The sequence below is a fragment of the Tropicimonas aquimaris genome (assembly GCF_042676185.1).
Taxonomy (GTDB): Bacteria; Pseudomonadota; Alphaproteobacteria; order Rhodobacterales; family Rhodobacteraceae; genus Tropicimonas; species Tropicimonas aquimaris.
The window spans coordinates 167693-217966 of sequence record NZ_JBHTJT010000030.1 but is presented as its reverse complement, the minus strand read 5'-3'; the positions used below and the strand labels follow the sequence as shown (position 1 = coordinate 217966).

Here is a 50274-nt window from a genome sequence, read left to right as displayed (position 1 = left end):
GCTCCGGCAACGGTGTCGCCGACAGGTTGGAGAAGTTCTTCGAAGGCTCCATCGACCGCTTCGAACTTGAAGCAGCGGCGGATGACTTTATCTTCCTTTGAAGGCTTTCAGGGAGGTGTCGGGCCAACTTCTTGAAGGCTGGCCTGACGCATGCCGCATGGGCGATGGTACCAAGTGGTCGCCCCCCCCCTTCCGAGCATGCGTGGCCGATTCTGACATCCGCGTCGGCAGGGCCCGGGAAATCATGCCGTTCTGTCGCTCTTTCGGACCATTTGCTCGGATCTGCCTGTGTGGCGTTCCTTTCTTGGCGGGCTGAGCGGCTCTTGCCTGCGGGTGGAAGCCTTCGGAACGACTCCGTATCCTGGTGCGGAGCCTCCTTCGCAAGCACGGCGTGGTTGGCTGGGAACCGATCGCGATTGATGTTTCCGGTCGCGGTAACCGGCCCCGGAAAGTTGCTGCATGGAAGATGCCCCCACCGGAATGGTTCCGGTGGGGGCATGTCTATTGCCTGTCTATCATGTAAGGCGATCAGGAAGGTGTCGGACATGAGGACGTCGTCGATGGCGGCATCGAGGTCTGCGCCGGTCTGGTCGGCGACCTTGCCGATGCGGGTGCCCAGGTCGGGCCCGATGTCGGCCACGTCTTAGGCGGTGTCCGCGGTCGCTTGGGTGTCGCGCAAATGATCCGCGAAGGCATCCTTCGCTGTGCCGCCCGCGGGGACCACGGTCTGGCCGATGGAGGCGCGGATGCCGCCGCCGTTCTTGAGCGAGAGCCAGACATCGACGCTGTCCTGCATCTCGTTGACATGGGCGAGGTTCGCATCCGCCGTGAGATCGCCGAGGTTGGTCTCCTGCGTTCGCCTCCCGTCGAGATCGTCCGAGGCGAAGGTGCCCGAGCGAGTGCCGTTCAGGATGACGTTGGAGATGCCTGAGGCATTGCTCTCGGCCGCGAGGATCTGATCCTGGATCGCGTCCGCGATGGCCTGAACCCTATGGGCGAAAAGGTTTTCCGCGTTCAGGTCGGCCAGGCGCTGCGCGACGGTGGCGTAGGCGCAGGAGATCTCCGGGGTGACGCTTCCATCCGCATCGAAGTCGACGACGACCAGCCGGCCGACATACCTGTTGCTGCCGTCGGTGTTGACCACGGCGGCGGTGGTGCCGCCGGCGTTCTCGATGAAGATCGGATACTCGCCTTGCGCGCTGTCGCCGTCGCGCAGTCGGTCGGTCTCGTCGAGGAGGCGGGTGTTCGACCCGCCGGCGACAATCACGTCCACGTCCCTGGGGCGCGCGGCGAGTTCCTGCTCGATCGAAAGCTGCTGCCCGTAGGCGAGCAGTATGACCTTGTTCATCTCCGGGTTCGCGTCGAGCAGGGCATCGATCTCGGCGGGCAGGGCGTCCAGTTCGGCCGCGGTCGGGATGGTATCGGCCCAGAATGGCGCGATGCCGATGGCACCGGGCGAGCAGACAAGAGCGAGCGCGGGCGTCGTAGTGTACCGACCCAGTGAAATCCTGCTCATGCTACAAGGAGTAAAACGTAGCGATGAGTGGACCATTGGACGACAGCATCAAGCGTTGGACGGCGAAGCGTAAAACGGCCCTGGTGATCGAGATCATTCAGGGCAAGACGACGGTGGCGGAGGCCTGGTAGAACAGGCCCGGGATGAAGGCGTCGCCCGAGGACGGTGTAAGGGTGCCGTCGGCGCCCACATCCTCGCCTCGCAGGGTCTTGAGAACAGCCGACAGGCGCGGCGCATCCTCTGCGGGCGCACCGCCGGCTTGCAGTTCGGGGAAATGCAGCAGATCGCGGGTGAAGTCCGGCGTCAGGTTGGTGACTCCGGCCGCGGCCAGCTCGCTCTTGTTGGTGCCGTCGGAGACGCAGTAGGTGAAGCGCATCTCGCTCTCAGGCTTGGTCGCGTTGACGAGGATCGTGCCGTCATCCTGCAGCCGGACGATGCAGACTTTCTTGCCGGTCGGGGCGAAGTCGTTGGCGAGCAGGTCGCAGGTGTGGAACGTGCGGAAGGTCTCGGCCAGCACGCAAAGCATGACGTCCTCGACCACCTGAGCGAAGTCGATCCAGGCGACGATCGGGTCATGGCCCGGAGGCGCGCGTGTCGGTGGCAGCGAATTCGGCGTTTACGGGAACATTGTCCACCTCGGTCATCACTGTCAGCCCGTTGTCGACCTGATGTGGTCGAGCGACTGGCTGTTGCCCTCGAAGACGTAGCTGTAGCGCACGTCCTCCGGCAGGAAGTTCGTGAAGTTGGTCAGGTTGGCATCGGCAATGATCTCGGTCGGCGAAACGAACTCGAACTCGTTGAAATCGCCGAGCACGACCACCTACGCGTCATCGCCCACGCTCTCGATGCAATCGGCGATGAACTGCGCCTGCAGCTTGCGCTGGTCGACCGAGCCGTTGATTGCGGGACTTCCGTGCGCTTCGGCGGTATCGAAGGGCTGGGTCGTCCACATGATCGGCGCGGAGACGCTCTCCGAAGAGAAGTGCACGTTGATGACGTTGATGACCGGGCCATCCGTCGCGCCACCGCCGGTGAACCGGAGCCAGGCCACGAGCGGGATGCGCCCTTCGAAGGAGGGATACTCGTCGCCATCCCTGCCGGCCAGCCTGCGCACGGAGCCCTAGACGAGGCTGACGCGCGTCGTGTCACAGAGGAAGGCGATGCGGATGTCCCCGCCCGGCTCGCCGCGGACCGGCCGGATCGCTTCGCCGTTCTCGTCGATATAGGTCATCGGCACGTCGGGCGTGTCGATGAAGGCATATTGCGGGCCGCCGGCGGCGATGATCGCGTCGATCAGCGCTTGGAGTGTGCCTTCGGCGCAGGAGATGTCGCTGATTTTCGAGCCATCAGAGTTCTGGATTTCCTGCAAGCCGATGATGTCCGGGCTGTCGAGGGTCTCCACGATCTGCGCCGCGATGACATCGAAGCGCCCTTTGGCCACGTCGGTGTCGTCGTCGGCATCGTTCGAGCCGAGGTTCAGCACGTTCTAGGTGGCGATGGTCAGGCCGCTGTCGGTGCGGGTCAGGCTGGTGGTCTCGCCCGTCAGGTCGCCGACGTCGCTGTTGCCGGAGGTCGCGACGGAGGCCTGCACGTCGACCGGCTCGGTCGTCGGCTGGTTGCCGCTGCCGGACCCGCCGGGCACGTATTCGCTGGCTTTAGCCACGTTCTCGAACTCGTCGCCGACGATGAGGCCGTGGGAGAAGTCATGGACGTGGATCGCGTCCGAGGTGGCGTCGTCGCCGCCGCCGACCACGCATTGCGGGTAGCATCCGTAGCCGGACATGGCGGTGATGATGCCGGTGGTGCGCACGGTCTCGCCATCGCAATCGGGGGGCAGGCCGGAGGCCAGGATCTTGGAGATGGTCAGCTCCGTCGCGTCGATCTCCCCCTCGTCCATGGCGCCGCTGTTGCCCGGGGCGTCGCTCGGCAAATCGATGCTGAAATCGGCAAAGCGGAAGCGGGCAGTTATGCTGCCCTCCCCTTCGAAAAGGCGAATGAAGCCCGCCAGCAGAAAGGAGCTAGCCGGTCCGATGATCGGCGCGCCGAAGAAATAGCTGACGCTCGCCCCGCCATCCGTCACGGCGGCCGCGTCGACTACGACTTCGCCCCCGATGACGGCGCCGCCCGAGAGCGAGGCGGAAGTTGAAGGTGCCGTTGGAGCTGCTGGTGTCGCTCTCGGCAACGATCAGGCTGAGGTCCTTCAGGCGCTCGCCCGGCGTTCCGAAGAGCACGCTACTTTCGGCTTCCGCTCCGGTCGTGCGACCTACAACGCTGTTCAACGTCACCATTTCTGTTTTGGCCCCACAGCAATACTCCACGACCATCGCGTGCGGAAAGTGTGCGGCGGACAATCTTCAGATAAGGCAATGCCCGGATGTCCGTGATCTGACAGTTTTGGGAAACCGGGCATCGGCCCTTGTAGGGCGTGCCAGAGGCGGGCTCCGATCGCGCCTGGCTGGAGCAACCCGTTTGCAAGGCCCCAGGGGGGGCGCAGGACAGGGCGGCGCGGGGCGCCGTCCTGTCCTGTCGTCGTTCACACAGGGGTCAGACCGACGTGCAGATATACTTCATCTCGAGGAATTCCTCGGTCCCGTGGTGGCTGCCCTCGCGGCCGAGGCCGGATTGCTTCACCCCGCCGAAGGGGGCGACCTCGGTCGAAATCAGGCCGGTGTTGACGCCCACCATCCCGTATTCCAGCGCCTCGGACACCTTTGTCACGCGGCTCAGGTCGCGGGCATAGAAATAGGCGGCAAGGCCAAAGATCGTGTCGTTTGCCAACTCGATCACCTCGTCGACCGTCTCGAAGCGGAAGAGCGGGGCGAGGGGGCCGAAGGTCTCTTCCTGGGCAAAGGCCATGTCCTTGCTGGCCCCCGTGACGATCGTCGGCTGGAAGAAGGTCCCGCCAAGCGCGTGCCGGGCGCCGCCGGTGATGACTTTGCCGCCCTTCGACACGGCGTCGGCGATATGCTCCTCGACCTTCTCGACCGCGGCCTCGTTGATCAGCGGGCCGAGCTGCGAGCCCTCGGAGAGCCCGTCTCCCACCTGCATCTTCTCCACCGCCGCGGCGAGTTTCTCGGCAAAGGCGTCGTAGACGCCGGCCTGGACATAGAGCCGGTTGGCGCAGACGCAGGTCTGGCCGTTGTTGCGGTATTTCGAGATCATCGCCCCCTCGACGGCGGCATCGAGGTCGGCGTCGTCGAAGACGATGAAGGGCGCGTTGCCGCCGAGCTCCATCGAGCATTTCATCACCTGGTCGGCGGCCTGCTTGAGCAGGATGCGCCCGACCTCCGTGGAGCCGGTGAAAGTGAGCTTGCGGACCTTCGGGTTCTCGCAGAACTCCTTGCCGATGTCAGAGGAGCGGGACGAGGGGATCACCGAGAAGACGCCCGCGGGGATGCCGGCACGGTCCGCCAGCACGCCGAGCGCGAGGGCCGAGAGCGGCGTCTCGGCCGCGGGGCGGGCGACGAAGGCGCAGCCGGCGGCGAGCGCCGGGCCCGCCTTGCGGGTGATCATCGCGTTGGGGAAGTTCCAGGGCGTGATGGAGGCGGCCACGCCGATCGGCTGGCGGATCACGGTGATTCGTTTGTCGCGCTGGTGGCCGGGGATGGTCTCGCCGTAGATCCGCTTGGCCTCTTCGGCAAACCATTCGACGAAGGATGCGCCATAGAGGATCTCGCCGCGGGCCTCGGCATGGGGCTTGCCCTGTTCCACCGTCAGGATCGTGGCGAGGTCGTCGGCGTGTTCGACCATCAGGTCGTACCAGCGGCGCAGTACGGCGGCGCGTTCCTTGCCTGTCCAGCTCGCCCAGTCCTTCTGCGCGGTATAGGCGGCATCGATCGCGCGAGCGGTCTCGGCGCGGGTCAGGTCGGCCACGCGGGCGATGACGTTCCCGTTGACGGGGTTGGTCACCTCGAAGGTGGCGCCGTTGTCGGCGTCGGCCCAGCTGCCGGCGAGATAGGCCTTCGTCGCTAGCAGCTCGGGATCCTTCAGCAGGCCCTTCAGTTCGGTCGGTGTGTCGAGCATGGGAACTCCCTTGGTGTCAGTGCGTTGCTTGGGCCGGCCGCCGTGTCAGGCCGCCGCGAGCGCCTTCGAGATAGCGCCGTCCAGCTTGTCGATCAGCTCGTCGAGCTGGGTGTCCTCGATAATGAAGGGCGGAGCGAGCAAGACGTGGTCGCCCTGCCGGCCGTCGATGGTGCCCGACATCGGGTAGCAGATCAGCCCGGCCTCGAAGGCCGCCTTCTTGATCTTGCCTGCCAGTCCCTTTGCGGGATCGAACGGTGCCTTGGTTTCGCGGTCCTCGACCAGTTCGATGCCGCGGAACAACCCGCGCCCGCGCAGGTCGCCCACATGCGCATGCTGTCCGAACCGGTCGGCCAGCCGGTCGGCCAGCGCCTCGCCCTGCGTCTTCACCCGTGGCAGCAGGTCCCGGCCTAGGATGGCACCCACGACGGCCCGACCGCCGGCTGCAGCCGAGGGATGGCCCATATAGGTATGGCCGTGCTGGAAGAAGCCGGAGCCGTTCACGAGTGCGTCGTAGATCTCGGAGGAGCAGAGCATCGCTCCGATCGGCTGGTAGCCGGCGCCGAGGCCCTTGGCGATGCAGGCGATGTCAGGCGCGACGCCGTCCTGTTCGCATGCAAAGAGCGTGCCGGTGCGGCCCATGCCGCACATCACCTCGTCGAGGATCAGCAGCACGCCGTAGCGGTCGCAGATCTCGCGGATTCGCTTGAAATAGCCCGGGGCAGGGGTGAGGGCGCCGGCGGTCGCGCCGACCACGGGCTCGGCCATGAAGGCCATGACCGTTTCGGGGCCGACCCGCAGGAGTTCGGCTTCCAGCGCGTCGGCGGCGCGGCGGCCGTATTCCTCGGCGCTTTCGCCGGGCTGGCGCAGGCGGTATTCGTAGCAGGGGTCGATATGGCTCATGTCGAGCAGCAGTGGCCCGAACTGCGCCCGGCGCCACTCGTTGCCCCCTGCGCTCAGCGCGCCGATGGTGTTTCCGTGGTAGCTTTGCTTGCGGGCGATCACGCGGCCGCGCTGCGGCTCGCCTTTCTCGACCCAGTACTGCCGTGCGAGCTTGATCGCGGCTTCGGTGGCCTCGGAGCCGCCAGACACCAGGTAAACCCGGTCCAGCCCGGCCGGCGCATTTGCGATCAGGATGTCGGCCAGATCCTCGGCCGGTTTCGAGGTGAAGAACCCGGTGTGGGCAAAAGCGAGCTGGTCGAGCTGGCCCTTGACCGCCTCGATGACCTCCCGGTCGCCATGCCCGAGGCAGGAGACCGCTGCGCCGCCCGAGGCGTCGAGGTACTGCTTGCCGGTCTCGTCGATAAGGTAACAGCCCTGACCTGACACAGCCATCGGCGGGAGCTGGCGGGTGTGGCGGGGGAAAATGTGGGACATGGGTCACCTTCCTGACTGGGCCTGACTACGGTCTGCGCGATCCTGCACCCAAGTTTAGCACCCGCTGTGCGGCCCGGGAAATCCGGCACGGGACGGTCCCGCGCCGGTTCCGTCGGAGTTATTCGGCCGCGATGGCTGCCGCAAGCGCGGCTTCGAAGATTGCCATGCCTTCGTCGATGATCGCGTCAGAGGCGGTCAGCGGCACCATGATGCGAATCGCGTTGCCGTCCATGCCGCAGGACAGCAGGATCAGGCCCCGCTCCAGGGCACCGGCGACCACCGCCTTTGTCAGTGCCGCATCGGGCGTGGCGCTTTCGAAATCGGTCACGAACTCGACCGCCAGCATCGCGCCAAGGCCGCGGATGTCCCACATCCGGTAGGGGGCGACGCGGGCGCCCATGTCCGCGAATCGGGCACGCAGGGTCTCGCCGAGGGCGGTGGAGCGGGCAAGCAGCCCCTCGGTCTCGATGGCTTCGATCGCCGCAAGTGCGGCCGCGCAGGCGACCGGGTTGCCGCCGTAGGTGCCGCCCAGCCCGCCGGGCTCGAGCGCATCCATCACCTCGGCGCGGCCGACGACGCCGGCCAGCGGGTAGCCGCCGGCGAGGCTCTTGGCGACCGTCATCAGGTCCGGCGCGACGCCGGAATGCTCGACGGCAAACCAGGTGCCGGTGCGGCCGAAGCCCGCCTGAATCTCGTCGGAAATCAGCAGGATGCCGTGCCGGTCGCAGATCGCGCGCAGCGCCTGCCACAGCTCGGCCGGGACCGGGTGATAGCCGCCTTCACCAAGGACCGGTTCGAGGATGATCGCGGCCACGCGGTCGGGCTGCGCATCGGTCTTGAACAGCATCTCGAGCGCACGGATCGAATCCTCCACCGTGATCTGCTCGCGCACGCTCGGGAAGGGCACGCGGAAGATGTCGGCGGGGAAGGGGCCGACGTCCTTCTTGTAGGGCGAGACCTTGCCGGTCAGCCCGAGCGTTAGAAGGGTGCGGCCGTGGTAGCCCGCGGTGAAGGCGATGACGCCGGGGCGGCCGGTGGCTGCGCGGGCGATCTTGACTGCGTTCTCAACGGCTTCCGCGCCGGTCGTCACAAGCAGCGTCTTCTTGGCGAAGTCGCCGGGGGCGAGCGCGTTCAGCTTCTCCGACAGCGCGACATAGGATTCGTAGGGAACGACCTGGAAGGAAGTGTGCGTGAACCGGTCCTCCTGCGCCTTGGCGGCGGCGACGACCTTTGGGTGACGGTGGCCGGTGTTCAGCACCGCGATGCCGCCGGCGAAGTCGATGTAGCGTCTGCCTTCCACATCCCAAAGCTCGGCATTTTCGGCGCGGTCCGCGAACACCGGCGCAGCCGAGGCGACACCGCGCGCGACAGCCGCCTGGCGTCGCTTCAGCAGGTCGGCATTTGAGGCACCGCCGACAACGGTTTGCGTTTTGGCGGCGCTCGCCCGGGGCGCCTTGCCCGTCGGTTTGGCGGCAGCCTTTTTCTTTCCCTTCACCGTCGTGGCGGTCATCGATCGCCCTCCTCTTGAGGTCATGAATGATAAATATTCTTATTGTGCGCTTATTTTTATTGTCAATCTGAATCCGGGCCGCTGTGAGCCCGTCTGGTCGCGCTCCATCCGTTGATCTCTTAAATATGCTTTATAACAATGGTTTGCGGATCACCTCTAGAATCCCCTTGACCGGAGACGCCTTCTACCGCTTAATTTTTCGAACGCACGATGAGTGAGGTGGGCTAGGTGGACGTTGGCGGCAGATTGAAGGAGGTGCGCGAGCAGCGCGGTCTTTCGCAGCGCGAACTGGCCGCCCGTGCCGGACTGACCAACGGTGCGATTTCCTTGATGGAGCAGAACAAGTCCAGCCCGTCGGTGGCGTCGCTCAAGCGGTTGCTGGATGCCGTGCCGATGACGCTGTCGGAGTTCTTCCAGGAGGTCGAATCCTCGCCCACGCCAAAGTACTTCTATACGAGGGATGATTTCGTCGAGCTTTCGCCGCAGGAGGTCGGACTCGGGGCCGCGGCAGCGCGGGTGTCGTTGCGGCAACTCGGGGATGCATCGCGGCACGCGCTGCAACTTCTGCACGAAACCTACCCGCCCGGCTCGGACACCGGGCCGGAGTTCCTGACCCATGACGGCGAGGAGGCGGGAATCGTGGTCGAGGGGCTGATCGAGGTGACAGTCGGAGATGAGGTTCGTGTTCTAAACCCCGGTGATGGATACCTTTTCGACAGTCGGTTGCCCCACCGGTTCCGAAATGCCTTCTCGGCGCCGTGCATCGTCATAAGCGCTTGCACGCCGCCGAGTTTCTGACGATTGATCGCCCGTTCCGTGTGCGGAACGCGGCGTGAAGATGTCGCAGATGCGATACCTGTTGCCACACAAGATCAACCTGTTAGCGTTGGTTGGTGAACAGGACTCGCGTTTAACATTGAGAGTCCGTCGCATGAGACGGTCACAATCAGGGAGAAAGAAATGACCTCATTTCGCACCATTGCGGTTGCTGCTGGGATTGCGGTCGCCGCAACGGGCGCTGCGGCGCAGGAGCGTTTCATCACGATCGGCACCGGCGGACAGACCGGCGTCTACTTTGTGGTGGGCCAGTCCATCTGCCGCCTCGTGAACCGCGGCACCGCCGAGCACAATCTGAAGTGCACTGCGCCGTCCACCGGCGGTTCGATTGCCAACATCAACGCCATCTCGGCCGGCGACATGGACATGGGCGTGGCCCAGTCCGACTGGCAGTACCATGCCTACAACGGCAGCTCGGAATTCGAGGGCAAGCAGGTCGACAAGCTGCGGGCCGTGTTCTCGGTCCATGGCGAGCCTTTCACCGTCGTCGCCCGTGCCGACAGCGGCGCGACCACCTTCGACGATCTCTTCGGCAAGCGGGTCAACGTCGGCAACCCCGGCTCCGGTCAGCGCGCCACGATGGATGTCGTGCTGAACGCCATGGGCAAGTCGGATGCGGATTTCGCGCTCGCCTCCGAGCTCAAGCCGGCCGAACAATCGGCGGCGCTCGGCGACAACAAGGTCGACGCGATCATCTACACCGTGGGCCACCCGAACGGCTCCATCCAGGAAGCCACCTCGACGGTGGATGCGGTGATCCTGCCCGTGACGGGCGAGGCGATCGACAAGCTGGTCGCCGACAATCCCTACTACGCCAAGGCCACCATCCCCGGCGGCATGTACAAGGGCACCGACAACGACGTGGACACCTTCGGCGTCAAGGCGACCTTCGTGACCTCCGCCGATGTGCCGGATGACGTTGTCTACACCGTCGTGAAGGCCGTGTTCGACAACTTCGACCGGTTCAAGGGCCTGCATCCGGCCTTTGCGAACCTGCAGGAAGCCGACATGATTGCCGACGGCCTCAGCGCCCCGTTGCATCCGGGCGCCGAGCAATACTATCGCGAGCGCGGCTGGATTCAGTAACGCACCGGAAGTAACGCGATCCGGGCGGCCCTGCCATACGGGCAGGGCCGCTTCGGGCCGCACAACCCAACATCGGCCTGCATGAGGCGACCAATCGCGCCGGCGGCCGGGCGAACGGGGGCACGCCCATGAGCGACGACAAGCAATTCGAGGCAGCGGCTGTCGAACAAGCAGCGGCGGGTCATGCCGGCCTCAGCCAGAGCGAACTCGACGAACTCGTCGCGTCCTCTGACACCGGCGGCAGATCGCCTTCCGCACCCATTACGCGCCTGATCATGGTGACGGCGATCGTCTGGTCGCTGTTCCAGCTCTGGATCGCGAGCCCCATCCCCTTCATGATCGGCTTCGGCGTCTTCAACGACACCGAGGCGCGCTCCATCCACCTCGCCTTTGCCCTGTTCCTCGCCTATGCCGCCTATCCCGCGGCCCGCACGCCGGTGCAGCTTGCCCTTGCGGTGGGCGTTCCGGCGCTGCTGTCTGTGCTGTTCATGTACGCCGCCAAGGACGGCACGTCCGTCTGGTGGGTGCCGCTAATCGGGCTCGGTGTGATCGCTGCTATCCTTCTCGGCTCGCCCAAGGACAGGGTGCCGCCCTGGGAATGGGCGCTCGCCATCGCCGGCGCGGCCTCGTCGCTTTATCTCTACTTTGCCTATGATGCCATCGCGCAGCGGGTCGGTGCGCCGATCCTGCCCGACTTCGTGATCGCGGTGATCGGACTTCTGATCCTTCTGGAGGCGACGCGCCGTGCCCTTGGTCCGGCGCTGATGATCGTCTCCACGGTCTTCCTCGTCTACACGTTCCTCGGCCCGCTGATGCCCAGCATCATCGCGCACAAGGGCAACAACCTTTCCGAGGTCGTGAACCACCAGTGGATCACCACCGAAGGCGTCTTCGGCATCGCGCTCGGCGTGTCGACCTCCTTCGTGTTCCTCTTCGTTCTGTTCGGCTCGCTGCTCGACAAGGCCGGGGCCGGCAACTACTTCATCCAGGTGGCCTTCTCGCTGATGGGTCACATGCGGGGCGGACCCGCCAAGGCGGCGGTGGTGTCCTCGGCGATGACCGGCCTGATCTCCGGCTCCTCCATCGCCAACGTGGTCACCACCGGCACCTTCACCATTCCGCTGATGAAGCGCGTGGGCTTCTCCGCCGAGAAGGCCGGCGCGGTCGAGGTGGCCTCCTCGGTGAACGGGCAGATCATGCCCCCCGTGATGGGCGCCGCGGCGTTCCTGATGGTCGAATACGTGGGTATTCCCTACTTCGACGTGGTCAAGCACGCTTTCGTGCCTGCGGTGATTTCCTATATCGCGCTGGTCTACATCGTGCATCTCGAGGCGATGAAAGCAAACATGCAGGGCCTGCCGCGCGCCTACGAGCCCAAGCCGCTCGTCGCCTGGCTGATCTCGCTTGCCTTCACCATCGCGGCGATCTGCGCGCTGTCCTTCGCCGTCTACTTCACGATGGGCTGGATCCGGCCCGTCTTCGGGGCCGCGGCGGGATACGTGATCTTCGGAATGCTGTCCGTGGTCTATGTCGGGCTCCTCTACATCTCCTGTCGCGAGGAGCGGCTTAAGCTGGAGGACCCCAACGCGCCGGTGTCGAAACTGCCGCTTCCGGGGCCGACCATCCGCGCCGGTCTGCACTTCCTGCTGCCGGTTGTTGTGCTGGTCTGGGCGCTGATGGTAGACCGCCTGAGCCCGGGCCTCTCGGCCTTCTGGGCGGCCTCCTTCATGATCTTCATCCTGCTCACCCAGCGTCCGATCGAAGCGATCTTCCGCGGCGAGGGGAACCTCGGCGGCGCGCTTCGCAATGGCGTCCGCGAACTGATCGAGGGGCTGGAAGCCGGTGCGCGCAACATGATCGGCATCGGCATCGCCACCGCGACCGCCGGTATCATCGTCGGCGCGGTCAGCCAGACCGGTGTCGGCTCGGCGCTGGCCGATGTGGTCGAGGTGCTCTCGGGCGGCAACATCATGGCGATCCTGCTGCTCACCGCGATCCTCAGTCTGATCCTCGGCATGGGCCTGCCGACCACGGCGAACTACATCGTCGTCTCGGCGCTGCTGGCGCCGGTGATCGTGACGCTCGGTCAGCAGAACGGGCTGATCGTGCCGCTGATCGCCGTGCACCTCTTCGTCTTCTACTTCGGCATCATGGCAGACGTGACGCCGCCGGTGGGCCTCGCCTCCTTTGCGGCTGCGGCGGTCTCGGGGGGCGATCCGATCCGTACCGGTGTCGTGGCGTTCTTCTACTCGCTGCGGACGGCGGCGCTGCCCTTCCTCTTCATCTTCAACACCGATCTGCTGCTGATCAATGTCGGGTGGGTACAGGGCATCTTCGTCTTCATAACGGCCACAATAGCCATGCTGCTCTTCGCGGCGGCAACGCAGGGATGGTTCCTGACCCGGAACCGGTTCTACGAATCGATCGCCCTGTTGCTCGTCGCCTTCACCTTCTTCCGTCCTGGCTTCTGGATGGACATGGTGGTGCCGCCCTTCGAGACGCTGCCGCCGGCGCAGCTCGAGCAGGCGATGGAAGCCACCGAGCCGGGCAACGATCTGCGGCTCACCGTGAACGGGCTGAACTCGGTCGGCGATCCGGTAACCTTCACCGCGCTCGTGCCGGTGCCGGACGGGGAGACCGGCGCGGACCGGCTGCTGGCCTCGGGGATCGAGGCGGTCGAGCGGGACGGCAAGGTCATCATCGACAATGTCGCCTTCGACAGCCCCGCCCAGAAGGCCGGTCTCGATTGGGACCAGGAAATCGTGGAGGTGCTTGCGCCCGGCTCGCAGCCGTCCAAGTACCTTATGTACCTGCCGGCGCTCCTGCTTCTGGCCGGGATCATCATGCTTCAGCGGCGCCGTGCGACGCCGCTTCCGGCAACCGCCTGACGGGAGGGAACGCGATGTTTGCCAACGTACTTCTGCCGATCGACCTCAACCACCCGGCGTCCTGGAACAAGGCGCTGCCGATGGCGGTGAAACTCTGCGGTTCGGAGGGCACGTTGCATGTGCTGGGCATCGTGCACGATCTGGGATCGGCGATGATCTCGTCCTTCCTGCCCGCGGACTTCGAGAAACGGGCACTTCAGCAGATGAAGGAGCAACTCGACACGTTCTGTGAGGAGAACGTGCCGGAGGGCACCAACGTGGTCGTGCATGTCGAGCATGGCCACGTGCCGGAACATCTGCTGCACGCGGCAAAACAACTGGGCGCCGATCTGATCGTGATGGCGTCCCACCCGCCGGACGACCTGCAGACGATGCTTGTCGGCTCCAATGCCGAGAAGGTCGTCCGCCATGCCACCATCCCCGTGATGGTGGTTAGGTGACGGCGCGACCCACGACCTGTTGGCCCTCGGGCCGGATCAGGAGTTCTCTCGGGGAGGAGACGAACTTCCAACTGGAGAAATAACGCCTATGACGCCTTTCGCCATTGCCGGCGTGCAAATGCACGTCGCGGCACTGCACTCCAACGTGGAGGCCATGCGCCACCGGATCGAGATCCTGATGGCACGCTTTCCCTGGACGCAGATGGTTCTGTTTTCCGAGCTCGCGCCCTACGGCCCGCTCGACCGCTACGCGCAGCCGTTCCCGAACGAGGCGCTGGAGATCTTCCAGGAGGATGCCCGCCGCTACAAGATCTGGCTCATTCCTGGTTCCATGTTCGAGAAGCGCGAGGATGGCCGCATCTACAACACGTCCGTCGTGATCAACCCGGACGGGGAGATCGTGGCCAAGTATTCCAAGATGTTTCCGTTCCGGCCCTATGAGGCAGGTATCGCCGCCGGTACCGAGTTCTGTGTGTTCGACGTGCCGGAGGTCGGCCGGTTCGGCCTGTCGATCTGCTACGACATCTGGTTCCCCGAAACCACGCGGCAGCTCACCAGCCAGGGGGTCGAGGTGCTGCTGCACCCGGTCCTGACCGGCACCACCGACCGGGACGCCGAGATCGCGATCGCACGCGCGACCGCCGCGCAGTTCCAGTGCTACGTCTTCGACGTGAACGGCCTGGCGGCTGGAGGGGTGGGGCGCTCGCTCGTGGTCGACCCGGCGGCGACCGTGCTGCACCAGTCGGCCGGGCAGGAGGACATGTTCCCGATCGAGGTCGATCTCGACCAGGTCCGGCGCCAGCGCGAGACCGGCCTGAAGGGTCTCGGCCAGGTGCTCAAGAGCTTCCGGGACCGCGATGCGGAGTTCACCGTCTATGACCGCGACAGCGGGGCCGATGCCTATCTCAAGACGCTGGGGCCGCTGGCGACGCCGGGGCAGGGGTCTGCAGCGGGGCTGAAGTCCACCGATCCGCGCACCGCACTGGGCTATCTCGAAAAGGCCGAAACGCCGCCCAAGAACTTTTCCGTCTTCCATGGCAAGACGGGATCGGACTGACCGCGAACGGGTTCCGTCACGTGGCGCCATGACAACCAGGGAGGGGTTACCATGAACGCGCAGACCGGGGAGCAGAAGCTCCCCACCATTCGGGACTATTTCAGCGCCACTCAGCTGCGGGCCGACAGGTGGAGCGCGCTGCGCGAAGCCTGCGAGGGGATGCAACGCAACGGGGTGAGCAGCAGGCAGGGCAAGAAGCTGCGCACCACCGCGTTGGATCTGATGGAAGCGCTGGCCCCGATCGAAACCTACTGGGCGTTTCCTGGCGCCGCGGTCTTCGAGAACCTGCGGCGTCTTCTGGCGCAGGAGAACATCGAGGATCTCTCGGTGTCGGTCCGCCGGATCGCCCGGGCCCTGACATCGGGCGCCTACCGGCGGCGTACCGTTCCGCTGAATTCCTCCGAGATCGACAACGAGGACTACGAGGACGAGGCCGCGCTGTCGCCCGAAGCGCGCGCCCTCGGCAGGCCCTACTTCGAGGTCCTGATTGTCGACGACGTTGCCGAGCAGCATGAACGCTTCCTGCGTTCCAGCCTGCAACGCATGCGGCGCAGCGAGGATCCGTTCATCTACGAGCCGGTGGTCGTTCCCTCTCTGGAGGACGCTCTGCTGGGGATCCTGTTCAACCACAATGTCCAGGCGGTGGTCATCCGCCCCGGCATAAGTCTGAAGTCCAAGAACAAGCTGCCGATCCTCGACGAATACGTGTCGCACCTGGGGCAGGACGAGGAAGTGGATTCGTTGGCGCCGAGCGAATTCGGGCCGGAAGCCTGCCGGCTGATCGCCAAGATCCGCCCCGAGCTCGACGCCTATCTGGTCACCGACCGTTCGGTTGAGGACATCGCCGGGCTGGATCTGGGCCGCTGCCGCAGGGTGTTCTACAACCAGGAGGACTTCCTGGAGCTTCATCTGAACATCCTTCGGGGCGTGACCGCGCGGTACAAGACACCGTTCTTCACCGCCCTCAAGGAATACTCCAAGCAGCCGACCGGCGTGTTCCATGCGATGCCGATCAGCCGCGGCAAGTCGATCACCCGGTCGCATTGGATCCAGGACATGGGCGCCTTCTATGGCCCCAACATTTTCCTGGCCGAGACATCCGCAACGTCGGGCGGGCTCGACAGCCTGCTGGAGCCCCGAGGGCCGATCAAGGAAGCGCAGGACATGGCGGCCCGCGCCTTCGGCTCCAAGCAGACCTTCTTTGCGACCAATGGCACCTCGACCTGCAACAAGATCGTGGTGCAGGCGCTGGTCAAGCCGGGCGACATCGTGCTGATCGACCGCGACTGCCACAAGTCGCATCACTACGGCATGGTGCTGGCAGGGGCTCGCGTCGTCTACATGGACAGCTATCCGCTCCATGAGTACTCGATGTACGGCGCGGTGCCGATCCGCGAAATCAAGCACAATCTTTTGCGGCTAAAGGCGGAGGGCAAGCTCGACCGGGTGCGCATGGTTCTGCTGACCAACTGCACCTTCGACGGGCTGGTTTACAACGTCCAGCGCGTGATGGAGGAATGCCTCGCCATCAAGAAAGACCTGATCTTCCTGTGGGACGAGGCCTGGTTCGCATTTGCGCGCTTCGGGCCAAGCTATCGTCTGCGGACTGCCATGCGAGTGGCCAACACGCTGCGCAGAACGCTCAAGACCGATGAAACCGCGGCCGCCTGGGAGGCGCAGCAAAAGCTGCTCAAGGACGCCGACGACGAGACGATCCTGAATACGCGGCTCGTGCCGCCGCCCGACGCGCGCGTCCGGGTCTATGCCACGCAGTCCACGCACAAGACCCTGACGTCCTTGCGCCAGGGCTCGATGATCCATGTCAACGATCAGGACTTCAAGGGAGAGGTCGAGGAGGGCTTTCACGAGGCCTATATGACGCATACTTCGACCTCGCCGAACTACCAGATCATCGCCTCGCTGGATGTCGGGCGTCGGCAGGTGGAACTTGAGGGCTACGAATTCGTCCAGCGGCAGGTCGAGAGCGCGATGGCGATCCGCCGCGCGGTGACCACCCATCCGCTGCTGAAGAAGTACTTCAAGCTGCTGACGCCGAGCGACATGATCCCGGAAGAGTACCGGGAAAGCGGAATCGAGAGCTACTACGACCCTGAACAGGGCTGGCTGGATACCTGGGAAATCTGGTCCACGGATGAGTTCGTGCTCGATCCGACCCGCGTCACGCTCGCCGTGGGAGGCACCGGGTGGGACGGCGACACGTTCAAGACCAAGATCCTGATGGACAAGTACGGGATCCAGATCAACAAGACCTCGCGTAATACTGTCCTGTTCATGACCAACATCGGGACGACCCGTTCGTCGGTCGCCTACCTGATCGAAGTGCTGGTCGAGATCGCGAACGAGCTCGACGACCTGCTCGACGATGCCTCCAGGATGGAGCGCAGGTCGTTCGACAACCGAGTTGCGGCGCTGGTCGAACATGTGCCGCCACTGCCGGACTTCAGCCGCTTTCACGATGCGTTCCGGGATGCCGGCGAGACGCCAGAAGGCGACATCCGCTCGGCGTTCTTCCTCTCCTACACCGAGGAGAACTGCGATTACCTGCCGCTCGACGACCGGTTGATGGAGCGGCTCAACGCAGGCGAGGAGCTGGTCTCGGCCAGCTTCGTGATCCCCTATCCGCCCGGCTTCCCGATCCTGGTGCCGGGGCAGGTGATCAGCCCCGAGATCCTCGCCTTCATGCGGGCGCTCGACGTCTCGGAGATCCACGGGTTCCGGGCCGACCTCGGCCTGCGCGTATTCACCAAGGACGCGCTCGCGTCCCTCAAGTCCAGAGACACGGAAGGGAGCTAGACCAGATGCCCAAGAAGACGCTGAAGAACATCTCGGAGATCCGTCGATACTTCCACACCAATTCGGACCCGATCTATTTCGTCTCTGCCACCAACTTCAACCTGCTCGGGCTGGACGAATGGGTGAAGAATTTCAAGTACATCTGCTACATGGATTGCTTCGACGGCCGGCACCCGAACGTGCTGGTGCCCTCCGAGGTGCCGCATGACGAGTTCCAGTCCATCGAGGACATCAACAACTACCTGCTGCAGCACAAGGAGGTGGTCGATTTCGTGAAGGCGCGCGGTGGCAAGCCCAAGTTCGTTTTCCTGATGTTCGACGAGAAGACCGAGAAGCTGGTCAAGGAACTGGGCGGCGAGGTCTGGTTCCCGAAGGCGCGGCTCCGGACGCACATGGACAACAAGATCGAGACCGTGCGGGTCGGCAACAAGGCCGGCGTGCCCTCCGTGCCGAACACGCTGTCCAAGGTGAAGAGTTTCGACCACCTGATGACGCTCTGCGAGAAGGCCGGACTCGGCAAGGATCTCGTGCTGCAATCGGCCTTCGGCGATTCCGGCCACACCACCTTCTTCATCAAGACCGAGGCTGATTTCCGCAAGCATGCGCACGAGATCGTCGGGCAGGGCGAGATCAAGATCATGAAGCGGATCGACTGCCGCGGCTCGGCCATCGAAGCCTGCGCCACCAGCCAGGGCACCATCGTTGGCCCGCTGATGACCGAACTGGTCGGCTTCAAGGAGTTGACACCCTATCGCGGCGGCTGGTGCGGAAACGAGATCTTCTCGACCGCCTTCTCCCCCAAGCAACGCCAGAAGGCCCGCGACCTGACGTTCCAGTTCGGCGAGCAGCTGCGCAAGGAGGGGTATCGCGGCTATTTCGAGCTCGACTTCCTGATCGACAAGAAGAGCGACGACATCTGGCTGGGCGAGCTGAACCCGCGCATCACCGGCGCTTCCTCGATGACCAACCACGCGGCCTTTGCCCATGCCGACGCGCCGCTGTTCCTGTTCCACCTGCTGGAGTTCTCGAAGAAGCCTTTCGACCTCGACGTGGACGAGTTGAACGCCCGCTGGGCAGACCCGGACATGATTGACAGCTGGTCACAGATGGTCATCAAGCATACCGAGGACAGCGTCGACATCATAACCCGCGCCCCGGAATCCGGCATCTACCGGATGATGCCCGACGGGCGGGTGGTGTTCGACCGGTTCGACTATCACCGGCGCGCGGTCGAGAGCGAGGACGAGGCCTTCTTCCTGCGGATCTCCAACGTCGGAGATTACCGCTACGAGGGGGCGGACCTCGGGATCCTGGTCACCCGCGGGCGCTCCATGACCAAGGGGTTCAAGCTGACGGAGAAATCGAAGCGCTGGATCGACGGGATCAAGAACGCCTATTCCGCCCGGCCGCTGCCCTCGGCGCAGGCTTACGAGGACCCGGCATTCAAGATCATGTAGGCGGCGCAAGGTTGCGGGATCAGCGGGGCGCACCCGGTTGTGCGCCTCGCTCACAGACCGTTATCGGCTTGCGCCAATGCCGGATTGGGATCATCTGGAGCTATGACGGTTCATTTTCGTGCCATCGATGAGGAACTGCCGGGCCCGAAATGGGCGGCGCTGTTTTCCGAGTTTTGGCCAGCCTACAAGACCTGGTGGGCCCGCGAGGGCCTCACCACGCGACCGACATACAGCGAGAGCCGTGCCGCCATCCGGCGCAGCATGCCGGAGATCCTCGACCTCTACGACGATCTGTGCGAGGCCGCCGGCGGCGGTGACCTGCAGGCGCGGTTCCTCAGTTTCTTCTGTCCGCCCCGCTACCTCTCGGGCTGCAGCCAAGCCATCTGGCCCGGCGACACGCCACTCCTGGTGCGCAACTACGACTACGACCCCAGGGCTTTTGATGCAGTTCTGCTCAAGACGGGTTGGCAGGGGCGCGGGGTAATCGGCACGTCGGACGGGCTGTTCGGACTGGTGGATGGCATGAACGACGCCGGGCTCGCGGTGTCGCTGACCTTTGGGGGGCGCCGTGCGATCGGCGAGGGGTTCGGGGTCCCACTCATCCTGCGCTACATTCTCCAGACCTGCACGACGGCGGAGGAAGCCTGCGACGTGTTGCAGCGCGTCCCTTGCCACATGAGCTACAACGTCACCGTGATCGATGCGGACCGGCAGTTCATGACCGCCTATCTCGCCCCTGACCGGCCCACGATGGTGGCCCATGTGCCGGTTGCCACCAATCACCAGGAGCGCGTCGAATGGGCGAGCCATGCCCGCCTGACGGCGACGGTGGAGCGCGAGCGGTTCCTGCTGCAACGGCTGTCGCTGCACCCGGAAACCGAGGAACGCTTCCTGCACCATTTCCTTCAGCCGCCGCTCTATTCGACGGCCTTCGGATCCGGTTTCGGCACGCTCTACACCGCCGCCTACTGGCCGCGCGAGGGCACGATGCGGCTCCTCTGGCCGCACCACACCCTGCGGGCGAGCTTCGACGCGTTCACTGAAGGGGTGGTGTCGATCTCCTATCCCTTCGCGGACAGCTACATCTGACGGGAAGCGGCGTCTCCGTGTAGGAGGGGCTTGGCGAAGCCTTTCGCCGCCAGCGGATTGCGGTCCGTGAAGGCCGCGCCGGGATCGTCACGCCTGTCGCCGAATGGATCGGGACAAATGCGGTTGAAATCGAGCCGAGGGTCTGGGTCAATGGGGGGGCGAGTCTTTGGACTGGCCCCCTTTTAACCGGACACCTCAGCGGTTTCGGTTGTGGCCTTGATGAACTCGCGCGGCAAGCGCCATTTCAGGCCGGAGTGCGGGTGGTTATCGTTGCAGTCCTCAATCCAGCTGGCCAGCAAGGGCACGACGGTTTCGGCGTCCGGCAGTGGATTCACGTGAACGTAGTCGCGCTTGAGCGTCTTGACGAATGCCTCCGAGATAACGTTCGACTGCGATCTTTTCACCGGCGTGAAGCATGGCCTCAGGCCGAGCTGCCGGGCAAAGATGAGGGTGCTATCCGGCATCAGTGCTTATGGGCGTGATTGAGGGATTTGCTTAAGGGAGGATTTCTGACTCATCTGAACCACCAAGGAGTGAAGAAGAGAAAGAAATCCGGAACAACGAAGCCGACGGCTGAACAGGTTGTCAAAGACAATCGCCGCAAGACACGCAAGCATCATTCTTCCGAGGAGAAGAAGGGCGGATTCCGTCAGCCAGTTGCAGCCTACGGTGGGCTGCTTCCGTCACGGTCGTTTATTGTCGCCAGACGGGGGAGCCGTCATCGGCATAGGGTTGCCGTTGAGGGCGGTCTTTGTGATATCGTCCGGCACCAAGTCTCGGCTGTAGACAGCATCGGTTAGGTTCTTAGTCTTCAGCCACCGAACGATTTTCTTTCGGCCCACGCCTGCAACGAGTTCCTGAGGCACAGTGTACCGCACGAAAACGTCTCGCCGCGCTTGAACAGAGTTAGGGGAAGAGGGCTTGCCATCTTTGTTAGGGTCCCAACTTCACAGTTTGTGGGGCCAACTAACGGAAGAGAATTAAGATGGTGGGCGACCCTGGAATCGAACCAGGCATGGGTCTCCCCGGCGGAGTTACAGTCCGCTGCCGCACCTTGCAGCACGTCGCCCGACGCCGGGCGGGAATAGCTTTGCCGCTGGGCGGGGTCAACCGGAAATTTTCGATGATGTGGGGACAGTGCGAGGCGGAGCGACGGAGAGCTTGGATGTTGATTTATGCATCTGATAATCGTTCTCAAATTTGTTGACTTCTTGCGAACGAGTTTCATATACATGTTGCAACGTCGCCGCTCGGTGATCCGGCGCGGCGCGCGTTGCAACTTTTTTCGGAGAAGGTGGCCATGCACAGGCGGACGCTGTTGGCAGCGATGGGGGCGAGTGCACTCGCCGGCGGGCTGATGCCCCGCGCGGGGTTTGCCGCGGCACCACTCGACGTTGTCGCGACCACAGGCATGATCGCCGACCTGGCGATGCGCGTCGGTGGCGAGGCGGTCTCCGTGCGCGGGCTTATGGGGCCGGGGGTGGACCCGCATTCCTACCGCCAGACACGTACCGACATCGTCGCAATGACGAAAGCCGATCTGGTCCTCTGGCACGGACTGTATCTCGAAGCGCAGATGGAGGAGATCTTCCACAAACTGGAGCGGCGGGGCAATGTGCTGGCCATTGCGGATGCGCTGCCGCGGGATCTGCTGCTCAGCCACCCGGATTATGCCGACAAGTTCGACCCCCATGTCTGGATGGTTCCGGAGATCTGGGCGCAGGTCGTCCCAGTCGTGCGCGAGGCGCTGGCCGGCGTGTTGCCGGGGCAGGAGGCGGCTCTGGAGGCCAACGCGGCTGCTCTCGAGGCGGAGATCGCCCAGCTCGAAACCTATGCGCGCGACGTGCTCGATACGGTGCCCGAGCAGAGCCGGGTTCTGGTGACGGCACATGACGCCTTCAGCTATTTCGGTCGCGCCTACGGTTTCGAGGTTCTGGGCATCCAGGGGATTTCGACCGAGTCCGAGGCCGGGCTCAACCGGATCGGAGAGCTTGTGGATGTGCTGGTCGAACGCGAGGTCGCGGCGGTCTTTGTCGAAAGCTCGGTCTCCGACCGCAACATCCGCGCCCTGATCGAAGGGGCGGCGGCGCGCGGGCACGAGGTTCGGATCGGCGGGGAGCTCTTTTCCGACGCGATGGGCCAGCCGGGCAGCTACGAGGGCACCTACATCGGCATGATCGACCACAACGTGACCGTCATCGCGTCGGCGCTCGGAGGCACGGCCCCGGGGCGTGGCATGAACGGCAAGCTCTCTGCCGGGATTTGAGGACAAGGCCATGGCGCATCTGGAACTCGCAACCGACCACGGCCAGCCCCTGCCGGACGACAGTGTATCGGAAAGCCCGCTGGCGATCCGCGGCCTGACCGTCTCCTACGGCGAGAAGCCGGCGGTCTTCTCCGTCGACGCGACCTTCCGCGATGGCTCGATGACGGCGATCATCGGCCCGAACGGCGCAGGCAAGTCGACCCTCCTGAAGGCATCGCTTGGGGTGGTCCGGCCGCTCGCCGGCGCGATCACCGTGTACGGCAAGCCTCTCAAGAGCCAGAGGTACCGGATCGCCTATGTGCCGCAACGCGCCAGCGTGGACTGGGATTTCCCGACTCGCGTCATCGACGTCGTGCTGATGGGCCTTTACCGGCAACTTGGGTTGCTCGGGCGGGTCAATGCGCAGCATCGGGCCCGGGCGCTGGACTGCCTCGAGCGCGTCGGCATGGCCGCCTTCGCTGAACGGCAGATCGGCCAGCTCTCCGGCGGCCAGCAGCAGCGGGTGTTCCTGGCCCGGGCGCTGGCGCAGGATGCGGAGCTCTACCTGCTCGACGAGCCCTTCGCCGGCGTGGATGCAGCGACCGAGAAGGCGATCATCGACGTCCTGAAAACCCTCAATCGGCAGGGCAGGACGGTGGTGGCCGTGCATCACGACCTCGCGACCGTCACCGACTACTTCGACCGGGTGTTCCTGATCAACGTCCGGAAGGTCGCGGAAGGGGCGCTGGCCGACACCTTCACCGCGGCCAACCTGCAGGCCGCTTACGGTGGCCGGCTTGCCACGGCGCAGATCGACGACCTCGAACTCGCGGCCCATTGATCCCGATGTTCCTCGAGGCGCTGACACTGCAATTGGGTTACAACGCGACCCTCGTCGCGGTCGGGGCCGCCTTGCTGGGCATTTCCGCCGGTGTCACCGGCACCTTCCTGTTCCTGCGCAAGCGGGCGTTGGTCGCCGATGCGATCAGCCACGCGACCCTGCCCGGCGTGGGCATCGCCTTCATCGCGATGGTTGCCCTTGGGGGCGACGGGCGCAACCTGGCGGGGCTGATGGTCGGCTCGGCGCTTTCGGCCTGGATCGGCCTGCTCTGCGTGCAGGCGATCACGCGCCGCACGCGTCTGGCCGAGGATTCTGCGATCGGGGCCGTTCTGTCGGCCTTTTTCGGGTTCGGCGTCGTCCTTCTGACCGTGATCCAGAACATGCAGGCGGGACGCCAGGCGGGGCTCGACGGGTTGCTGCTCGGCTCCACGGCCGGGATGCTGATGCAGGATGCGGTGATCATCGCGACGGGCGGGGCGCTGACGCTGGCGCTTGTCCTGCTGTTGCGCCGGCCGATGACGATGGTGGCCTTCGATGCGGATTACGCGCGCTCCATCGGTGTCGATCCGGACCGGGTGGACCTGATGACCATGGGCCTCGTTCTGGCGGTGACGGTGGTCGGCCTTAAGATCGTGGGGCTGATCCTGATCGTGGCGCTGCTGATCATTCCGCCGGTCACCGCGCGTTTCTGGACCGAGCGCAGCGAGCGCGTGGTGGCCTATGCGGGCGTCATCGGCGGGCTTTCGGGCTTTCTCGGGGCGGCGATCTCGGCTTCGGCCCCGGCGCTGCCGACAGGCCCGATCATCGTCCTTGTCTGCTTTGGGCTCTTCGTGATCTCGCTGTTCTTCGCGCCCGAGCGAGGCGTGCTTGCTGCCTATCTCCGCCACCGCCAGTTCCAGCGCAGGGTTCACATCCGACAGGGGCTGCTGGCGCTCGCACAGGGACAGCCGGTCTACGAGCCGCTGACCATCCGGCTTCTCGCCCGCGAGGGTCTGGCCCGCCCGGACGGCATCCCGACCGAGGCCGGCCGCGCCCGTGCGGCCCGCGCCCTGCGCGATGAGCACCGCTGGCAGGTGGTGCACAGATCGCCCGACTACGAGGAGGTCTCCAGCCTGCATGACGGACTGCGGGACATCGAGACCGTGCTGACCCCAGACCAGATCGCCGAGATCGACGACAGGATCGGCGGCCCGAGGGAGGTGCCGGCATGAGCGGCGCGGAATTCGTCCCCCTGAGCCTGACCCCGATCCTGATCGGGGTGTTCACCGCCGTCGCCTGCGCGCTTCCGGGCAACTTCCTCGTGCTGCGCAGGCAGGCGCTGATCGGGGACGCGATCAGCCATGTGGTACTGCCGGGGATCGTCGTGGCTTTCCTGGTGACCGGCACGGTGACGGCCTGGCCGATGATGATCGGGGCGGCACTCGCCTCCATCCTCGCCGTGGTGCTGATCGAGGCGATCCGCCGCCTTGGCCGGATCGAGACCGGCGCCGCGATGGGCGTGGTCTTCACGGCAATGTTCGCGGGCGGGGTTTTGTTGCTGGAGCGGTCCGACACATCGACCGTCCACCTCGACGTTGAGCATGCGCTGATGGGCAACCTCGAATCCCTGATCTGGCTCGATGCGATGGGCTGGGGCTCCCTGCTCGATCCCGTGGCGCTCGCCGGCCTGCCCCCCGAGTTGGGGCGGATATTCATCACCCTGATCGGCGTTTCCGTCTTCCTTTGGCTGTTCTGGCGACCGCTGAAGATCTCCACCTTCGACGAAGGCTTCGCCCAGGGGCTCGGCATTCGCACCGGCGCGCTTGGCATGGCGCTGGTGGTCGTCTCGGCGGTGGCGGCTGTCGCGGCTTTCGATGCGGTGGGCTCGATCATCGTCATCGCGATGTTCATCTGTCCGCCGGCCGCTGCCCGGCTGATGACGAACCGGCTTGAGATGCAGATCGCCTGGTCGGTTGTCTTCGCGGTGATCTCGGCCGTGCTGGGCTACGTGCTGGCCGGCTATGGCCCCTTGTGGCTGGGAGGGACGAATGCGGTCAGCGCGGCCGGGATGATCGCCACCACCTCCGGTCTGATCCTCCTCCTCGCCGTGCTCTTCGGTCCCTGCCGGTCCAGAACCGGTGCGCCGAGCGAGAGCTGATGCCGTTTCGACCCAGCGTGGCTCAAACCACCTTCGAAGGAGCGTCGTCCAGCGCTCGCAGATGATTTCATGCCTGCGGCGGGGGTATTTTCGCCAAGAAGAGGCCATCCTTGCAGGGAGGCTTGCCATTTCTCCCGTCGCGGGGCAGGGGCAGGGGGAGGAAAAGGATGGCTGTGATGAAGAAACCCTCCTGGGTGATCGACAAGGAACGCGCCCGCAGGGCCGCCGCGGCGGAAACGCTCTGGCTTTTCGGCCTGCACGCGGTTCGGGACGCGCTTTGCAACCCGGCGCGGGTGCGGCTGCGGCTCGTGGTGACGCGCAACGCCGCCGACAAGCTGGCCGAGGCGATCGCCGAAAGCGGCATGGAGCCCGAGATTGCCGATCCGCGGAAGTTTCCCGTACCGCTCGACCCGGGGTCGGTGCACCAGGGCGCTGCGCTCGAGGTAAAGCCGCTGGACTGGGGCAAATTCGAGGATCTCTGCGAGCCCGGGCAGGGCGCGCCGCGTCTCGTGCTGCTCGACCGCGTGACCGATCCGCACAATGTCGGGGCCATCCTGCGTTCGTCCGAGGTGTTCGGGGCCCGCGCCGTGATCGCCCCCCATCACCATTCCGCGCCGGAGACCGGTGCCCTTGCCAAGACCGCGTCGGGCGCGCTGGAGCGTCAGGCCTATGTGCGGGTGCGGAACCTGGCCGACAGCATGGAAGTGCTGCGGGACATGGGCTACGTGCTGATCGGTCTGGACGGCGACGGGGAGGGGGACCTTGCGGAGGCAGCGGCGGCCCATGCCGATCGCCCGCTTGCGCTGGTGCTGGGCGCCGAGGGGCCTGGATTGCGCGACCGGACCCGCAAGACCTGCGACCAGATCGTTCGTATTCCCGCCGCCGGCGCGTTCGGCTCGCTGAACGTCTCCAATGCGGCCGCAGTCGCCCTATATGCTACGAGGAAGCAAGATCAGGGCTGACGCATGCACCGAACAACGAAGATCGCCACATGCTGCTATTGCGGCACCCGGGCTGCCCTCGTGCTGGGCAGCGACCGGCATGAACTCGTCTGTTCGGCCTGCGGCGCCCCGCTGCGCCAATTGAAGAGCTTGCCCGCGGAAACCGCAGCCCGGACGCCAGTACCCCTCCCGTCGCGAGGTCAGTTGCGCGACCGGCCGAAACGGAAGCCCAAGTCGAAGAAGAAGCGCAAATCCTGGCTCAAGGATCTGTTCGAGGATGCCTTCGACGAACTGGGAGACTTGTTCGACTGAGCGCCGTATTCCCGCCTCGATGGTCCCGAAGGCATGCCTAGTAACAAACGCGTTATGGCCTGCTTTCAGGCCCTTGGATGTGGCGTTTGCGTAACTACATTCATTGTACGGGTTGCGGATCTGGAACATACGCAACCTGCTGCACTGTCCCTCGTTCCGTACTGGCGCCCGGCGATTGAACCCGGGCGCCTTTTTCTTGTGATGGAAGGCTGCACATCCCGTGATCCCGTCCGACGATATCCTGCGTGACATCTTTCGACGCACCCGCGTCATCGCCTGCGTCGGCGCATCGCCGCGCCCGGAGCGGCCGAGCCACTACGTGTCGGAGTTCCTGCGCGCTCGGGGCTATCGGGTGATTCCGGTCAATGCCGGTCAGGCCGGCGGTACGCTGTTTGGCGAAAGGGTGGTTGCGCGGCTTTCCGAGATCGACGCGCCGGTGGACATGGTCGACATCTTCCGCCGGTCGGAACAGGTTCTGCCGGTCGTCGACGAGGCGCTCGAAAGTCTGCCCGGGCTCAAAACCGTCTGGATGCAGATCGGCGTACGCAACCCCGAGGCCGCGGCGCTCGCGCAGGCACGCGGCGTCACGGGGGTTCAGGATCGCTGCCCGAAGGTCGAGCTTCCCCGTCTCTTCGGCTCCATGAGCCTCGCGCAGATCCGGAGCCAAGTGGCCTAGCGGGCGGCCTTTTCCTCGATTCCCGACCGGCCTTCGCGGCGGGCGAGTTCCGCCTCGATCTCCGCGAGCCCGACATCGCGTGCCGCGCACATGACCAGCAGATGATACAGCGAATCGGCCGCCTCGCTGACCAGCCGCGCGCGGTCGCCCTTGACCGCCTCGATGATCGCTTCGACGGCCTCCTCGCCGAATTTCTCGGCGCATTTCTCCGGCCCCTTGGCGAGGAGCTTGGCGGTCCAGGAGCTTTCCGGGTCCGCGCCCTTGCGGGCTTCGATCGTCTCGGCCAGTCGATACAGGGCGCTCATGTCATGTCCTTCTTCTGTCCAGAGAAGCCGCGGCGGCCGGGTAGGGCCTCGGTCCTTGGCCGGATCAGTTCAGCCGCACGGGAATGCCCGCTGCCGCCATATGTTCCTTGGCCTCGCGGATGGTGAAATCCCCGAAGTGGAAGATCGAGGCGGCGAGCACCGCGCTGGCCCCGCCCTCGGTCACGCCTTCGACGAGGTGGTCGAGCGTGCCGACGCCGCCGGAGGCGATGACGGGCACGTGGACGGCATCCGAGATCGCCCGCGTGAGCGGAAGGTTGAACCCGGCGCGCGTTCCGTCGCGGTCCATAGAGGTCAGCAGGATCTCGCCCGCTCCCTTGGCCACCACCGTTCGTGCAAAGTCGACCGCATCGATGCCCGTGGGCTTGCGGCCGCCGTGGGTGAAGATCTCCCACTTGCCGGGACTCACCGTCTTGGCGTCGATCGCCACCACGATGCACTGGCTGCCGAAGCGTTCCGCCGATTTCGCCACCACATCCGGGTTGGCCACGGCGGCGGAGTTGAAACTCACCTTGTCCGCCCCGGCAAGCAGCAGCGCCCGCACGTCTTCGGGCGTGCGCACCCCGCCGCCGATGGTCAGCGGCATGAAGCACTGCTCGGCCGTCCGCGTGGCGAGGTCGTACATCGTCCCGCGGTTCTCGTGGGTGGCGTTGATGTCGAGGAAGCACAGCTCGTCGGCGCCGGCGGCGTCATAGGCCTTGGCGGCTTCCACCGGATCGCCGGCGTCGACCAGGTCAACGAAGTTCACGCCCTTGACGACACGGCCTTCCTTGACGTCCAGGCAGGGGATGATGCGGGTCTTGAGCATGGGAAATGCGGTCCTCGGGTGATCACGCGATCTTTTATGGTCATTCGGTGCAAGAGGCCAGAGTGTTGGAGCATGGGAAAGCGCCCACCGGAAACGAGAGGACATCCGCCTTGAAACTGCTCGCTGCGACCTCCCTTGCCGTTACGATGGCAACGACCGCCATGGCCGATGACGACGATTTCGTTCGGGTCCAGTCCGCGTCGGATGTCGGTGCCACGATGGATGCTCTCGAGGCCGCTGTCGGCAATGCCGGCGCCACGGTCTTTGCCCGGGTCGACCACGCCGCCGGGGCGGCTTCGGTCGATATGGAGCTTGCCGATGCGCAGCTGCTGGTCTTCGGCAACCCCAAGCTCGGAACGCCCGCGATGCAGGACGACCCTCTGGCCGGCCTCGTGCTGCCGCTGCGGGTGCTGGTCTACGAGGACGGCGAGGGCAATGTCTGGCTTGCCTACCAGGAGCCGGAGGAGATGTTCGACGACATGGATATCGCTGACGACGCGCCTTACCTCGGCATGATGGCCGGGGCCCTGTCCAAGCTCACGGCAGCAGCGGCCGGAAATTAGAGGGCGGCCAGCGCCTCCCGCAGGTCGATGGCGCCGTCATAGAGCGCCCGGCCCGAGATCGCGCCGGAAATGCCCACCGCGTCGCGCAGGGCGATCAGGTCCGCCAGCGAAGACACCCCGCCGGAGGCGATCACCGGGATCGTCGTGGCGCGGGCGAGGGCGGCCGTGGCCTCGACGTTCGGCCCCTGCATGGCGCCGTCGCGGTCGATGTCGGTGTAGATGATCGCGGCAATGCCGGCATCCTCCAGCCGACCGGCGAGATCGGTCACGGTCATGTCGGTCTCCTCGGCCCAGCCGCGCGTCGCGACCTTGCCGTTTCGCGCATCGAGCCCCACGGCCACGCGGCCCGGGAAGAGCTGGGCAGCTTCGCGTACAAGCTCGGGGTTCTCCACCGCAACCGTGCCCAGGATCACCCGGCTCACCCCCTTCTTCAGCCACATCTCGATGGTCTCGAGCGTGCGGATGCCGCCACCGAGCTGGACCGGCACCGAGACGGCGGCGAGAATCGCCTCCACCGCCGCGGCGTTCACCGGTTCGCCGGCAAAGGCGCCGTTCAGGTCGACGAGGTGCAGCCACTCGCAGCCGGCCTCCTCGAACTGACGGGCCTGTGCGGCTGGGTCGCTGCCGAAGACGGTGGCCTTGTCCATGTCGCCCTTAAGCAGGCGTACGCAGTTACCGTCCTTCAGGTCGATGGCGGGATAGAGGATCATGGTCGTGGTCCGGGCTGTTGTTTCGGGTGGGCTTCTGCCACGGCGCGCGGGGAGATGCAAAGCGACGGGACGTCATTGTTGATCGCCGGGCCGCTTGCGCGACAGGCTGGCGCCAGCAACGGGAGGACACACCATGAAACGCATTGCAACGGCAGCCGCCGGGCTGATTCTGCTGGCGAGCGCCGCTACCGCCGATCCGGTCTTCGGAACCTGGAAGACGGAGCCCGGCGACGACGGCAACTTCGCCCATGTCACCATCGCCGATTGCGGCGGACAGATCTGCGGCACCCTCGGCAAGGCCTTCGACGGCTCCGGCAAGCCTATCGCCTCGGACAAGGTCGGCAAGCGGATGATCTGGGACATGGCGGCGAACGGCGGCGGCAAGTACTCCGGCGGCAAGATCTGGGCCCCGGACCGCGACAAGACCTACAGCTCCAAGATGAGCCTGTCCGGTGACACGCTCAAGGTCTCGGGCTGCGTCGGTCCGATCTGTCGCGGCCAGACCTGGACCAGGGCACAGTAATCTATGGGGCAAGGCCGTGGGCGGGCGAAACGGCCCACGGCCTGCCGGCTTTCTGCAACAGAGCGGTTCCGTCGATCCGGAAGGCGACCTTCATCGAGAAGCCGCGCCTTCCAGCATTTCTCCTGGCGACCCGATTACATCTGGGAGGCCTGGCACTCCTCGAGCACCTTCATCGCGTCGTTCGTGCCGGTCAGGTCGACAACGATTTCGCGGCCGCTCTCCGCCGTGATGGTCAAGGTCTGTTTCTTCGCAAGATCGTAGGCGAACTTCGGATTGTTGAAGTAGACGTAGCCGCCCTGGTAGGCGCCATCGACTTTTCTGACCGAACCGCCTTCGAACTTCTCACCGTCGAGATCGAAATGGGTGATGATCGTGTCGCGGCTGTCGATGCCCGCGTCAGCGAGCGTGAAGAGCGCCAGGTAGCCAAGCTCTTCGTTGCCGTCGATTCCAATCTGGGTCTGGAAACCGTCGGCATCGGTCCTTTCGATGGCGCAGCCCTTGAGCCCTTCGCTGACGCGGACATTCCATCCGGCAACTTCAGCATAGATCTCCTGGCCAACAACGGCCGTCGACGACGCTGCAAGAGCGATTGTCGCGAACGAGATTTGAACGAACTTGAACATTTGAATCCCCCCTCCGTTAACAGTTGAGTTTGCAACGCGCCGATACTGGACGATCGTTCCCGATCTGTGAACGATTCGATCAGCCCTCGTCCCGCCGGGGCGTTCTAGGTCATTGAGACTCGGCCGTGGTCGACTGAGGCACGCGAGGGCGTGTTACGGCCGTAGTCCTCAAACGGGTTTCCAACTGAGTAAACCCACAAGACCCCACATCTGGGCCATTTTTGCGATTGCAGCCATTGTTCGGTTTGGTCCCGGCACGCCCATTCAGCAGCGCCGGCACCGGCTGGGCTCAAGGTGCCCAGGTCAGGAAGTTGGCGATCATCCGGAGGCCGGCATGCTGGCTCTTCTCCGGGTGGAACTGGGTGCCGATCATGGTGTCCCGACCGATGATCGCGGTGACCTCGCCGCCGTACTCGGCATAGGCGAGCCGCTCGGCCGGGTCGCGCACGACGACCTGGTAGGAGTGGACGAAATAGGCGTGATCGCCGGTCTCGATCCCTTCCAGCACCGGGTGGCTCCCGGTCACGATCAGGTCGTTCCAGCCCATGTGCGGCACCTTCAGCGCCGGATCGTCGGGCACGATCGGCACGACTTCGCCGGCGATCCAGTCGAAGCCGGGCGTGTCGCGATATTCACGGCCGACGCTCGCCATCATCTGCATGCCGATGCAGATCCCCATGAAGGGACGGCCCCGCACCTGCACGGCTTCCTCGATCGCTTCCTGAAGGCCGGAGTGTCCCTCCAGCGCCGCCTTGCAGGCCGGGTAGGCGCCGTCGCCGGGAAGCACGATCCGGTCGGCGCGGGCCACGTCCTCGGGCCGGCCGCTGATGATCACCTCGCCGGCGCCGGTCTCGGCTGCCATGCGTTGAAACGCCTTTTCCGCCGAGTGCAGGTTGCCGCTCTCGTAGTCGACCACGACTGTCAGGGACATGTCAGAGCGTCCCCTTGGTCGACGGGATCGCATCGCCCTTGCGCGGGTCGGGCTCGACCGCCTCGCGCAGCGCGCGGGCAACGGCCTTGAAGCCGGCCTCGGCGATGTGGTGGCTGTTGAGCCCGTGCAAGGTGTCGACATGCAGCGTGATCCCGCCGTGGGTCGACAACGCCTGGAAAAACTCGCGCACCAGCTCGGTGTCGAAGGTGCCGATCTTCTGGGTCGGGAAATCCATGTTCCAAACCAGGTAGGGCCGCCCGGACAGGTCCAGCGCCGCCCGAACCAGCGTGTCGTCCATCGGCAGCAGGCAGGCGCCGTAGCGGCGGATGCCGCGCTTGTCGCCGAGCGCCTGTGTCAGCGCCTGCCCGAGCGCGATGCCGGTGTCTTCCACGGTGTGGTGGTCGTCGATGTGCAGATCGCCTTCGGCGCGAATCGTCATATCGATCAGCGAGTGGCGGGCCAGCTGCTCCAGCATGTGGTCGAAAAAGCCGACGCCGGTGCGGCAGTCGTAGCTGCCGGTGCCATCCAGATCGACCTCGACCGAGATCTTCGTCTCGGTGGTGGCCCGTTCGATTTTCGCCTTGCGCATGCGTTCTCTCCGATCGCTGACCCGCGTTCCTTACAGCCCGTCGGAGCGCGATCCAAGGGCATCGCGCATGGTGACGGCCTTCTGTGGGCCGCACGGCACAAGGCGCACAGGGCCGGCCCGGCGGAGGCAATCCTGATTTGCGCCGCAGCATCGCATTTCCGCTTGCACCCCCTCCGCGGCATCGCTAGAAGCCCGGAGAACAAAAGGACGCGGGCGTAGCTCAGGGGTAGAGCATTACCTTGCCAAGGTAAGGGTCGTGAGTTCGAATCTCATCGCCCGCTCCAATTGTTGATCCTCCAGACAATATGAATGCCTTCGCAGCGTGGCCATTGCCGTGCGCTCGATCCCTGCGCCGGTGTTGGCGCTCCCGCGTCCTCGCGCGCAGCTTTGGAAATGTAGCTGCCTCTTTGAGTGTGCGGGACGCCACACGGGCGTGCGGTGTTGAACAGGCACTGCGCGGCCGGCGGGCTGTGTCCGAATGTCGCCGCGCTTTACCTTGGCTGAGACGCTGAACAGGAGACGCCTCAGGAGCTGGAACCCCGAGCTCGACGCCGGCATTCCTACCGGTGATGCCGTCGAAACCGTCATCGTGCCGCGCGCGCGAGATATTGGCGGCTTCGAGGTACGGCGCGCGCTGCCGGCGCCAAAGCGGCAGATGGTCGGCCCCTTCATCTTCTTCGATCAGGTCGGGCCGGCGGAATTCCTGACCGGACAAGGGATCGACGTGCGTCCGCATCCGCATATCGGGCTGTCCACCGTAAACTTTTTTCAAGGGGCGGATGCATCATCGCGACAGCCTCGGTGTCGATCAGTGGATCGAGCCCGGCGCGGTCAACATGATGACGGCGGGCCACAGCATCACCCATTCCGAACGAACGGATGGCGAGATGCGCCAGGCGCCCTTCGAAATGTTCGGCACACAGACATGGATCGCGCTTCCCGAAGGTGCCGAAGACGATGCGGCGGCTTTCGAGCACGCGGGAAAGGAAGAGCTTCCGGCAATCGACGGGGAGGGCAAGCAGGTGCGGCTGATACTCGGCACCGACTGGGGAGACCGGGCGCCGCGCAAGACGGCGACGGAGATGTTCTATGCTGATGCGGTGCTTGAGGCCGGGGCGGCGATCCCGCTGCCGAAGGATCACGAGGACCGGGGCGCATACGTGATTCAGGGCAGCGTCGACATTGCCGGGCAGGTCTTCGAAGCAGAACGAATGATGGTCTTTCGTCCCTGCGACCGGGTGTCGATCAAGGCGGGGGCACAGGGCGCACGGCTGATGCTGCTCGGGGGCGAACGCACGAGGGGCCGCGCTACATCTGGTGGAACTTCGTGGCTTCCTCGAAAGAGCGGATCGAGGAGGCCAAGGAAGCCTGGCGCATGGGCGACTGGGAACACGGGCGGTTCCATCTGCCGCCAGATGATGCGGAGCAGTTCATCCCGCTGCCGGAGCGGTGAGGCGCCGCATTGCGGGTCGCTCGCCGCCAGGGGAAGAGAAATGCCAGAGGGAAGAAAACCCCGCAAATGGCTGCTTGACGCCGCCCGCAGCGCAGCCTAGAACGCCGCTCACGCCGCGCGATGCGATGTATTGCGCAGCGGGCAGTGGGCGGTTGTAGCTCAGTTGGTTAGAGTGCCGGCCTGTCACGCCGGAGGTCGCGGGTTCGAGCCCCGTCAACCGCGCCATCGCTGCCAGACCCGGCCCGGGTCCGCCTCTCGAGGCTCAAGGGCACCCGTCGTTCAGGCGGTAAGAAGACCCGGCCCTCTGGGCCATGCGCGGTTGTAGCTCAGTTGGTTAGAGTGCCGGCCTGTCACGCCGGAGGTCGCGGGTTCGAGCCCCGTCAACCGCGCCACTTCTTCCTTGTCATCGGAAACCTCGGTACTGCTGAAACGGTGGACGCTTGCACGTCGCCCTTGGTCGTGCGCGTTTTGCAAGACGCTGGCAGCAGGGGAGGCTGGGCGATGGCGATTCTGGACAGGGTGTCCTTTCTCATGCTGCTGGTGATCGCGCTGACGCTCGGGCTGGCGCCTTTCACGCCGGAACCGCATGTCGTCGAAAAGCTGCGGATGCTGGGGCAGGGAGAGCTTTCCCGCCCGATCGACATCTTCGACCTGCTGCTGCATGGCACGCCGTGGCTGCTGCTCCTGGCCAAGCTGTTGCGCATGGCAGTTCGCCGCGGGTGACCGGGTCAGAAGCCGGCGTCGGCCATGGCGATGGCGATCACTTCCTGCGGTCCGACCCCCAGCACGAATCCCGTCACCGCGCCGAGTGAAAGCGCCCAGCCCGCATCGCGGCGATAGGCCCGGAAGGCGGTGCGCTTGATCCGCCAGGCAAAGCCGATCATCGAGGCGCCGATCAGGAGCACCACCGCCACCATCACGAGATCCTCGTGTGGGCGCAGGGTCGGGGAGGCGTTCAGGTGGTCCTGGATCGATTGCATTCCGGCTGCGAGGCGCATGGTGGCGAACAGCCAGAGCGCTCCGAGCGTGAACCGCAGGAGCGGGCCGGCGCGGCCGAGGCGGCTCGCGGAACCATCGGACACTTCAGGATCGGGGGCAGGGGGGCGCGGTGATTCCTTCCCGGAGGAACGGATCGGCCCGGAGGGCGCGCGCTTCGCCGATGGAGCCGTCCGCTCCTGTGCGAGATTCTGAAGCCGTTCGTCGAATCTGCTGCTTGCCATGATCCTCTTCCGCGCGACTGACGGGCGGGATCATGGCAAGGGATTGCGACGGCCTTTGGGCGAATTCTTGAAAGCTCTGGTTCGGGGCCGGGCGGCCCCGAAGCCATTCTCGCCGGGATCAGCCCTTGTCGGAGAGCGCCGCCAGCACCCGGGCCCAACTCCGGATGCCCTTGTGGAAGCTCTCCACGTTGTATTTCTCGTTCGGCGAATGGATCGCGTCGTCATCATTGGCGAAGCCGATAAGCATCGCGTCCATGCCGAGGATCGACTTGAAATACCCCGCGATCGGGATCGAGCCGCCCATGCCGACAAACACCGCCTCGCGGTCCCATTCGTCGGTGAGCGCGCCGCGTGCGGCCTCGAATTCCGGGCGCGCGGTGTTCATCACGGCCGCCGGCGAGCCTTCGAGATCGCTGTCCCAGGTCACCTTGGCGTCGGGCGAGAGCCGCTCGGCCACATGGGCGCGGATCTTCTCGCGCAGCTTGTCGGGGTCCATGTCGCCCACGAGCCGGCAGGTGATCTTGCAATGCGCCTTGCTGGGGATCACCGTCTTGCTGCCGGGGCCCATGTAGCCGCCCCAGAGCCCGTTCACCTCCAGCGTCGGCCGCGCCCATTGCTGTTCAAGCGTCGAGTAGCCCTCTTCGCCGTGCGGCTGGCTGTAGCCGACGCTGTCGAGATAGGTCTTCTCGTCGAAGCCGCAGCTTTCCCACTGGCGCTTCAGTTCTTCCGGCACCTCGTGGACGCCTTCGTAGAAGCCCTCAACCGCAACCCGGCCGGTCTCGTCGTGGAAGGAGGCCACGATGCGGGCGATCTCCTTGAGCGGGTTCAACCCGGGGCCGCCGTAATGGCCGGAATGCAGGTCGATCCTCGGGCCGGTAATGGTGAACTCGTCCTTCAGCATGCCGCGCAGTTGCGAAGCGATTGAAGGCACGCCGGGCGCGACCATGCCGGTGTCGCAGATCAGCGCAAGATCGGCCGTGAGTTCCTCGGCGTGCTCCTGCATGAACGGGATCAGCGAAGGCGAGCCGGATTCCTCTTCACCTTCGAGGAAAAAGGTCACCCGTGCGGGCAGGCTGCCATGCACCGCCTTCCAGGCGCGGCAGGCCTCCACGAAGGTCATGAGCTGCCCCTTGTCGTCGGAGGCGCCCCGGCCGCGGATCACCTTTCCGTGTTCGGTGTCCTGCAGTTCGGGCTCGAAGGGCGGGGTCTTCCACAGGTCCAGCGGATCGACCGGCTGAACGTCGTAATGGCCGTAGAAGAGCAGATGGGCCGCGCCGTCGCCACCGTGGCCCACGACCATCGGGTGCCCTGGCGTCGGCCGCGTGGCGGCGTCGATGCCCAAGGATGCAAGGTCTTTCGCCAGCCAATCCGCCGCCTGGGCGCAATCCGCCTTGTAGGACGGGTCGGTCGAAATCGACGGGATGCGCAGCAATGTCATCAGCCGGTCGAGCGCGTCCTGCAGGTCGGCATCGATGCGGTCGAGCACGGGGGCGAGGCGGGAGTCTGTCATTAGGGGAGCTCCTGTGGAATTTTGGCGCGACCCTAGCACCGGGCAGCCGACTGTCCAGAGGGGGGTGGCGAGCCGCGGTCGGGCGGGATAGGTTGCGCCCCGAAGAAACGGAGTCGCCCGACATGCGGATCATCGAATTGGCCATTGCCGCAACCCTTGCAGCCACCGCCGCCACCGCCCAGACCGTGGACAGCCGCGCGGCCAAGGGGATGCTGTTCAGCGAAAAGGGCGCGGAAGCACAGGTCGCCGAGAACCTGGACTTCGTCGATGCTGCCGTCGCCAAGGCGCTCAAGGCCGTCGCCTCGCAGATCCCGTATTACGGTGCGATCTCGGTGTCGCCCGGCGAGCCGACCAGTTCCAATCTCATGTCGACGATGGCGAACTTCCACTCCATCGAAGCCGCCACGCAGGCCGCGCTGGACAATTGCAATGCCCGCCGCACGACCGGCAAGCCCTGCGTGATCGTCGCGGCGATCACGCCGAAGCGCTACAAGGCTCAGCCGCTCACGCTCTCCGTCGAGGCCACCAAGGCTTTCAATGGCGACTACCGCAAGCTTTCGTCCCCGAAAGCGATGGCAATTTCGGACAAGGCCGGGGTCTTCGGATACGATCGCGGCGATGGCGGCAGGGCCATGTCGAGGTGTCAGGCGGCGGCCGCGGAACGCAAGGCGTCAGATTGCCGGCTTGTCATAATCGACAAATGAGTGCACAAAACATATTCAATAAATGACAGATGAGCGTCAATTTGCGCCATGTCAATGTTAACGCCGGCGTTTAGTGTGAAGCACTGTGTTGAAACGCGCCAACAAGAACCGAGGTTGACCCAGGTGACTGACAAAGCCCGCTACGCCGCCGCCGCAGAGAAGGCCATCGACAAGCTGCACGAGGAAGGTCGCTACCGCACCTTCATCGACATCGAGCGCGAGAAGGGCAACTTCCCCTGTGCGGTATGGCGCAAGCCGGACGGGTCCGAGAAGGACATCACCGTCTGGTGCGGCAACGATTACCTCGGAATGGGGCAGCACCCGGTTGTGCTGGCCGCGATGCACGAGGCGCTGGACGCGACCGGAGCGGGCTCCGGCGGCACGCGCAACATCTCGGGCACGACCGTCTATCACAAGCGCCTCGAGGCGGAGATCGCCGACCTTCACCGCAAGGAAACCGCGCTTGTCTTCACCTCGGCCTATATAGCGAACGACGCGACGCTTTCGACGCTGCACAAGCTGCTGCCGGGGCTGATCATCTATTCCGACGAGCTCAACCACGCCTCGATGATCGAGGGGATTCGCCGCAACGGCGGGGCCAAGCGCATCTTCCGCCACAACGACGTGGCCCACCTTCGCGAGCTCCTGGAAGCCGACGATCCGGCGGCGCCCAAGCTGATCGCCTTTGAGTCGATCTACTCGATGGATGGCGATTTCGGCCCGATCGAGGCAATCTGCGACCTTGCCGACGAATTCGACGCGATGACCTATCTCGACGAGGTTCATGCCGTCGGCATGTATGGCCCGCGGGGCGCCGGCGTGGCCGAGCGCGACGGGCTGATGGGCCGGGTCGACATCATCAACGGCACCCTCGCCAAGGCCTATGGCGTGATGGGTGGCTATATCGCTACCAGCGCCAGGATGTGTGATGCCATAAGGTCTTACGCGCCGGGCTTCATCTTCACGACCTCGCTTCCCCCGGCGATCGCGGCGGGTGCGGCGGCCTCCGTTCGCCACCTCAAGACCGACCAGGCGCTGCGGGACAAGCAGCAACTGCACGCTCGCATCCTAAAGACGCGGCTCAAGGCGATGGGCCTGCCGATCATTGACCATGGATCGCATATCGTGCCCGTGATCGTCGGCGATCCGGTGCACTGCAAGCAGCTCTCCGACATGCTTCTGGAGGATTTCGGCATCTATGTGCAGCCGATCAACTTCCCCACCGTGCCGCGCGGAACCGAGCGCCTGCGCTTCACGCCGTCGCCGGTTCATACGCCCGAGATGCTCGATGGACTGGTGCGCGCCATGGACGGACTGTGGTCGCAATGCGCATTGAACCGCGCAGAATTGTCCGCCTGAAGTTTCTGCAAGTGCGCTGTTAACAAGGCTGTGTTATCCTAATTCCAAGGGCAGGTGAAACGTCGAATCATTTGCTCCCTAGGGGACAAGAAATTTGACGCAGTCGAGGATGGGCAGATGATTGGGCGCCGGGAGCAGCCCAAGGCGGAAGAGGCACAGGCTCTCCAAAAGGGCTTTGACGACTACGAACTCCGTCTTGGTGACGTGATGCGGGGCGAGCGGGCGACCATGGGCAAGTCGCTTCTCGATGTGCAGCGCGAATTGAAAATCAAGGCATCTTTCATCGCGGCGATCGAAAACGCGGACGCTTCCGCTTTCGAGACTCCCGGCTTTGTCGCCGGCTACGTGCGATCCTACTCCCGATATCTTGGCCTGGATCCGGAATGGGCCTTCGAAACCTTCTGCCGCGAGGCGGATTTCGTCTCCGCCTCGACCAAGGACAAGCTCGGCGCCCCGCCCAGTTCCACCAAGCCGGTCTATCGCAAGCAGCCCACGGTAAAGGCCAAGGGCTATGATCCCTTTGCCGACCCGCGTGTGTCCTTTGCCCCCAAATCCGCCAGCCCCTTGGCGCAGATCGAACCCCGCGCCATCGGCTCGACGCTGGTCCTGCTCGCCCTGATCGGGGCGGTGGGCTACGGCGGCTGGTCCGTCCTTCAGGAAGTGCAGCGCGTGCAGGTCACCCCGGTCGACCGTGCCCCGCTTGCCATCGCCGCCGTCGATCCGCTGGCCGGCGTCACCCGCCCGGACGAAGATGCCGCGCCCGAGATCGCCGCCGCCGCGCCCTCCGCCCGGGATTCATTGGATCGGCTCTACCGGCCGCAGGCGCTCGACGTGCCTGTCATGGTGGCCCGCGACGGTCCCATCGCCGCGCTCGACCCGCGCACCGTAGGGGCATTGGCCAGCGCCGTCACCCCGACCGAGCGTGCGCCCGGCCTGCCGATTGACCCGCAGTTCCTCAATGCCATGCCAGATCGCGGCGAGTCCTATTCCGTTTCCGGCACCGCGATCGCTTCCGCCGTCGGTGAAGCGCTGGAAGATGCCACGATGACTCCGAAGGTCACGGAAGACGTGCCCGAGGTTGTTCTCGTGGCCGTCCGGCCGGCTTGGGTCCGCGTGCGGTCGGGCGACGGGTCGATCCTGCTGGAGAAGATCCTCAACCCGGGCGATACCTATGTCGTCCCGCAAACCGAGGCTGCGCCGACGCTGCGCACCGGTGCTGCGGGCGCGGTCTATTTCGCCGTGAACGGCCAGACCTACGGCCCGGCCGGCGCCAACGGGGCGGTGGTCGACAAGATCGCGCTCAGCTCCGCTGCGCTGACCGAGAAGTTCGCGCTCGCGGATACCGACACCGATGCAGACGCCCGCAAGGCCGTCGAGGTGGCGCAGGCGGCGCTGTTCCCGACCAACGAGGCCGATCCGGCCGATACCGGCGCCGCCCAGCAATAAGGCGGCGCACGTCTTCGAGAGGGGCGGGGCGCACGCCGTTGCGCCGCCCATTGCGTCCCGGTAGAGAGGGCGCAAGCATCAGGATCGGAGGCCCTCCATGTCGATCAACCATGTGCGCCCCTGGCGGAATATTTACCGCCGCGAGAGCCGGCAGATCTCTGTCGGGTCGGTCAAGGTCGGTGGCGATGCGCCGATCTCCGTCCAGACAATGACCAACACGATCACCACCGACGTGAAGGCGACCATCGCGCAGGTGCAGGCGGCGGCCGAGGCGGGCGCGGACATCGTGCGCGTTTCCACGCCGGATGAGGCCAGCGCGCGGGCGCTGAAAGAGATCGTCGCCGAGAGCCCGGTGCCGATCGTGGCCGACATCCATTTCCACTACAAACGCGCGATCGAGGCCGCCGAGAGCGGCGCGGCCTGCCTGCGGATCAACCCGGGCAACATCGGCGACGCGAGCCGCGTGAAGGAAGTGATCTCGGCCGCGCGCGATCATGGCTGCTCAATCCGCATCGGCGTGAATGCCGGCAGCCTCGAAAAGCACCTGCTGGAGAAATACGGCGAGCCCTGCCCGGACGCCATGGTCGAGAGCGGACTGGACCACATCCGCATCCTGCAGGATCACGATTTCCACGAGTTCAAGATCTCGGTGAAGGCGTCGGATGTCTTCATGGCCGCAGCCGCCTACCAGCAACTGGCCGAGCAGACCGACGCCCCGATCCACCTCGGCATCACCGAGGCCGGCGGGTTGATGTCGGGCACGGTGAAATCCGCCATCGGGCTGGGCAACCTGCTCTGGATGGGCATAGGCGACACGATCCGCGTCAGCCTGTCCGCCGATCCGGTCGAGGAGGTGCGCGTCGGCTACGAGATCCTAAAGTCGCTCGGCCTGCGGCACCGCGGCGTCAACATCATCTCCTGCCCGTCCTGCGCGCGGCAGGGCTTCGACGTGATCAAGACGGTGGAGATCCTCGAAAAGCGGCTGGAGCACATCAAGACGCCGATGAGCCTGTCGATCATCGGCTGCGTGGTGAACGGCCCGGGCGAGGCGCTGATGACCGACGTGGGCTTCACCGGCGGCGGTGCCGGCAGCGGCATGGTCTATCTTGCAGGCAAGCAGAGCCACAAGATGAGCAACGACCAGATGATCGACCACATCGTCGAGCAGGTTGAGCAGAAAGCCGCAGAACTCGATGCTCAGGCCGCGCTCGACGCCGCCGAATAACGGCCGGGCCGCGAAGCCCCAAGACATAACGCCCGGCAGAAGATGCCGGGCGTTTCTCGTTTGTTGCGGTGTCGTTCAGTGCCCTGTCAGCACGAGCGTCTGGACCGGCAACAGCAAGGCCTGGATACGCAGGATCAGCGCGTGCAGCAGGCCCACGGTGTCCACGACATGCAGGAACAGCCACCGCGCGGTCGAGATGTCTTCGTCGCCGTGCAGGATGTCGTGGTTGTTCGTGTAGAGGTTCGCGATGCACTTGGAGCCGGGTAGGATGCGCTCCGTGCCCCCTTCGAAGAGCGGCTCCATGCGCACCAGAACGGTGCCGGGGCGGGCGCGGTCTTGGATGTCCAGAAGCTGGTCGCTGGGGCGGAACTGGCCGGAGGCAACGTAGCCCTGTACCCTGTTCACCTTCATCGGAACGATTGTGTAGGGCAGGGAGGCGCAGGTGATCTCGCCGATCATGCCGACCTCGATCTGCTGGGCGTTCACCTGCTTGAAGCCGGCCTCGAAATCGCCATGGCCGACGTCGGACGCGACCAGGATGCCGGCCGGACGCAGGAGCGGGTTGACGATATCCCCCGGCTGCAAGGCGAACTGCTGGAGATCGCCGCTGATCGCCGCGTAGATGACGGTCTTGTCGAGCAGGGTCTGGGCCTCGGCGAGCGAGGCTTCAGCGCTGGCTTGCTGGGCCGGCAGCTGGACGTTCAGCTTGGCTTCCACCGCTTGCCGCTGCGCGATCGTCGCGTCCAGCGTGCCTTGCCGGGCCGCAACGGTGTTCTGCAATCGCTCGACCTCGCGGGTGCTGGTCGCGGGGCTGCCCTCGGCCAGAAGCGTGGCGCGCAGGTCGAGCTCCTCCTGCGCCTGCTTCACCGCGTTCTCGGCCTGGGTGACTTGACCGGTGGCGGCCGCAAGCTCCGCCCGGGCAGCGACGAAGGCGGCCTGTACCTCCTCGACCCGCCGTTTCGCGGTTTCCACGGCGGCCCGCTGCGAGCTGTCGTCGAGTTTGAACAGCACGTCGCCCGCGTCCACGTGCGCGCCGTTCTCGGCCAAGACCTCCTTCACGCGTCCGCCGGCTTCCGGCAGCACGGTCACCGTCCGGAAGAAGCTCGTCGCGTCGGTGGTGGAGGGGTGGTAGTAGAAGACGATCGTGATCAGCGTGATAGTAAGCATCAGGCAGGCGGTGATGCCGTAGCGCAGCTCGTACCAGACCGAGAACAGCGTGATCTCGTGGCCGATGCGCCGCCCCTGCACGAAGCGGCGATACAGAAAGTCCGGCAGGACCGTGAACATGCCGCAGAAGAGAAGCTCAAGCATCTTTGCCCTCCCACGCGTCGCGGTCAACGAAATCGGTCGCTGCGGCGCGGGTGTCGCGGGTTACATGGGCGTCTTCCGGCGGTGCCGGCAGGTCCGAGCCGGACATCTTTTGCAACGACGTCGCGATCGACCGCAACGGCGTCAGGAAATCCGGAACCGAGATCGCGGCCAGAAGCAGCGCTACGATCCAGAACAGGTTGTTGTGGGTGAAAAGGCCGATCAGCGCGAGGATTGCGACGAGCTGGTACTGCGCCGGACTCTTCGAATGCGCCATTTGTTCGGGCAGGGCGTGCAGCCGGAAGTAGAAGGCGCCGATCAGGAAGACGAGCACCAAAACGAAAATGACCACGACGTTGAAAAGCACGTCGGGTGATCCGGGCTCCGTTATGAAGCTCGGGTAATGTACCGTCGCGGTACCTGCGGTTTCGGATGCCATGTCCCCAATCCTGTAGATCGCCACGGTTTGCCGTGACTTATGGGGACAACCTATCCAAACGGCAACCGCAGGCAAAGCACCGGTTTCGCATGACGGGTTGCGCGGTTCAGCTGCCTTCGCGCACCTGCTCCACGACGTTCATCATGCTCTCAAGCGGAAGGTAACCGCGCAGCATCTGGTCCCCGACGACGAACGTGGGCGTGCCGGAGATCTGCATGCGCTGCGCCAGCGCGTGGTTCTCGGCGATGATGGCGTCGATCTCAGGGTTGTCCATGGCCTCGATGATCGGATCGGCCTCAAGGCCCAGATCGGAGGCGATCGCACGGATCGTCACGTCGTTGATCTCGCCACGGAAGGCGATCAGCGCGTCATGCGCCGCCTTGTAGGCCTCGTCGCCATGCGCAATTCGGGTCGCCAGCGCCATCCGCGTGGACAGGACCGACTGCTCGCCCAGGATCGGGAATTCCTTGAGGATCAGGCGGATGTTGCCGTCGGTGGAGACCAGCTGTTCAACCTCCGGAAAGGCCTTGCGGCAGTAGCTGCACCGGTAATCGGTGAACTCGACGATGGTCACGTCGCCGTCCGGGTTGCCGCCGACCCAGCTGGTCTCGGACTCGAAGAGATCGGCTGCGTTGGATTTCACCAGATCCACGTCGTCCTGCGCCTGCTGGTCCTGTTGGCGCTGTTCCAGCACAGCGATCGCTTCCATCAGCACCTCGGGATTTTCCAGCAGATAGGCCCGGACCTCGGCGCGGAAGGCGTCCCGCTCGGCGTCGGTCAGGGCGGAGAGGTCCGACGCGGCGGCCGGAACAGCAAGGCCGATCGCGAGTGCGGCGGCGAGGGGAAGGGCTTTCATTGGCGGGTTTTCCTTTTGGATTGGGTCTCGGCCGCGAGCACAATGTCCTGTGCACGGCGCCACCCGGTGGAACCGCGGGGCAGCAGCCCCGAGGCGCGTTTGGCATGAACTTCGGCATCCTGCAACCGACCGGCAAGCGCATAGCGTTCCGCAGTCACGACGGAGGCCATGCCAGGCTGGCCGGCCCGGGAATAGGCGAGACCGAGGTCGCGCAGGACGGACGGGTTGAGCGTGTCTCGGGCGCGCGACCGCTCGAGGACCTCCAAGGCTTTCGCATTCGATGCGGCAGTGTCCTGAGCCAAAAGCGCGCTGCCGTATTCCGCAAGGATCAGCGGCTCGTTGGGCGCCAGGTTCACGGCTTGCGCATAGGCGGCGGCCGAGGCATCGAACTGGCGCGCCTCCATCAGGATCCAGGCCTTCAGCTCGTGGGCATAGGCATCGTCGGGCCGCTTGGCGATGAGCTGGTCGGCCGCGGCCAGCGCGGGCTGGAACTGGCGCGCCTGGTTGTTGGCCACGGCTCTCGCGATCAGCGCGGGGTCGGAGCTGTCGCCCTTGCCGATCCGCCGCAGCGTCCAGCTCGGATTTCTCATGTAGGCGGACAGTTTGGCATGGGCGCGGGCGTACCAGTAGGCGGAGGCCGCATCGGTGCCCTCGATCCCCTTGCCCTGCGCGGCGGCATGGCCCCGCGCTGCGCGCAAGCGATCTCGCGACAGCGGGTGGCTCAACACGTACGGATCCTGCCGCGCGGCGGAGAGCGCCTCCTGGCCGTTGAATATCTCCAGCGCATCCACCATGCCTTGCGGCGACACGCCGGCCCGCGCCATGTAGCGAAGGGCCGATTGATCGGCGGAGGCCTCCTCCGCCCGCGTGTGGCTCAGAAAGACCCGTTGCGCCGAACTCTGGCTGCCGATCGCCAGCCCGGCGGCCGCGGCCGGGCTCTGGCTTGCCACCAGCGCGGAGAGCGCCAGGCCGGCCATCGCCGCGGTGCGGGCGTTCTGCGCGTTGATCGGCCGGCGGGCGAGGTGGCCATTGGCGATATGAGCGACCTCGTGGGCGATCACCCCCTGCAGCATCTCCGGCCGTTCCATCTTCAGCAGCAGGCCGGAGTGTATGAAGATCGTTCCCGAATCCAGCACGAAGGCATTCAGGCTGCTGTCCTCCATCACCAGGATGTCGATCTGCGAGGGCGAGAGGCCGGCAGCGGCGATGATCGGGCGCGCCAACTCCCGGAGCGAGCGTTCGAGTTCGGCATCGCGCAGGATCGTGCGTGCCGAGGCCGGCAGGCTCACGGCCAGCGACAACGCCGCGGCCACCGCCAGCGCGCCGAGCCTCTTCGCGATCCCCCCTGCCATTGATGCTCCCGCCCCGGTTGAGATATGCCCCGCGGGGCAGAATACGGGTCGAGTAAAGGAGAAAGCGATGCGGGCATCAAGGCGTGGCGAGGTCGATCCCTTCATCGTGATGGATGTCATGGAGGCGGCGCGGCAGGCCGAGGCGGCCGGGCGGCGGGTCGTTCACATGGAAGTCGGTCAGCCCGGAACGCCCGCACCGGCCGGCGCCCGCGCGGCCCTAGCCCGGGCGATGGAGGCGGAGGCGCTCGGCTATACTGTCGCCCTCGGCCTTCCGGCGCTGCGCCAGCGCATCGCCCGGCTCTATCGCGACTGGTACGGGCTCGACCTGAACCCCGACCGGGTGATCGTGACGCCCGGTTCCTCCGGCGCCTTCCTGCTCGCCTTCACCGCGCTCTTCGAGGCCGGCGACAGGGTGGGGCTGGGAGAGCCCGGCTATCCATCTTACCGGCAGATCCTGAAAGCGCTGAGCCTGGAGCCGGTCGGCATCCAGACGGCCATGCAGCACCGCCTGCAGCCGGTGCCCGAAGATGTGCCGGACGGGCTTGCCGGCCTGATCGTCGCCTCGCCCGCCAACCCGTCCGGCACCATGCTCTCCCGCGAGGCGCTGGCCGGCCTGATCGCGCGCGCCGCGGAGACCGGCGCGGCCTTCGTCTCGGACGAGATCTACCACGGCATTCAGTACGAGGGCCGGGCGATCAGCGCGCTCGAAATCAGCGACGACGTCTGCGTGATCAATTCCTTCTCCAAGTATTTCTCGATGACCGGCTGGCGCGTCGGCTGGATGGTGGTGCCCGAGGCCGAGGTGCGCCGCTACGAACGGCTTGCTCAGAACCTCTTCATCTGCCCGCCCCATGCCAGCCAGGTGGCCGCACTCGCCGCGATGGACTGCGATGCCGAACTGCAGGCCAATCTCGCCGTCTACACCGAGAACCGCCGGCTGATGCTGGACGGGCTGCCAAGGGCCGGCTTCACCCGCATCGCCCCGCCGGACGGCGCATTCTACATCTATGCCGATGTGTCCGACCTCACCGCCGACAGCCTCGCCTTCAGCCGCGAGATCCTCGACCAGGCCGGCGTCGCGGTGACACCGGGTCTCGATTTCGACCCGCGCCGGGGGCAGGGCACATTGCGCTTTTCCTATGCCCGCGCCACCGCCGACATCGCCGAGGGGCTGGAGCGGCTTCACGACTTCATGAGCCGGCGCTAGCGGCCGGCGCGCCCGCCGCTCCCGGCGCACGCCATATCCTTCTTCTGTCACGAAATATCCCGGGGTCCGGGGCAGCGCCCCGGCCGCCCTGTGGGGCCCGCGCGACGCTTCAATTCAAGGGCAAAACGCGATAGGGTCGGCCCAACAAACAAACAAACGATTCCGGGCAGGCTCATGATCAGGTTCTTCGCGTTGCTGCTGGCAGCAATGCTTTTGATTCCATGTACAGTTTCGGCGCAGGGGCTGTTCGCCCTGGCGCGGCTCGATCCCGAGCGCTCCGCGATCGTCGATCGCAGCGAGGGGCTCGACCTCGTGCTGACGATCAGCCAGCCGGTGCCCTACCGGGTGCAGACGCTGGCCGATCCGCCGCGTCTGGTGCTGGACTTCCGGGAGGTCGATTTCGACCGGCTGCGCCCGGGCGATCTCGGCTTCAGCGAGGCGGTGCAGAGCGTGCGCCACGGCACGGTGCAGGCAGGCTGGTCGCGGCTGGTGCTGGATCTGGCCGGGCATTATGCCGTCGACAGCGCCGGAATGGAGACCGACGCCGGCGACGGCAGCGCGCGGATCGAGGTGCGGCTGAGCCGGACCGATCCCACGACCTTCGCCGCGCGCTCCGGCAGCGACCGAAGCCAGGCCTTCCCACGCGAAACGGAGAGCAACCGCCCGGCGCGCCGCCGTCTTGGTGAGGACGAAAAGCTCACTGTGGTCATCGACCCCGGCCATGGCGGCATAGACCCAGGCGCCGTGCGCGACGGCGTCCACGAGGCCGAACTCGTGCTGACCTTCGCCCGCGATCTGCGCGAAGCCCTGCTGCGGGCCGAGGGTTTCGAGGTGGCGATGACCCGCGATGTCGATGAATTCGTCTCGCTCGAGGCGCGGATCGACGTAGCCCGGCGGGCCGGCGGCGAGGTCTTCCTGTCGCTCCATGCCGACGCCGTGGTCGAGGGGATCGCCCGCGGTGCGCAGGTCTATACGCTTTCCGAGGAAGCCTCGTCGCGCGCCTCCGCCAAGCTCGCCGAGGGGCACGACCGGGCAGACCTGCTGGCCGGCGTCGATCTCACGGATCAGGACGACGAGGTTGCCCGCGTCCTGATGTCGATCGCCCGGACGGAGACCTCGCCACGCACCGAGGCGCTGGCCGATGCGCTGGTCACCGGGTTTCGGGATGCCGGCGTGCGGCTGCACAAGCGGCCGCGAGAACAGGCCGGTTTCTCGGTGCTCAAATCGCCTGATATTCCCTCTGCCCTGATCGAGCTTGGCTTCATGTCGAGCCCGGGCGAGCTGGAAAAGCTGCAGGACCCTGCCTGGCGCAGGTCCGCCGTCGAAGCCATCGTTGCGGGGCTGACCGCCTGGGCTGAGGATGATCGCGCCCGCGCCGCGCTCAGGCGCCAGTAGGCGCGAACCTCGCCAGCCAGATGGTATGCCCGGCACAGTCCGGGTCCTCCGGCGCATAGGCCAGCACCTCGAAGCCCTGCGCCGCCATCTCGGCGCGGAACTCATGCGGATCAAGGCTGGCGTGATAGACCGGCGCCCCGGCAACCGCGCCGTATCGGACGCCTGCCTCCGGACCGGAGGTGAACATCAGCGCCGCGCCCGGTGCCGCGTGCGCGGCGAAGGTTCGGAACATGGCGCGCTGATCCTCCGGCGGCAGGTGGAAGAAGCTGTTCCACGCCAGGATCGCGTCGAATTGCTCGCCCAGGGCGAGTGTCCGCATGTCGCAATGATGCACCGGGCGGTCGGGCAGGGTCCGGGCGAAGAGGCGGCACATGCTGGCCGCGCCGTCCACGCCGGTCACCTCCGCGCCGTGGGTCGCCAGCCAGAGGGCAATGGGCCGGCCAGACCCGCAGCCGAGATCGAGCACGCGCGGCCCCGGCGCCGCATCGAGAAACTCCCGCAGCCAGCCCGCCTCGTAGAGCGCCTGCGAGCGTTCGGCGGCCCAGTCGGGGCCGACGCGGTCGTAGGTTGGCAAGATGTCGTCGGGAGAGGGGCGGGGCATGGCGCACCCTAGGCCGGCCGCCCCCGGTCCGCCAGTCCGGTTCCAAGGATCGCGGGGCCAGCCGCGTCCTACCGTGCAGGCCGCTCTTACGCAGACGTGACCGCAAAGAAGGCGCCATGTCGCCGATTACCGGGCCGGTTGCTTTTGACCCCTAACCGCAGCTTGCGTATAACCGCGCCAAGCACAGACAGGACCTTTGCATGATCCGCGCCCTCTTCAGCCTTCTCGGCGGAATATTCACGCTCGTCGTCACCGGCGCGCTCTTCGTGGCGCTGCTGGCCGGTGGGGTCATCTGGATGTACGCCCGCGATCTGCCCGACCACGAGGAACTGGCGCGCTACACGCCCAAGACGATCAGCCGGGTTTATTCCGGCGAGGGCGAGATCATCGACGAATTCGCCACCGAACGCCGCCTCTTCGTCCCGGCCGAGGACATCCCGCCGCTGGTGAAGCAGGCCTTCATCTCGGCGGAAGACAAGAACTTCTACGAGCACAAGGGCTATGACCCCGCCGGTATCGCCAAGGCGGCGCTGGATGCGGCGCAGGGCGGCCGGCTGCGCGGCGCCTCGACCATCACCCAGCAGGTGATGAAGAACTTCCTGCTCAGCTCCGACCGCTCCGTCGAGCGCAAGATGAAGGAAATTCTGCTCGCCGCCCGCGTGGAACAGGCGCTCGACAAGGAAAAGATCCTAGAACTCTATCTCAACGAGATCTTCCTCGGCCAGAACTCCTACGGCGTCGCCGCCGCCGCACAGACCTATTTCAACAAGTCCCTCGTCCAACTGGAGCCGCACGAGGCGGCCTACCTCGCTGCGTTGCCCAAGGCGCCGTCGAACTACCATCCCGTCACCCAGAAGGAAGAGGCGACGATCCGGCGCGACTTCGTGCTGCGCGAGATGTTCGAGAACGGCTATCTCGACCGCGTGACCTACGAGGCCGAAGTGGCGAAACCGCTCCGCAGCGTGCAGAACGGCGACTTCCCCTCGTTCCGCCGCAGCCTGCCGCCGCGCGACTACTTCACCGACGAGATCCGCCGCCAGCTGTCGAGCGAGTTCGGCCGCGACGAGTTCTTCGGCGGCGGTCTGACGATCCGCGCAACGGTCGACCCGGACCTTCAGGTCGAGGCGGCGCAATCCCTGCGCAAGGCGCTGGAAGATTATGACCGCAGCCGCGGAATCTGGAACAAGAGCCGCCGGAAGATCCCGGCCGAGGCGCTGGAGAGCGAGGAAAGCTGGCGCGCGGCGCTTGCCGAAGTGACCATCGCGCGCGACATCGAGCTCGATGGCACCTGGTATCCGGCCGTGGTGCTCGAGATCGCCGACCAGTCGATGACGCTCGGCGCGGAAGGTGTCGAAGGCACGATCCAGGTTCCGCGCGAGGACATCGCCTGGATCAAGGGTGACTTCGCCGCCAATTTCGAGCGCGGGGACGTGGTCCACGTGCGCCGGATGACCCAGGACGGCGAGTTCCTGCGCTGGTCCCTCCGCCAGGTGCCGCGGGTGCAGGGCGCCTTCGTCGCCATGGACGTGCACACAGGCCGCGTGCTGGCGATGCAGGGCGGCTTCTCCTACCAGGCCTCGGTCTTCAACCGCGCGACGCAGGCGACCCGCCAGCCTGGCTCGGCGTTCAAGCCCTTCGTCTATGCCGCGGCGCTCGATTCCGGCTACACGCCCGCAACCATCGTGGTCGATGCGCCGATCGAGATCGACACGCCCGAGGGTGTCTGGCGGCCGAAGAACGCGTCGAACAAGTTCTACGGCCCGACCCCGCTGCGCACCGGCATCGAGCGCAGCCGGAACCTGATGACCATCCGCCTCGCGCAGGAGGTCGGCATGGATACCGTCGCCCGCTACGCCGAGGATTTCGGGGTCTACGATCACCTCGGT

General features: G+C 65.5%; 47 protein-coding genes, 4 tRNA genes and 2 pseudogenes (1 of these 53 running past the window's edge). 29 read left to right on the top strand and 24 right to left on the bottom strand.

Translation table 11 applies throughout. The features are described 5' to 3' along the window. Window positions 1-643: 643 nt before the first annotated feature. The 9 genes from ACFQ2S_RS14630 to gabT form a co-directional block, all read right to left on the bottom strand. Window positions 644-1516 carry a hypothetical protein gene (locus ACFQ2S_RS14630; RefSeq protein WP_386075525.1) on the bottom strand — a complete coding sequence of 291 codons (873 nt, stop codon included), beginning with the start codon at window positions 1514-1516 and terminating at the stop codon, window positions 644-646. 97 nt (window positions 1517-1613) lie between these two features. Next, window positions 1614-2042, bottom strand: coding sequence for a hypothetical protein (locus ACFQ2S_RS14625; RefSeq protein WP_386075523.1), 429 nt, complete (start codon window positions 2040-2042; stop codon window positions 1614-1616). A gap of 123 nt (window positions 2043-2165) precedes the next feature. Next, on the bottom strand, window positions 2166-2336 hold the full coding sequence (locus ACFQ2S_RS14620) for a hypothetical protein (protein ID WP_386075522.1): 171 nt from the start codon (window positions 2334-2336) through the stop codon (window positions 2166-2168). Beyond that, on the bottom strand, window positions 2337-2630 hold the full coding sequence (locus ACFQ2S_RS14615) for a hypothetical protein (protein ID WP_386075520.1): 294 nt from the start codon (window positions 2628-2630) through the stop codon (window positions 2337-2339). A gap of 6 nt (window positions 2631-2636) precedes the next feature. Then, window positions 2637-2999: a hypothetical protein gene (locus ACFQ2S_RS14610; protein ID WP_386075519.1), complete on the bottom strand. Its 363-nt coding sequence runs from the start codon at window positions 2997-2999 to the stop codon at window positions 2637-2639. Window positions 3000-3002: 3 nt separating this feature from the next. Further along, a complete protein-coding gene (locus ACFQ2S_RS14605) occupies window positions 3003-3596 on the bottom strand; it encodes a hypothetical protein (RefSeq protein ID WP_386075517.1) in 594 nt (197 codons plus the stop codon). Window positions 3597-4060: 464 nt separating this feature from the next. Continuing rightward, window positions 4061-5539, bottom strand: a complete 1479-nt coding sequence (locus ACFQ2S_RS14600; protein ID WP_386075515.1) for an NAD-dependent succinate-semialdehyde dehydrogenase — start codon at window positions 5537-5539, stop codon at window positions 4061-4063. 45 nt (window positions 5540-5584) lie between these two features. Continuing rightward, entirely contained in the window at window positions 5585-6913 is a 1329-nt protein-coding gene (locus tag ACFQ2S_RS14595) for an aspartate aminotransferase family protein (protein ID WP_386075514.1), read from the bottom strand. A gap of 118 nt (window positions 6914-7031) precedes the next feature. Continuing rightward, window positions 7032-8423 (bottom strand): 4-aminobutyrate--2-oxoglutarate transaminase, encoded by a 1392-nt coding sequence (gene gabT, locus ACFQ2S_RS14590; protein WP_386075513.1) that lies wholly within the window; start codon window positions 8421-8423, stop codon window positions 7032-7034. Between the two features lie 228 nt (window positions 8424-8651). On the opposite strand from gabT, the gene ACFQ2S_RS14585 reads away from it, so the two are divergent. From ACFQ2S_RS14585 to ACFQ2S_RS14550, 8 genes are all read left to right on the top strand, one after another. After that, window positions 8652-9221: a cupin domain-containing protein gene (locus ACFQ2S_RS14585; protein WP_386075511.1), complete on the top strand. Its 570-nt coding sequence runs from the start codon at window positions 8652-8654 to the stop codon at window positions 9219-9221. A gap of 162 nt (window positions 9222-9383) precedes the next feature. Further along, window positions 9384-10346: a TAXI family TRAP transporter solute-binding subunit gene (locus ACFQ2S_RS14580; RefSeq protein ID WP_386075509.1), complete on the top strand. Its 963-nt coding sequence runs from the start codon at window positions 9384-9386 to the stop codon at window positions 10344-10346. 128 nt (window positions 10347-10474) lie between these two features. Next, entirely contained in the window at window positions 10475-13234 is a 2760-nt protein-coding gene (locus tag ACFQ2S_RS14575) for a TRAP transporter permease (RefSeq protein ID WP_386075507.1), read from the top strand. Window positions 13235-13248: 14 nt separating this feature from the next. Continuing rightward, entirely contained in the window at window positions 13249-13674 is a 426-nt protein-coding gene (locus ACFQ2S_RS14570; protein ID WP_386075505.1) for a universal stress protein, read from the top strand. Between the two features lie 88 nt (window positions 13675-13762). Next, window positions 13763-14731, top strand: a complete 969-nt coding sequence (locus ACFQ2S_RS14565; RefSeq protein WP_386075503.1) for a carbon-nitrogen hydrolase family protein — start codon at window positions 13763-13765, stop codon at window positions 14729-14731. A 51-nt stretch (window positions 14732-14782) separates the two neighbouring features. After that, window positions 14783-17545, top strand: a complete 2763-nt coding sequence (locus ACFQ2S_RS14560; protein ID WP_386075501.1) for an aminotransferase class I/II-fold pyridoxal phosphate-dependent enzyme — start codon at window positions 14783-14785, stop codon at window positions 17543-17545. Between the two features lie 5 nt (window positions 17546-17550). Continuing rightward, a complete protein-coding gene (locus ACFQ2S_RS14555; RefSeq protein WP_386075500.1) occupies window positions 17551-19002 on the top strand; it encodes a biotin carboxylase in 1452 nt (483 codons plus the stop codon). 102 nt (window positions 19003-19104) lie between these two features. Continuing rightward, window positions 19105-20091 (top strand): C45 family autoproteolytic acyltransferase/hydolase, encoded by a 987-nt coding sequence (locus tag ACFQ2S_RS14550; RefSeq protein ID WP_386075499.1) that lies wholly within the window; start codon window positions 19105-19107, stop codon window positions 20089-20091. 182 nt (window positions 20092-20273) lie between these two features. On the opposite strand, the pseudogene ACFQ2S_RS14545 reads toward ACFQ2S_RS14550, so the two are convergent. Further along, a pseudogene (locus tag ACFQ2S_RS14545) lies at window positions 20274-20543 on the bottom strand (integrase core domain-containing protein); the annotation flags it as partial. A gap of 534 nt (window positions 20544-21077) precedes the next feature. Further along, window positions 21078-21161 (bottom strand) — tRNA-Tyr (locus tag ACFQ2S_RS14540). A 230-nt stretch (window positions 21162-21391) separates the two neighbouring features. Here ACFQ2S_RS14540 and ACFQ2S_RS14535 point away from each other — a divergent pair. The 7 genes from ACFQ2S_RS14535 (at window position 21392) to ACFQ2S_RS14505 (ending at window position 27243) form a co-directional block, all read left to right on the top strand. Continuing rightward, a complete protein-coding gene (locus ACFQ2S_RS14535; RefSeq protein ID WP_386075497.1) occupies window positions 21392-22357 on the top strand; it encodes a metal ABC transporter solute-binding protein, Zn/Mn family in 966 nt (321 codons plus the stop codon). A 10-nt stretch (window positions 22358-22367) separates the two neighbouring features. Next, window positions 22368-23177 carry a metal ABC transporter ATP-binding protein gene (locus tag ACFQ2S_RS14530; protein WP_386075495.1) on the top strand — a complete coding sequence of 270 codons (810 nt, stop codon included), beginning with the start codon at window positions 22368-22370 and terminating at the stop codon, window positions 23175-23177. A gap of 5 nt (window positions 23178-23182) precedes the next feature. Beyond that, on the top strand, window positions 23183-24388 hold the full coding sequence (locus tag ACFQ2S_RS14525; protein WP_386075534.1) for a metal ABC transporter permease: 1206 nt from the start codon (window positions 23183-23185) through the stop codon (window positions 24386-24388). After that, window positions 24385-25314 (top strand): metal ABC transporter permease, encoded by a 930-nt coding sequence (locus ACFQ2S_RS14520; RefSeq protein ID WP_386075493.1) that lies wholly within the window; start codon window positions 24385-24387, stop codon window positions 25312-25314. The genes ACFQ2S_RS14525 and ACFQ2S_RS14520 overlap by 4 nt, the downstream gene beginning before the upstream one ends. A gap of 176 nt (window positions 25315-25490) precedes the next feature. Further along, window positions 25491-26276 carry a 23S rRNA (guanosine(2251)-2'-O)-methyltransferase RlmB gene (rlmB, locus tag ACFQ2S_RS14515; protein WP_386075491.1) on the top strand — a complete coding sequence of 262 codons (786 nt, stop codon included), beginning with the start codon at window positions 25491-25493 and terminating at the stop codon, window positions 26274-26276. Between the two features lie 60 nt (window positions 26277-26336). Further along, complete coding sequence (locus tag ACFQ2S_RS14510) at window positions 26337-26567, top strand: hypothetical protein (protein WP_386075489.1); 231 nt, start codon at window positions 26337-26339, stop codon at window positions 26565-26567. Window positions 26568-26790: 223 nt separating this feature from the next. Continuing rightward, window positions 26791-27243 (top strand): CoA-binding protein, encoded by a 453-nt coding sequence (locus ACFQ2S_RS14505; RefSeq protein ID WP_386075532.1) that lies wholly within the window; start codon window positions 26791-26793, stop codon window positions 27241-27243. Here the strand turns inward: ACFQ2S_RS14505 and ACFQ2S_RS14500 are convergent. After that, window positions 27240-27548, bottom strand: a complete 309-nt coding sequence (locus ACFQ2S_RS14500) for a phosphoribosyl-ATP diphosphatase (RefSeq protein WP_089232632.1) — start codon at window positions 27546-27548, stop codon at window positions 27240-27242. The two genes, ACFQ2S_RS14505 and ACFQ2S_RS14500, sit on opposite strands and share 4 nt — an antisense overlap. Window positions 27549-27612: 64 nt before the next feature. Then, window positions 27613-28374, bottom strand: a complete 762-nt coding sequence (hisF, locus tag ACFQ2S_RS14495) for an imidazole glycerol phosphate synthase subunit HisF (RefSeq protein ID WP_386075487.1) — start codon at window positions 28372-28374, stop codon at window positions 27613-27615. A 146-nt stretch (window positions 28375-28520) separates the two neighbouring features. Between hisF and ACFQ2S_RS14490 the strand changes: the two genes are divergently transcribed. Beyond that, window positions 28521-28937 carry a DUF302 domain-containing protein gene (locus ACFQ2S_RS14490; protein ID WP_386075530.1) on the top strand — a complete coding sequence of 139 codons (417 nt, stop codon included), beginning with the start codon at window positions 28521-28523 and terminating at the stop codon, window positions 28935-28937. Here ACFQ2S_RS14490 and hisA read toward each other — a convergent pair. Further along, a complete protein-coding gene (gene hisA / locus ACFQ2S_RS14485) occupies window positions 28934-29647 on the bottom strand; it encodes a 1-(5-phosphoribosyl)-5-[(5-phosphoribosylamino)methylideneamino]imidazole-4-carboxamide isomerase (RefSeq protein WP_386075485.1) in 714 nt (237 codons plus the stop codon). The genes ACFQ2S_RS14490 and hisA overlap by 4 nt on opposite strands. 133 nt (window positions 29648-29780) lie before the next feature. On the opposite strand from hisA, the gene ACFQ2S_RS14480 reads away from it, so the two are divergent. Further along, a complete protein-coding gene (locus ACFQ2S_RS14480; protein ID WP_386075483.1) occupies window positions 29781-30170 on the top strand; it encodes a DUF2147 domain-containing protein in 390 nt (129 codons plus the stop codon). Window positions 30171-30304: 134 nt separating this feature from the next. Here the strand turns inward: ACFQ2S_RS14480 and ACFQ2S_RS14475 are convergent, their stop codons facing one another. The 3 genes from ACFQ2S_RS14475 to hisB form a co-directional block, all read right to left on the bottom strand. Beyond that, window positions 30305-30793, bottom strand: coding sequence for a hypothetical protein (locus tag ACFQ2S_RS14475; RefSeq protein WP_386075481.1), 489 nt, complete (start codon window positions 30791-30793; stop codon window positions 30305-30307). Between the two features lie 289 nt (window positions 30794-31082). Further along, the gene (hisH, locus tag ACFQ2S_RS14470; RefSeq protein WP_089232637.1) at window positions 31083-31724 is read right to left on the bottom strand and encodes an imidazole glycerol phosphate synthase subunit HisH; all 642 of its coding nucleotides are present in this window, start codon (window positions 31722-31724) and stop codon (window positions 31083-31085) included. 1 nt (window position 31725) lies between these two features. Next, window positions 31726-32313 carry an imidazoleglycerol-phosphate dehydratase HisB gene (hisB, locus tag ACFQ2S_RS14465; protein WP_089232638.1) on the bottom strand — a complete coding sequence of 196 codons (588 nt, stop codon included), beginning with the start codon at window positions 32311-32313 and terminating at the stop codon, window positions 31726-31728. Window positions 32314-32522: 209 nt separating this feature from the next. On the opposite strand from hisB, the gene ACFQ2S_RS14460 reads away from it, so the two are divergent. The 5 genes and pseudogenes from ACFQ2S_RS14460 (at window position 32523) to ACFQ2S_RS14440 (ending at window position 34489) form a co-directional block, all read left to right on the top strand. Further along, window positions 32523-32597 (top strand) — tRNA-Gly (locus ACFQ2S_RS14460). Between the two features lie 194 nt (window positions 32598-32791). Then, window positions 32792-33766: pseudogene (locus tag ACFQ2S_RS14455) on the top strand (pirin family protein). Window positions 33767-33914: 148 nt separating this feature from the next. Then, window positions 33915-33991 (top strand) — tRNA-Asp (locus ACFQ2S_RS14450). 90 nt (window positions 33992-34081) lie between these two features. After that, a tRNA-Asp gene (locus tag ACFQ2S_RS14445) sits at window positions 34082-34158 on the top strand. A gap of 109 nt (window positions 34159-34267) precedes the next feature. After that, window positions 34268-34489, top strand: coding sequence for an RND transporter (locus tag ACFQ2S_RS14440; protein ID WP_386075478.1), 222 nt, complete (start codon window positions 34268-34270; stop codon window positions 34487-34489). Between the two features lie 5 nt (window positions 34490-34494). Here the strand turns inward: ACFQ2S_RS14440 and ACFQ2S_RS14435 are convergent, their stop codons facing one another. Next, window positions 34495-34848: a hypothetical protein gene (locus tag ACFQ2S_RS14435; protein WP_386075477.1), complete on the bottom strand. Its 354-nt coding sequence runs from the start codon at window positions 34846-34848 to the stop codon at window positions 34495-34497. A gap of 256 nt (window positions 34849-35104) precedes the next feature. Next, complete coding sequence (locus ACFQ2S_RS14430) at window positions 35105-36496, bottom strand: dipeptidase (RefSeq protein ID WP_386075475.1); 1392 nt, start codon at window positions 36494-36496, stop codon at window positions 35105-35107. A gap of 122 nt (window positions 36497-36618) precedes the next feature. On the opposite strand from ACFQ2S_RS14430, the gene ACFQ2S_RS14425 reads away from it, so the two are divergent. The 4 genes from ACFQ2S_RS14425 (at window position 36619) to ispG (ending at window position 41230) form a co-directional block, all read left to right on the top strand. Continuing rightward, window positions 36619-37200 carry a 5-aminolevulic acid synthase gene (locus ACFQ2S_RS14425; RefSeq protein ID WP_386075473.1) on the top strand — a complete coding sequence of 194 codons (582 nt, stop codon included), beginning with the start codon at window positions 36619-36621 and terminating at the stop codon, window positions 37198-37200. Window positions 37201-37323: 123 nt separating this feature from the next. After that, window positions 37324-38559, top strand: coding sequence for a 5-aminolevulinate synthase (hemA, locus tag ACFQ2S_RS14420; protein ID WP_386075472.1), 1236 nt, complete (start codon window positions 37324-37326; stop codon window positions 38557-38559). Window positions 38560-38676: 117 nt separating this feature from the next. Further along, window positions 38677-40005: a helix-turn-helix domain-containing protein gene (locus tag ACFQ2S_RS14415; protein WP_386075471.1), complete on the top strand. Its 1329-nt coding sequence runs from the start codon at window positions 38677-38679 to the stop codon at window positions 40003-40005. 97 nt (window positions 40006-40102) lie between these two features. Further along, window positions 40103-41230, top strand: coding sequence for a flavodoxin-dependent (E)-4-hydroxy-3-methylbut-2-enyl-diphosphate synthase (gene ispG / locus ACFQ2S_RS14410; protein WP_386075469.1), 1128 nt, complete (start codon window positions 40103-40105; stop codon window positions 41228-41230). A 75-nt stretch (window positions 41231-41305) separates the two neighbouring features. On the opposite strand, the gene ACFQ2S_RS14405 is transcribed toward ispG, so the two are convergent. The 4 genes from ACFQ2S_RS14405 to ACFQ2S_RS14390 form a co-directional block, all read right to left on the bottom strand. Then, entirely contained in the window at window positions 41306-42541 is a 1236-nt protein-coding gene (locus tag ACFQ2S_RS14405) for an HlyD family secretion protein (RefSeq protein ID WP_386075467.1), read from the bottom strand. Further along, the gene (locus ACFQ2S_RS14400; protein WP_386075466.1) at window positions 42534-42977 is read right to left on the bottom strand and encodes a hypothetical protein; all 444 of its coding nucleotides are present in this window, start codon (window positions 42975-42977) and stop codon (window positions 42534-42536) included. The genes ACFQ2S_RS14405 and ACFQ2S_RS14400 overlap by 8 nt, the downstream gene beginning before the upstream one ends. 106 nt (window positions 42978-43083) lie before the next feature. Next, window positions 43084-43833, bottom strand: coding sequence for a DsbA family protein (locus ACFQ2S_RS14395; RefSeq protein WP_386075464.1), 750 nt, complete (start codon window positions 43831-43833; stop codon window positions 43084-43086). Continuing rightward, on the bottom strand, window positions 43830-45185 hold the full coding sequence (locus ACFQ2S_RS14390; RefSeq protein WP_386075463.1) for a M48 family metalloprotease: 1356 nt from the start codon (window positions 45183-45185) through the stop codon (window positions 43830-43832). Before ACFQ2S_RS14390 ends, ACFQ2S_RS14395 begins: the two co-directional genes overlap by 4 nt. A gap of 67 nt (window positions 45186-45252) precedes the next feature. On the opposite strand from ACFQ2S_RS14390, the gene ACFQ2S_RS14385 reads away from it, so the two are divergent. Beyond that, a complete protein-coding gene (locus tag ACFQ2S_RS14385; RefSeq protein ID WP_386075461.1) occupies window positions 45253-46392 on the top strand; it encodes a pyridoxal phosphate-dependent aminotransferase in 1140 nt (379 codons plus the stop codon). Window positions 46393-46566: 174 nt separating this feature from the next. Continuing rightward, the gene (locus tag ACFQ2S_RS14380) at window positions 46567-47787 is read left to right on the top strand and encodes an N-acetylmuramoyl-L-alanine amidase (RefSeq protein WP_386075460.1); all 1221 of its coding nucleotides are present in this window, start codon (window positions 46567-46569) and stop codon (window positions 47785-47787) included. On the opposite strand, the gene ACFQ2S_RS14375 is transcribed toward ACFQ2S_RS14380, so the two are convergent. After that, window positions 47774-48388: an SAM-dependent methyltransferase gene (locus ACFQ2S_RS14375; protein WP_386075459.1), complete on the bottom strand. Its 615-nt coding sequence runs from the start codon at window positions 48386-48388 to the stop codon at window positions 47774-47776. The genes ACFQ2S_RS14380 and ACFQ2S_RS14375 overlap by 14 nt on opposite strands. 200 nt (window positions 48389-48588) lie before the next feature. Here ACFQ2S_RS14375 and ACFQ2S_RS14370 point away from each other — a divergent pair, with 200 nt between their 5' ends. Beyond that, window positions 48589-50274 carry the 5' portion of a penicillin-binding protein 1A gene (locus tag ACFQ2S_RS14370; protein WP_386075457.1) on the top strand. It continues 834 nt past the right edge of the window, so 1686 of the gene's 2520 nt are visible here — the first part of the coding sequence; its start codon is at window positions 48589-48591; its stop codon lies beyond the right edge, outside the window.

What these genes read in the sequence shown, in the direction of transcription:
- ACFQ2S_RS14630 (WP_386075525.1), bottom strand. Translation starts at nt 1,516, where the DNA reads ATGAGCAGGATTTCACTGGGTCGGTACACTACGACGCCCGCGCTCGCT.
- ACFQ2S_RS14625 (WP_386075523.1), bottom strand. Translation starts at nt 2,042, where the DNA reads ATGCTTTGCGTGCTGGCCGAGACCTTCCGCACGTTCCACACCTGCGAC.
- ACFQ2S_RS14600 (WP_386075515.1), bottom strand. Translation starts at nt 5,539, where the DNA reads ATGCTCGACACACCGACCGAACTGAAGGGCCTGCTGAAGGATCCCGAG.
- ACFQ2S_RS14595 (WP_386075514.1), bottom strand. Translation starts at nt 6,913, where the DNA reads ATGTCCCACATTTTCCCCCGCCACACCCGCCAGCTCCCGCCGATGGCT.
- gabT (WP_386075513.1), bottom strand. Translation starts at nt 8,423, where the DNA reads ATGACCGCCACGACGGTGAAGGGAAAGAAAAAGGCTGCCGCCAAACCG.
- ACFQ2S_RS14580 (WP_386075509.1), top strand. Translation starts at nt 9,384, where the DNA reads ATGACCTCATTTCGCACCATTGCGGTTGCTGCTGGGATTGCGGTCGCC.
- ACFQ2S_RS14575 (WP_386075507.1), top strand. Translation starts at nt 10,475, where the DNA reads ATGAGCGACGACAAGCAATTCGAGGCAGCGGCTGTCGAACAAGCAGCG.
- ACFQ2S_RS14570 (WP_386075505.1), top strand. Translation starts at nt 13,249, where the DNA reads ATGTTTGCCAACGTACTTCTGCCGATCGACCTCAACCACCCGGCGTCC.
- ACFQ2S_RS14565 (WP_386075503.1), top strand. Translation starts at nt 13,763, where the DNA reads ATGACGCCTTTCGCCATTGCCGGCGTGCAAATGCACGTCGCGGCACTG.
- ACFQ2S_RS14560 (WP_386075501.1), top strand. Translation starts at nt 14,783, where the DNA reads ATGAACGCGCAGACCGGGGAGCAGAAGCTCCCCACCATTCGGGACTAT.
- ACFQ2S_RS14555 (WP_386075500.1), top strand. Translation starts at nt 17,551, where the DNA reads ATGCCCAAGAAGACGCTGAAGAACATCTCGGAGATCCGTCGATACTTC.
- ACFQ2S_RS14550 (WP_386075499.1), top strand. Translation starts at nt 19,105, where the DNA reads ATGACGGTTCATTTTCGTGCCATCGATGAGGAACTGCCGGGCCCGAAA.
- ACFQ2S_RS14535 (WP_386075497.1), top strand. Translation starts at nt 21,392, where the DNA reads ATGCACAGGCGGACGCTGTTGGCAGCGATGGGGGCGAGTGCACTCGCC.
- ACFQ2S_RS14530 (WP_386075495.1), top strand. Translation starts at nt 22,368, where the DNA reads ATGGCGCATCTGGAACTCGCAACCGACCACGGCCAGCCCCTGCCGGAC.
- ACFQ2S_RS14525 (WP_386075534.1), top strand. Translation starts at nt 23,183, where the DNA reads ATGTTCCTCGAGGCGCTGACACTGCAATTGGGTTACAACGCGACCCTC.
- ACFQ2S_RS14520 (WP_386075493.1), top strand. Translation starts at nt 24,385, where the DNA reads ATGAGCGGCGCGGAATTCGTCCCCCTGAGCCTGACCCCGATCCTGATC.
- rlmB (WP_386075491.1), top strand. Translation starts at nt 25,491, where the DNA reads ATGAAGAAACCCTCCTGGGTGATCGACAAGGAACGCGCCCGCAGGGCC.
- ACFQ2S_RS14500 (WP_089232632.1), bottom strand. Translation starts at nt 27,548, where the DNA reads ATGAGCGCCCTGTATCGACTGGCCGAGACGATCGAAGCCCGCAAGGGC.
- hisF (WP_386075487.1), bottom strand. Translation starts at nt 28,374, where the DNA reads ATGCTCAAGACCCGCATCATCCCCTGCCTGGACGTCAAGGAAGGCCGT.
- ACFQ2S_RS14490 (WP_386075530.1), top strand. Translation starts at nt 28,521, where the DNA reads ATGGCAACGACCGCCATGGCCGATGACGACGATTTCGTTCGGGTCCAG.
- hisA (WP_386075485.1), bottom strand. Translation starts at nt 29,647, where the DNA reads ATGATCCTCTATCCCGCCATCGACCTGAAGGACGGTAACTGCGTACGC.
- ACFQ2S_RS14480 (WP_386075483.1), top strand. Translation starts at nt 29,781, where the DNA reads ATGAAACGCATTGCAACGGCAGCCGCCGGGCTGATTCTGCTGGCGAGC.
- ACFQ2S_RS14475 (WP_386075481.1), bottom strand. Translation starts at nt 30,793, where the DNA reads ATGTTCAAGTTCGTTCAAATCTCGTTCGCGACAATCGCTCTTGCAGCG.
- hisH (WP_089232637.1), bottom strand. Translation starts at nt 31,724, where the DNA reads ATGTCCCTGACAGTCGTGGTCGACTACGAGAGCGGCAACCTGCACTCG.
- hisB (WP_089232638.1), bottom strand. Translation starts at nt 32,313, where the DNA reads ATGCGCAAGGCGAAAATCGAACGGGCCACCACCGAGACGAAGATCTCG.
- ACFQ2S_RS14440 (WP_386075478.1), top strand. Translation starts at nt 34,268, where the DNA reads ATGGCGATTCTGGACAGGGTGTCCTTTCTCATGCTGCTGGTGATCGCG.
- ACFQ2S_RS14430 (WP_386075475.1), bottom strand. Translation starts at nt 36,496, where the DNA reads ATGACAGACTCCCGCCTCGCCCCCGTGCTCGACCGCATCGATGCCGAC.
- ACFQ2S_RS14425 (WP_386075473.1), top strand. Translation starts at nt 36,619, where the DNA reads ATGCGGATCATCGAATTGGCCATTGCCGCAACCCTTGCAGCCACCGCC.
- ACFQ2S_RS14415 (WP_386075471.1), top strand. Translation starts at nt 38,677, where the DNA reads ATGATTGGGCGCCGGGAGCAGCCCAAGGCGGAAGAGGCACAGGCTCTC.
- ispG (WP_386075469.1), top strand. Translation starts at nt 40,103, where the DNA reads ATGTCGATCAACCATGTGCGCCCCTGGCGGAATATTTACCGCCGCGAG.
- ACFQ2S_RS14405 (WP_386075467.1), bottom strand. Translation starts at nt 42,541, where the DNA reads ATGCTTGAGCTTCTCTTCTGCGGCATGTTCACGGTCCTGCCGGACTTT.
- ACFQ2S_RS14400 (WP_386075466.1), bottom strand. Translation starts at nt 42,977, where the DNA reads ATGGCATCCGAAACCGCAGGTACCGCGACGGTACATTACCCGAGCTTC.
- ACFQ2S_RS14395 (WP_386075464.1), bottom strand. Translation starts at nt 43,833, where the DNA reads ATGAAAGCCCTTCCCCTCGCCGCCGCACTCGCGATCGGCCTTGCTGTT.
- ACFQ2S_RS14390 (WP_386075463.1), bottom strand. Translation starts at nt 45,185, where the DNA reads ATGGCAGGGGGGATCGCGAAGAGGCTCGGCGCGCTGGCGGTGGCCGCG.
- ACFQ2S_RS14385 (WP_386075461.1), top strand. Translation starts at nt 45,253, where the DNA reads ATGCGGGCATCAAGGCGTGGCGAGGTCGATCCCTTCATCGTGATGGAT.
- ACFQ2S_RS14380 (WP_386075460.1), top strand. Translation starts at nt 46,567, where the DNA reads ATGATCAGGTTCTTCGCGTTGCTGCTGGCAGCAATGCTTTTGATTCCA.
- ACFQ2S_RS14375 (WP_386075459.1), bottom strand. Translation starts at nt 48,388, where the DNA reads ATGCCCCGCCCCTCTCCCGACGACATCTTGCCAACCTACGACCGCGTC.